The following is a 57,671-nucleotide window of genomic DNA, read 5'->3' on the forward strand; positions in this document are numbered from 1 at the left end:
AGGCGCCGAGTTGGGTGCGGGTGAGGAGGCGGCCCCCGTAGAAGACTCCCGCGGCCGCGGCGAGCGCCAGCAGCAGACCGCCGGGGAACCAGGCCCCCTGGACCAGGGAACCGGCCAGCGAGACCAGCGCGCCGAGGACCGCGAGGCCGACGTAGGAGCCGATCCGGCGGGGGTTCAACGGGGCGGCGATCCCGGTGGGTTCGGGCGCCCGGGGCGGGGCGTTGGTGCGCGGGGCGCGGGCCTCGGCGCGGGAGCGGTCCCGGCCGGCGCTCACGACCGTGCCCCCGTCCCGGCGGCGGCCTCGGGCAGCCCGGCGAAGAGATCGCGTTCGCGCACGTGGCCGCCGTCCGGTCCACCCCGCACCAGTTGGTAGTACTCGGTGGTGAAGAGGGGCTGACCCTTGTCGTTGGAGAGGGCGAACCAGGGCCCGTCCACCACGACCTGGGTGGCGTGCGCCCGCATGGCCGCCGCCTTCGCCTCCGCGAACGCGGAGCCGTCGATCTCCGTGGTGATCACGGAGTCGTCGGTCACCCCCGGCACGTCCTCGATCGCGGCGATCTCCGCGAACACCCCGGGCGCCTCGGCCCGGAGCCGGGCGAACGCCTCTTCGGCGACCTGGCGGGGCGTCCGGTTCCAGTAGGTCTTCGCGATGGTGTGCGGGGCGTCCGGCGCGCCGGAGCCGGTGGTGTACGCGGCGTCGGCGGCGAGTTCGGCCGCGCGGGTCGCCACCCGGTGCGCCTGGATGTGGTCGGGGTGGCCGTATCCGCCGTCGGCGTCGTACGTCACCAGGACCTGCGGGCGGATCTCGCGGATGACGTCCACCAGCGGGGCGGCCGCGTCGTCCACGGCGGCGTCCCAGAAGGCTCCGGGGCGGTGGTTCTGCTCGGTGCCCATCATCCCGGAGTCGCGGTACCGGCCGGGGGCGCCGAGGAAGCGGTGGTCGGTGACCCCCAGCTCCTTCATGGCGGCGGCGAGTTCGCCCACGCGGTGCGGGCCGAGGGCGTCGTCCCGGTCGGACGCCAGGTGCGCCAGCGACGGGGGGATGACCTCGCCCTCCTCGCCCCGGGTGCAGGTCACCAGCGTGACGTGGGCGCCCTCGGCCGCGTACTTGGCCATGGTGGCGCCGTTGTTGATCGACTCGTCGTCGGGGTGCGCGTGCACCAGGAGCAGACGGCGGGCGGGAAGGTCCTTCATGAGGACCACCCTACGAGCCCCGCTCCCCCTCCGGGCGTCGGCGTCCCCGGTTCACACGTCCGGGGCCCCGTGCGGCCGCCCCGCGACGCCCCTCACGGGCGGGCGGGAGACCTCGCGGGGCCCGCGGACGGCCGCGCGGACCCGCTGCGGTCCGCGCGGCCCTCAGAACTTGATGCTGCCGATCACGCCCGCGACGTTCGAGGTGAGGTCGGCGATCGTCGGGGCGATGGACGAACTCGCCAGGTAGAACCCGAGCAGCATGCAGATCGCCGCGTGTCCGCCCTTGAGTCCGGATTTCCGGATCAGCAGGAAGACGACGATCGCCAGCAGCACTACCGCCGAAATCGAGAGTGCCACGGCGGTTCACCTCCATCAGTACGGTCGCGACGGGAACATCGGACGGATCACACACATCGGCACATCGGGTCTGAACGGACAGCGGTGGGGCAGCAGTAGGGAAGCCAGCAGGTTCTTACCCACCGAGCGCTACGGATCATAACTATCCGTGCCAGGGCATTGTCCGGGTCACTGCAGCACGAGGGGGCGCACGGGCGGCGGCGGCCGGGCTAGGTTTCGGCCCATGACCTCGCAGAAGCCGTCTTTTCCGCGCCAGCACGCCCGGACCCAGCGATTCACCCGGGGCGCCCCCCGGGCCTTCACCGTCTCACCTGACGGGACGCGGGTGATCTTCCTGCGCTCGTCCTCCGGCACCGACCCGGTCAGCCGGCTCATGGTGCTGGACCCCTCGACCGGCCTGGAGCGCGTCGCCGCCGACCCCGGGGCCCTGCTGGGCGGCTCGGCGGAGCGGCTGTCGCCGCAGGAGCGCGCGCGCCGCGAACGCACCCGTGAGGGCGGTACGGGCATCGTCGAGTACGCGGTCGACGCCGAGGCGGAGTTGGCCGCCTTCGCGCTCTCCGGCAAGGTGTACGTGGCCGAATTGCGTGCCGGTACGGCGGGCGCGCTGCCGGTCCCGGGGCCGGTGATCGACCCCCGGCCCTCCCCCGACGGCCGGCACGTCGCGTACGTCGCACGCGGCGCGCTGCGGGTGGTCGGCGCCGACGGTACCGACGACCGGGCGGTGGCCGAACCGGAGGCGGAGCACCTCACCTACGGGCTCGCGGAGTTCGTCGCGGCCGAGGAGATGGGCCGGCGCCGGGGCTTCTGGTGGTCCCCGGAATCGGACCGGCTGCTGGTGGCCCGGGTGGACGACAGCCCGGTCACGCGTTGGTGGATCGCCGATCCGGCGCGCCCGGAGCGCAAGCCGGCCGAGGTCGCCTACCCGGTCGCGGGCACCCCCAACGCCGAGGTCGGGCTCTTCGTCGTGGACCTCGCCGGCGGACGCACCGAGGTGGTGTGGGACCGGGCGCGCTACCCGTACCTGGCCCGGGTGCACTGGTCGTCGGCGGGCGCCCCGCTGCTGCTGGTGCAGGCCAGGGACCAGCGCACCCAGCGGTGTCTGACGGTGGACCCGGAGACCGGGGCGACCCGCACCGTGCACGCGGACGAGGACCCGAGGTGGCTGGATCTTTTCGGTGGGGTGCCCGTATGGACGCCGGACGGACGGCTCGTACGGATCGCCGACGAGGGCGGGGCGCGGGTCCTGCACGTCGGGGACCGGGTGCTGACCGGGGCCCGGCTGCACCTCCAGGCGGTGCTGGACGTCGGGGAGTCGGACGTCCTGGTGCAGGCGGTGGCGGGCGAGGAGGCCGCCGCCCCGGAGATCGGGGAGAGCCATGTGTACCGGGTGAGCGAGCTGGGCGTCGAACGGATGTCGGAAGGGGTGGGCGTCCACTCGGCGGTCCGCTCCGGCGCCCTCACGGTGATGTCCTCCACCTCGCCGGAGCGCCCGGGTGCGACCGTACGGGTGCTGCGGGACGGCAAGCAGGTCGCGGTGGTGGCCAACCACGCCCAGGAACCGGTGCTGCGCCCCCGCCTCACCCTCACCGAAGGGGGCGCGCGGCGCATTCCGTGCGCCGTCCTGCTCCCCACGGACCATCAGGAGTCGGACGGTCCGCTTCCGGTACTGATGGACCCGTACGGCGGACCGCTCGGCCGCCGGGTGCTCGCCGCCCACAACGCGCACCTCACCTCCCAGTGGTTCGCCGACCAGGGCTTCGCGGTGGTCGTGGCGGACGGCAGGGGCGCCCCCGGCCGCTCCCCCGCCTGGGAGAAGGCCGTACGGGACGACTTCACGCTCACCCTGGACGACCAGATCGAGGCGCTCCACGCCCTCGCCGAGCGCTTCCCGCTGGACCTGTCGAAAGTGGCGATGCGGGGCTGGTCGTACGGCGGCTACCTCGCGGGCCTCGCGGTGCTGCGGCGCCCCGACGTGTTCCACGCGGCGGTGGTGGGCGCACCGGTCACCGATTTCCGGCTCTACGACACCCACTACACCGAGCGGTACCTCGGCGACCCCACCGAGCAGCCCGAGGTCTACGCGCGCAACGCGCTGGTGACCGACGACGGGCTGTCCCGGCCGGCGGAGACCGCACGGCCGATGATGATCGTGCACGGCCTCGCCGACGACAACGTGGTGGTCGCGCACACCCTGCGGCTCTCCTCCGCGCTGCTGGCGGCGGGACGCCCGCACGAGGTGCTGCCGCTCAGCGGGGTGACCCACATGACCCCGCAGGAGCAGGTCGCGGAGAACCTCCTCCTGCTCCAGGTGGACTTCCTCAGGCGGTCGCTCGGCCTGTCGGCGCCGGAGCGCCCCGGGGCGGACCGGCCGGCGGCGGGCTGAGCCGCCGAGCCGCCGGGCTCACCGGCCGGGCGGCGGGGACGAGGGCGGCGGCGGCCCGGAGCCGCCGCCCCGCGGGTAGCCGTCACCGGGTCCGGAGCCCTCCGCCGGTTCCGGCCCGGAGCCCGGCCCGACGGGCGGATACCCGTACCCCGGGGCGGACGGGGCGGACGGGTACGAGCCCGACGGATAAGCGGGGCCCGACGGGTAGGAGGGGGCCGAGGTGTAAGGGGAGCCGGCGGCCGGCGGGTACGGGTAGCCGTACCCGGGGGCGCGGCCGGGCGCTCCGGCGGGCGGGTAGCCGTACCCCGGAGCGCCGGGCCCCCAGCCCGCTCCCGCCCCGTCCTCGGCCGCGGGCCGCCCCCGGCGGACGGTGGCGGACAGTGCGGCGATCCCGGCGAGGGTGAGGAACACCCAGGAGAGCATGGCGAGTTGTTCCTCGACGCCCTGGTCGGAGAAGCCCTCGAAGAGGTCCAGCCGGACGGCGCGGGCGACCCCGAGGCCGCCGGAGAGCAGCAGGAAGACCGCGGCGGCCATGCCGAACGGCCGGGAGTGGACGGCGTGCGCGAGCGCCGAGACGCCGGCGAACAGGGCGAGCAGCGCGATGGTCACGGTGGTCCAGCCGCCCGGCGCGTCCACGAGCGCGGGGCCGGCCATCCGGCCGCCGAGGTACCAGTCGGGGTAGAGCGCGTCCGGGAAGACGAAGATCTGGCGGATCTCCCACGCGATCAGCACCGCCGCGGAGACGCCCAGCGCGAGGAAGGCGACGACCGAGGCGCCCGTGGTGGGCCGGGTCGGCGCGGGGAGCCCCACGTCCCGCGCGGGCCGCCGGCCGGCCGCCGCCGTGACGACGAGGGCGAGCGCGGCCGCGAGGGTGACGACGGTGGAGATCAGCGCGCGGGAGCGGAGTTCGTCGGGGTAGCGGCCGTCCGTCCACGAGGCCTCGGTGGTCCACAGACCGGGGAGCCGGAGCAGCAGCGTGGTCACACCGGTGGTGACCAGCGCCGCGGCGGCGACCGGTGAGCGGCGGACGGCGAAGGCGGTGACCGCCTGCACGAGGAGGAGGACCAGCGTGGTGCCGGTCGTGGCGGGCAGCGCGCCGGGAAAACGTCCGGGCACCCCGGACCAGATGTCCCAGAGCGGGCCCGGCCCCTCCAGGGCCCGCAGGTCCCGGACGATCCAGCCGGCGGTGATCAGTGCGAGCACGGCGCTGAGGACCGTGCCGGTGATGCGTGCGCCCCGTGTGAGTGTCACGCGAGCGATACTCCACCGCCCCGGACGACCCGACAAGAGGGCCTGCGGGGGGCGTGGAACGGGAAACCGGCCGGGACGACGCTGGTCGTCCCGGCCGGTCCACGGCACCCGCACGGCCGTACGCCGTCCATGGTGCAACGTTCGTATATCGGTGCGGCGACGGGCAAGTTGCCTCACTGTTAACGAGCCGGGGCGGCTGGAGCGGGCACCGTGCGGGACGGCTCCGGCCGCCCTCTACGCAGGGCCCGGCGCGGGAGGCTCCGTGCCCGGTTCCCCGGCGTCCGGCCCCGCGATGCCCCCGCCCGCGTCGCCGACGTCGCCGACATCCCCGTCGTCCCCATCGTCCCCGACGTCCCTGCCGACCGGTGGCGGCACCCGCTCGGTCTCCGGCACGACCACCCGCTTCTCCTCGGCGAAGTGGCACGCCGAGTCGTGGTGGGCCGGCCCGGGCACCCCCTCGAACGCCTCCGGGACCGCGAGCAGGGGCACTTCCACCGCGCACCGCTCCCGCGCCTTCCAGCACCGGGTGCGGAACCGGCAGCCGGAGGGCGGGTTGGCGGGCGAGGGCACGTCGCCGTGCAGGATGATCCGCTCCCGGCGCTCGCGCGCCTCCGGGTCGGGCACCGGGACGGCGGAGAGCAGCGCTTGCGTGTACGGGTGGGTCGGGTGGTCGTAGATCTCCTCCTCGGTGCCGGTCTCGACGATCCGGCCGAGGTACATCACCCCGACCCGGTCCGAGATGTGCCGGACGATCGAGAGGTCGTGGGCGATGAAGACGAAGCTGAGCCCGAACTCCGCCTGGAGCCGGTCCAGCAGGTTGACGACCTGGGCCTGGACGGAGACGTCGAGCGCGGAGACGGGTTCGTCGGCCACGATGATCTCGGGGTTGAGCGCCAGGCCGCGGGCGATGCCGATGCGCTGGCGCTGACCGCCCGAGAACTGGTGCGGATAACGGTTGATGTACTCGGGGTTGAGCCCCACCACGTCCAGCAGGTCCTGCACCCGCTGCCGCCGGCTGCCCTTCGGAGCGGCCTCGGGGTGGATCTCGTACGGCTCCCCGATGATGTCGCCGACCGTCATGCGCGGGTTGAGCGAGGTGTACGGGTCCTGGAACACCATCTGGATGTTCCGGCGGACGGCCTTCAGGGCGCGGCCGGAGAGCTTGGTGACGTCCTCGCCCTTGTAGCGGATGGTGCCGGCGGTGGGGCGCTCCAGGTGGACCAGCATCCTGGCGACGGTGGACTTGCCGCAGCCGGACTCCCCCACGATGCCCAGGGTCTCTCCGGCCGAGAGGTCGAAGGTGACGCCGTCGACGGCCTTGACCGCGCCGATCTGCTTCTTGATCAGGATGCCCTGGGTGAGCGGGTAGTGCTTGACGAGGTCGCGGACCTCCAGGATCGGCTCTCCCTCGGTCCAGGCGGACCTGTGCCGCGACTCGGAGAGCGGGGTGGCGGCGGTCTCGCCCTCCTCGCGGCTCCGGGCGTGGTCAGCGGGCATCGAGCGTCTCCTTCCAGAAGTGGCAGGCGCTCGCGCGGTGCTCGGCCACGTCGTACAGCGGCGGCTCGTCCGTACGGCACACGTCCCGGGCCATCGGGCAGCGGGGGTTGAAGGCGCAGCCGGGCGGGATGCGCAGCAGGTTCGGCGGCAGCCCCTTGATCGCGTACAGCTCCTGGCCCTTCTGGTCCAGGCGCGGGATCGACTGGAGGAGGCCCTTGGTGTACGGGTGCGCCGGGCGCTTGTAGATCTCGTGGACGGGGGCGGTCTCGACGATCCGGCCCGCGTACATCACGGCGATCTTGTCGGCGACGTCGGCGACCACGCCGAGGTCGTGGGTGATGAGGATGAGGCCCATCCGGTACTCCTGCTGGAGCTCCGCGAGCAACTCCATGACCTGGGCCTGGACGGTCACGTCGAGGGCGGTGGTGGGTTCGTCGGCGATGATCAGCGCGGGCTCCAGCGCCATCGCCATGGCGATCATGATGCGCTGGCGCATGCCGCCGGAGAACTGGTGCGGATAGTTCCCGACCCGCTCCTGGGCCGCCGGGATGCGGACCCGGTCCATCAGCTCGATCGCCTTCTTGCGGGAGTCCTTGCGGGACATCCCCCGGTGCACCCGGAACATCTCGCCCAGCTGGTCGCCGACGGTCAGCACGGGGTTCAGGGAGGAGAGGGCGTCCTGGAAGATCATGGCCATCTCCTGGCCCCGGATCCTGCGCCGCTCGTCCTTCTTCATCTTCAGCAGGTCCTGGCCCTTGAAGAGGACCTCGCCGCCGGTGATCTTCCCGGGCGGCATGTCGAGGATGCCCATGACCGCCTGGGCGGTGACCGACTTCCCGGAGCCGGACTCGCCGAGGACGGCGAGCGTCTCCCCCTCGGCCACCGAGTAGTCGACGCCGTTGACGGCCCGGGCCACGCCGTCCCGGGTGTGGAACTCCACGTGCAGATCGCGCACTTCCAGCAGCATGGCAGCGGACTCCTCAGCGCAGCTTGGGGTCGAGGGCGTCGCGCACCGCGTCGCCGAGCATGATGAACGCCAGCACGGTGACCGCCAGCGCTCCCGCGGGCCAGAGCAGCATGTGCGGGGCGTTGCGGATGTAGTTGGACGCGGCGGAGATGTCGATGCCCCAGGAGACGGCCGGTTCCTTCAGGCCGACGCCGAGGTAGGAGAGGGTCGCCTCCAGGGAGATGTACGTGCCGAGCGCGATGGTCGCCACGACGATGACGGGGGCGACGGCGTTCGGGGCGACGTGGCGCAGCAGCATGCGCGAGTTGGAGGCGCCCAGCGCGCGGGCGGCCTGGACGTAGTCGTTCTGCTTGGCGGTGATCACCGAGCCGCGCGCGATGCGGGCGATCTGCGGCCAGCCCAGCAGGACGATGAAGCCGACGACGGGCCAGACGGTGGAACTGGTGACGACGGAGAGGAACACCAGCCCGCCGAGGACCACCGGGATGCCGAAGAAGACGTCGGTGATCCGGGAGAGCACCGCGTCCCAGCCGCCCCCGAAGAACCCGGCGAGTCCGCCGAGGACACTGCCCAGGATGCCGACGCCGAGGGTGGCGCAGACGCCGATGGTGACCGAGGTGCGGGCGCCGTAGACGACGCGGGTGTAGACGTCGCGGCCCTGTGGGTCGAAGCCGAAGGGGTGGCCGGGCTCGCGGCCCTTCTGGGCGTCGGCCAGGTCGGCCTGGAGCGGGTCGCCGGACGCGATGAGCGAGGGCCAGATCGAGATGATCACCAGGAAGAGGATGACCAGGCCGGAGATGATGAAGACCGGGTTGCGCCGCAGGTCGCGCCAGGCGTCGGACCAGAGGCTGCGGGGCTTCTCGGAAGGGCCGGTGCCGTCGTGGCCGGGCGGCTTCTCCAGCGTCTCGCCCTCCTCCATGGCGAGGTCCATGGGCCCGCCGGCTCCCGCCGGGGAGATCGCCCCGTCCTGCGAATACGGCTCAGGCATAGCGGATCCTCGGGTCGAGTACGGCGTACAGGAGGTCGACGATCAGGTTGGCCGCCAGGAAGACGAGGACCAGGATGGTGACGAACCCGACGACGGTCTGGGTGTTCTGGCGCAGGATGCCCTGGTAGAGCTGGTAGCCGACGCCGTGGATGTTGAAGATCCGCTCGGTGACGATCGCGCCGCCCATCAGGGCGCCCACGTCGGTGCCGATGAAGGTGATGACGGGGATCAGCGAGTTCCGCAGCAGGTGGCGCGTGATGACCCGGCGGCGCGGAAGTCCCTTGGCGGTCGCGGTGCGCACGTAGTCGGCGCGGGCGTTCTCCGCGATGGAGGAGCGGGTGAGCCGGGCGACGTAGGCGAGCGACACCGAGGCGAGCACCAGGCCGGGGACGATCAGTTCGTCGAGCGGGGCCGCCGAGGAGACGGAGGGGCTGATGATCCCCCACTTCACGCCGAGCAACAGCTGCAGCAGGAGGCCGGTGACGAAGGTCGGGATCGAGATGACGACCAGGGTCAGGACGAGCACGGTGGTGTCGACGGGCCGGCCGCGCTTCAGGCCGGTGAGGACGCCGAGGCTGATGCCGATGACGATCTCGAAGACGATGGCGACGAGGGTGAGCCGGATGGTGATGGGGAACGCGGTGGCCATCAGCTCGGTGACCTTCTGCCCGTTGAAGGCGGTGCCGAAGTCGCCGGTGAAGACGTTGCCCATGTACGTCAGGTACTGCTGCCAGACCGGCTTGTCGAGGCCGAACTCGGCGCGCAGCTGGGCGGCGGTGGCGGGGTCGCACTGGCGGTCGCCGCAGAGGCCCGCGATGGGGTCGCCCATCACGTTCACCATGAGGAAGATCAGCAGCGTGGTGCCGAAGAAGACCGGGATCATCTGCAGCAGCCGCCGGATCACATAACGTCCCATGCGGGGCTCCGGGGGTCGGGGCGGAAACGGGGGCCGGGAGACGGGTCGGGCGGTGTCCGGCGGGTCGGGGTGGGCACCCGTGCGATCCGCCGCGCGGGTGCCGGAAGGACGTCCGGCGCCGGGAGCGGTGGTCCGCGGGAGACCGCCGGAGCCGGGTGGCCGGTGCGGTGCTCCGCACCGGCCACCGGCTTCAGCGGGTCACTTGACCTTGATCTCGTTGTAGACGGGGACGCTGAAGACGTTCAGCGCGACGTTGCTGACGCGGTCGGAGTAGCCGGCGCTGCCGTTCTGGTACCAGAGCGGGATGACCGGCATCTGCTCGACGAGCACCTGCTCGGAGTCCTGGAAGGTCTTCACCGCCGTGGCCTTGTCGGTCTCGGCGTTGGCCTTGTCGACGAGGTCGTCGAACTTCTGGTTGCTCCACTTGCCGTCGTTGGACGAGGCGTTGGTGTAGTAGAGCGGCTGGAGGAAGTTCTGGATGAGCGGGTAGTCCATCTGCCAGCCCGCGCGCCAGGCGCTCTTCAGCTTCTGCTGGGAGACCTGGTTGCGGAAGTCGGCGAAGGTGCCGACCGGTCCGCCGACGCAGGCCCGGTTGTTCCCCAGGGCCCCGTTGATGCTGTTGCAGACGGCGTCGACCCACTCCTTGTGGGAGCCGGTGTCCGCGTTGTACGAGATCTTGAGCTGGCCGCCCGGGATGCCGCCGGCGTCGTCGATCATCTTCTTGGCGGCGGCGGCGTCGTACTCGCACTCCTTGCCGCACAGGCCCTTCTTGAAGCCGCCTTCCGTGCCGAGGACCGGGGAGGTCCAGTCGGAGGCGGGCTCCCGCGTCTTGTGGAAGATCTGCTCGGTGATCTGGTCCCGGTTGATCGCCATCGACAGGCCCTGGCGGACCTTGCGGCCGTTCTCGGTGTCCCACTCCTTGTCGTAGAAGGGGAAGGCGAGGGTCTGGATGATGCCGGCCGGGGTGTTGATGTAGCGGTCGCCGAGGTCCGACTGGACGTTGGTGAGCTGGGAGGCGGGGATGTCGTCGACGAGGTCGAGGTTGCCCGCGGTCAGGTCGGTGTAGGCGGTGTTGTTGTCGGTGTAGACCTTGAGGTCGATGCCGCCGTTCTCCGCCTTGTCGTCCCCGGGGTAGCCGTCCCAGCGCCGCAGGTTCATCGACGAGCCCTTGGCGTACTGGTCGATGGTGTACGGGCCGTTCCCGACGGGCTTGGAGAGCCACGCGTCGTGGTCGTCGAAGAAGCTCTTGGGCAGTGGTGAGAAGGCCGCGTAGCCGAGGGTGTCGGGCCAGAGCGAGAACTTCTGCGACAGCTTCACGGTGAAGGTCAGGTCACCGGTGGTCCTGAGGCCGGAGAGCGTGGTGGCGGAGGCGGAGCCGCTCTCGGGGTGGGCCTTCTCGTAGCCGTCGATGTACTGGAAGAAGTAGGCGTTCTTCTGGTTGTTCTTCAGCGCGGCGCCGTAGTTCCAGGCGTCGACGAAGGACTTCGCGGTGACCTTCTCGCCGTTGGAGAAGGTCCAGCCGTCCTTGACGGTGATGGTGTAGTTCGTCGCGTCGCTGGACTCGATCTTCTCGGCGAGCATGTTCTTCGCCTCGCCGGTCTTCGGGTCGTACCGCTTGAGACCGCGGAAGACCATGTCGAGGACCTTGCCGCCCTGCACCTCGTTGGTGTTCGCGGGCTCCAGCGGGTTCTGCGGGTCGCCCCAGGAGGAACTCACGATCCCGTCGGCGCCACTGCCGCCCCCACCGCCGCCGCTGTCGCCGCCGCCGCAGGCGGTCGCGGTGAGCGCTACGGCCACCGCGCATGCGGCCCACCTGGCCTGTGTGGCTCCGCGCATGAAGTGCCTCCTCCTGAGATGCCATGAGTAGCTCTGCCCTATACCACCCCATTCGTCTGCATACTGCATGTCTGCTTGGCCCGTCCGGGCCGCTGGGACCCGGTGCCCCGTCACCCCGGTGTACGGGCCCCGGCACGCCGACGGGCCCGTACTCGGGAGTGGTCTCCTGAGTACGGGCCCGTCGGCGCGGACCGTGAACCGGCGTCCGCCTCCCGCGTGCGGGAGTACCTCGTGTGCGGGAGGACTACTCCTCCAGCGCCGCCAGGGCCGGGTCCAGCACGATGTCCGTCGTCCGGCGGACCGTCGGGTCCTCCGGGAAGTGGCAGGCCGTGAGGTGGCCGGGCTTGTCGCCGGAGAGCTGCACCAGCGGCGGCTCCTCGGTGGCGCACTTGTCCTGGGCCTTCCAGCACCGGGTGCGGAAACGGCAGCCCGAGGGCGGGTTGACGGGCGACGGGACGTCACCCTCCAGCCGGATGCGCTCGCGCTTGTCGGCGTCGATGTCCGCGTCGGGGACGGCGGACAGCAGCGCGTGCGTGTACGGGTGCCGGGGCGCCTCGTACAGCGAGTCGCGGTCGGCGACCTCGATGATCTTGCCCAGGTACATCACCGCGACGCGCTGCGAGAAGTGCCGGACGATCGCGAGGTCGTGCGCGATGAAGACGAACGCGATGCCCATCTCGCGCTGGACCTCCTGGAGCAGGTTGATGACCTGCGCCTGGATGGAGACGTCCAGGGCCGAGACCGGCTCGTCCGCGATGATCAGCTTCGGCTCCAGGGCGACGGCGCGCGCCACCCCGATGCGCTGCCGCTGGCCGCCCGAGAACTCGTGCGGGAAGCGGTTGTAGTGCTCCGGGTTGAGGCCGACGATCTCCAGCAGCTCCCGCACCCGGGCCTCGCGGCCGCCGGGCGGGTTGATGCCGTTGATCTCCATCGGGCCGCCGATGATGTTGCCGACCGTCTGCCTCGGGTTCAGGGAGGCGTACGGGTCCTGGAAGATCATCTGGATCTCGGACCGGATGGGCATCATCTCGCGCCGCGAGGCGTGGCTGATGTCCTGGCCCTTGTACGTGACGGTGCCCGAGGTCGGCTCCAGCAGGCGGGTCAGCAGCCGGCCGGTGGTCGACTTGCCGCAGCCGGACTCACCGACCAGCCCGAGTGCCTCGCCGGCCATGACGTCGAAGGACAGGCCGTCGACGGCCTTGACCGCGCCGATGGTCCGCTTGATCGGGAAGCCGCCCTTGATCGGGAAGTGCTTCTTGAGGTCGCGGACCCGCAGCAGCGGGGAGGACGTGTCCTCGTCGCGCTGCTTCGGCACGGTGTCGGTCGCTGCCGTGCCGGTGGTGTTGTTCTCGCTCATGGTGATGCCCCAGTCGCTGGTAGGTCAGCCCAGCCGGGGCTGAATCTTCTCGATGAACACCTGCTGCTTCTGTTCCGCCGTCAGGTGGCAGGCGGAACCCCGTCCGGCCGGCAGGCCGGGGCGGTCGGTGACGCAGGCGTCACCGGGCACGTCCCCGGTGAACGCGCACCGGGGGTGGAACGGGCAGCCGGTCGGCGGGTTGAGCAGGGAGGGCGGCGAACCCGGGATCGGCATGAGCGGCTCGTCCACGCTGGAGGTGAGGCGCGGCATCGAGCCGAGCAGACCCCAGGTGTACGGGTGCTGGGGCGACTTGAGCACCTCGCGCACCGAACCCCGCTCCACGGCCCGGCCGGCGTACATCACCAGCAGGTCGTCGGCCATGTTGGCGACGACGCCGAGGTCGTGCGTGATCATGATGATCGCGGAGCCGAACTCCTGCTGGAGGTCCTTGAGCAGGTCGAGGATCTGCGCCTGGACGGTGACGTCCAGGGCGGTCGTCGGCTCGTCGGCGATCAGCAGGTCGGGGTTGCAGACCAGCGACATGGCGATCATGGCGCGCTGGCGCATGCCGCCGGAGAACTGGTGCGGGTAGTCGTCCACCCGCAGCGTGGGCTGCGGGATGCCCACCTTGGTCAGCATCTCGATGGCCCGGTCCCGGGCCTCCTTCTTGCTGGCGCCGGTGTGCTTGCGGAACGGCTCGGAGATCTGCCGCCCCACCGTGTAGTACGGCGAGAGGGCGGTGAGCGCGTCCTGGAAGATCATCGACATCTTGTTGCCGCGCAGCGACTCGAGCGTGGACTCGGACGCGTGCGTCAGGTTCTCGCCGTCGAGGAGGATGTCGCCCTCGACGGTGGTCGTCTTCGGGCTGTGCAGGCCCAGCACGGTCAGGTTGGTGACCGACTTGCCGGAGCCGGACTCGCCGACGATGCCGAGCGTCTTGCCGCGCTCCAGGTCGAAGGAGAGCCCGTTCACCGCATTGACGACGCCGTCCTCGGTGGAGAACTTGACGTGCAGATCGCGTACCGAGAGGAAGGCGTCGGACCCGGTGGGGGCCGAGGCCTCGTCGGTCTTGGTGAGTGTGGTCACGTTGCTACTCCTAGGACAGCCGCACGCGCGGGTCGATCACGGCGTACAGGGCGTCCACGACGAGGTTCAGGACAATGATGAAGGCCGCGCTGACGAGCATGACGCCCATGGTCATCGGCAGGTCCTTCTGCGTCACGGAGTCGATGGCCAGACGGCCGATCCCGGGAAGGCCGAAGGTGATCTCGGTGACCATGCCGCCGCCGAGCAGCGCCGCGATGTCCATGCCGAGGATGGTGATGATCGGGATGAGCGATCCGCGCCAGGCGTAGCGCAGGAAGACGTAACGCCCGCTCATGCCCTTCGCCTTGGCGGCCCGGACATGCTCCTCCTGGAGCTGCTCGATCATCGTGGAGCGCGCCATACGGGTGTAGTTGGCCGTGAAGATCACGGACATCACCACCCAGGGGATGAGCAGCCCCATGAACCAGGGTCCCACGCCCTCGGTGAAGTCGTGGTACTTCGGCTTGTCCAGCCAACCGGTGCTGTAGACGAAGATGCCGAGCACGATCGGACCGAGGAAGTAGATCTGGAAGGAGCTCAGCACCAGCGAGAAGGAGCTGACGACCTTGTCCAGCCAGGTGCCCCGGAAGCGGGCGGCGACAAGGCCGGTTCCCAGGCCCACGACGAGGAAGACGATGAGCCCGCCGATGGTGAGCGAGAGGGTCAGCGGGAAACGGTCGACGATCGTGTCCCACACCATCTGGCCGTTGTTGAACGAGACGCCGAAGCAGGGCGCGTCGCAGTGGCCGACCGAGAAGTCCCGGCCCATGAAGATGCCGACGAGGAAGGTCCAGTACTGGACCGCCACCGGCTTATCGAGGCCGAGGTTGGTGTGGATGATGTCCAGCGCGTCCTTGGTGCAGTTCTTGCCGCAGGCCAGCATCGCCGGGTCCTGTGGGATCGCGAAGAACATGAAGAAGGTGAAGGCGCTGATCAGGACCAGAATCAGGAACGCGCCGAGCGACCGGCGCAAGAGGAAACGAAGCATGGCAAGAGGCTGCTCTCAGGACGGCGGGACGAGAGGGGGGAGGTGGGGCGGATCCGGCAGAGGGGGCGCGCGCTCCGCCGCGCGCGCACCCCCGTGGAACTGCTGTTGCCGATTACTTCTTGAGGAAGATCTGCGTCACGTCGGTGTAGCTGGTCACCGTCGAGTAGCGCAGACCGCCGACGTTGGAACCCGCGATCTGGAACACCTTGGTGTAGTAGATCGGGGCAGCCGGGTTGATCTTCGTGGAGATGTACTTGGCGAGCTCGGCCCAGGCCTTGGTGGCCTCCGCGTTGTCCGTGATCTTCTGGATGCGGACGATCTCGGCGTTCACGTGCGGGTCGTTGAGGTGCGTGTAGTTCGAGGAACCGTCCTGGATGGCGGTGCCGTCGAACGACGGCGGGATGACCGTGGCGGCCGACGGCCAGTCCTGGCCCCAGCCGGTCATGTAGATGTCGTAGCCGTTCTTGACCTTACCGACCTGCTCGTACCAGGTGGCGGAGTCGATTTCCTTCTTCTCGACGTCCAGGCCGATCTTCTCCAGCGCGTTGGCGATCAGGACCGCCTGCTTCTGGCGGATCGGGGTGTTGGCGTAGGCGTAGACGATCTTCTTGCCCTCGGCGCCGGCTTCCTTGACCAGAGCCTTGGCCTTGACCAGGTCACCGTTGGGCTTGGCCTTGCGGTTGAACGGGTCGTACGTCTCGTCGAAGCCCGGGGTGGTGGGCGACATCAGGCTGCCGGCGACCTCGCCGCCGTACGCACCGCCGTCCGCCTTGGAGATGGCCGAGGAGGGCATCGCCAGGGTGATCGCGTCACGGACCTTCTTGTCCGTGACGCGGTCCATGTTGAAGTTCATCTGCCACACGTACGGGGCGTAGCCCTGGATCGTGCGGGCCATGGCGGTCTTGTCGCCGACGACCTTCTGGAGCTGCGTGGTGGCGACCTGGCCGGTGAACATCACCGCGTTCTTCGCAGCACCGCGGTCGGCGAGGAGCGTCTTGGTCTGGTCCTCGTCGTCGTGGTTGTACTCGATGTTGAAGCCGTCGACGTACTGGTGGCGGACCGCGTCGGTCTTCGCGTCCCAGTTGGTGTTGCGGACGAGCTTCATGCCCTTGCCGGGCTTGAACTCGGCGATCTTGTACGGGCCGACCGCGACCGGGGCGGTGTCGTACTTCGCCTGGGTGTCGGTCTTCTCCGGGACGACGGAGTAACCGGCCATGGCGAGCGCCTGCGGCAGGTCGGGCTGCGCGCTCGGGAAGTGGAAGACGACCGTGTTCTTGTCCGGGGTCGCCAGCACCGAGTCGGGCAGGTGCTTGCCCTTGTAGGGGCCCTCGTACGCCTTGCGGTACGTGCTGCCGGAACCGGACAGCCACTGCTGGACGAAGGTGGGGCCGTCGGTGAGGTTGGTCGAGTACAGGCGCTCGATCGTGTGACGGATGTCGGCCGAGTCGATGACGTGGCCGTTCTGGTCCTTCACGCCGGACTTCAGCGTGTAGGTCCAGGTCTTGCCGCCGTCGGAGACCTTGCCCGAGTCGGTGGCGAGGTCGCCGACGACCGTCAGGCTGCCGTCGGCGCCTTCCTTGTACGTCGTCAGACCGCGGTAGATCAGCTTGGAGAGCAGGCCGCCGTCGCTGACGTAGATCTGGCCCGGGTCCAGGTGGGAGAAGTCGTCCTCCTGGTAGACCTCGGCCGTGCCGCCGGAGCGGGCGCCCGCGACCTCGGCCGCCGGGCCGGTGGAGTCGGCGGCGGTGCCGAGGACGACCGCGTTGGACTGCGAGGACGCGTCCTTCTTGGTCTTGCTGTTGTCCTTGCTGGCGCTGTCGTCGTTGCCGCCGCACGCGGTGAGGGTCAGTGCGCCCGCCGCGACCGCGACCATCGCGGCTCTCGCCGAACGGTTCTTGAGCATAGACATGGAGTCGAGTCCACCTGCCTGTGAGTAGTGATCAGCTGTGCTGCCCTGCACGTCCGGTCGGTACCGGCGCCCGGGAGGCAGCGCCCCCGCGGTTCGGATCAGCGACCCGTCTTCGGGTCGAAGGCGTCCCGTACGGAGTCCCCGAGGAGGTTGAACGCCACGACGAACACGACCATGGCGATACCCGGGAAGAACATGTAGACCGGGTCCTGCTCGTAGACGTCCGCGCCCACGGAGAACATCCGGCCCCAGTCCGGCGTCGGTTCGACGTAGCCGACACCGACGAAGGAGAGAAAGGCGACCGAGAGGATGGTGCTGGGCAGCATGTACGTGGACTGCACCAGGATCGGGGTGACGAGGTTCGGCAGCAGCTCCTTGCGGATGATGCGCCAGGGGGAGGCTCCGGCGACCTTGGCTGCCTCGACGAACTCACGTCCGCTGAGCGAGAGGGTGACGGCGCGCACCAGACGGGCCAGGCCCATCCAGCCGAGCAGCCACATCACACCGATGATGGCGCAGGTGCGCACGTACGTCGGCGTCTCCTCGTCCGGGGCCACGAACACGGTCGTGATGACCGGCATCGCCGCCACGAAGAAGAGCTGGCTCGGGAGCGCGAGGAAGAAGTCGGTGACCCGGCCGATCCAGTAGTCGGTCTTGCCGCCGAAGTAACCGCCGACGAGGCCGATCAGGACACCCATGACCACCATGGCGATGGTGGCGGCGACCGCCGTGAACAGCGAGGTGCGCATGCCGTAGAGCAGCTGGGCGAAGACGTCGCGGCCGAGCGTCGGCTCGATGCCGAACCAGTGCTCCGGGGACATGCCGCCCATGCCGCCGGAGGGCATGTTGAACATGTCCAGGAGGTCGGGGTTGTCCTGCCCGTACAGCGTGTACGGGTCCTTGCCGTAGAGCTTGGTGATCACCGGCGCGAGGAGGGCGACCGCGAAGAAGAGGATCACTACGACCGCGGACACGAGTCCGGTCTTGTCGCGCTTGAACCGGCGCCACATCAGCTGGCCCGGCGAGCGCCCCTCGACCTTGGCGGGGCCGGTCGGCTTCTCGGGCTCTTTCTCGAGGACCGAGACCGAAGCCTCGGCCTGAATCCCAGTTGGACTCGTCATGATTCGTCCGTTTCACATGTAATTGACGGCCGCCGGCCCGCGCACGTGCCGCTTCTCAGCAGTATGCGAGGAGTCAACCGCACTGCGCCTGCACCGAGTTGCCGAACGAGAGGGCGGGTGCGGGAGCGTACGGAGCGGCGAGCAGGGCCAAGGGCTGATCTGCGCGGGTAGACCGCGGCCAGGGTGGACTCACCCCGGAGGACCGATACGAAGGATCGGGCGCCGGGCGGATCAGTACGGCGAGCGAGCGGATCCCCGGCGTACCGCCAGGGTTCGCGGGCGTCTGACGCGCCGGTCGGACGACGTGACCCACTGGGCGCTTGTGGCACCGTTCATGGGTTCCTCCTCATGAGTCCACTTGTTCTTCACTACGAAGCGGGCACGACGATCCCGGTCGACACCCCTGACGACGAGAGATCTGCGTACCCCGTGTGCTCGTGAGTCGGCACTCCCCACAGTGCGTGACTCATTGACCCGAGCTCAATGGAGCCAACTATTAAGTACGAGCGGGCCTTAAACCACACTTAAAGGGTCTCGGTTTGACAACATCGATACGGGGCGTGTGCCCGAAATCCGGACAAAGTGAGTGCAGACAGACACCCCCGAAACGGACTGTTAACACATGTTTCGGAGAGCGACGCCCGATAACCGGACGCGAAAGTGACGAAAATCAATTGACGAAGGCCCGGCCTCCCACAGTGTCTGCGGGAGGCCGGGCCTCATGTCAATGCTCTGGATCGGGTGGGGACCCGGCAGGGACGTGCCCCGGCCGGTGGCCGCATGTGATCAGCGCTTGGCGCGCGACGCGGTGCGACCGCGCTCCTTGGCGTCCAGGACGACCTTGCGGATGCGCACGGTCTCCGGGGTCACCTCGATGCACTCGTCCTCGCGGCAGAACTCCAGGGACTGCTCCAGGGAGAGCTTGCGGGCCGGGACCACGTTCTCCGTGGTGTCCGCGGACGCCGCACGCATGTTGGTGAGCTTCTTCTCCTTGGTGATGTTGACGTCCATGTCGTCGGCGCGGGAGTTCTCGCCGATGATCATGCCCTCGTACACCTCGGTGCCGGCCTCCGTGAAGATGATGCCGCGCTCCTGGAGGTTGACCATGGCGAACGGCGTGACCGTGCCGGAGCGGTCGGCGACGAGCGAACCGTTGTGGCGGGTGCGCAGCTCGCCGAACCACGGCTCGTGGCCCTCGAAGATGGAGTGCGCGATGCCGGTGCCGCGGGTCTGGGTCAGGAACTCCGTACGGAAGCCGATGAGGCCGCGCGAAGGAACGATCCACTCCATGCGGACCCAGCCGGAGCCGTGGTTCGTCATGGTCTCCATGCGGCCCTTGCGGGTCGCCATGAGCTGGGTGATGGCGCCCAGGTGCTCGTCGGGCGAGTCGATGGTCATGCGCTCGATGGGCTCGTGCGTCTTGCCGTCGATCTGCTTGGTGACCACCTCGGGCTTGCCGACGGTCAGCTCGAAGCCCTCACGGCGCATCTGCTCGACCAGGATCGCCAGCGCGAGCTCACCGCGGCCCTGGACCTCCCAGGCGTCGGGACGCTCGGTGTCGAGGACGCGGAGGGAGACGTTACCGATCAGCTCGCGGTCCAGACGGTCCTTCACCTGGCGGGCGGTGACCTTGTGGCCCTTGCCGCCCTTGCCGACGAGCGGCGAGGTGTTGGTGCCGATGGTCATCGAGATGGCCGGCTCGTCGACGGTGATGAGCGGCAGCGCGATCGGGTTCTCGGGGTCGGCCAGGGTCTCGCCGATCATGATGTCGGCGATACCGGCGATGGCGCAGATGTCACCGGGGCCCGCGACCTCGGCCGGCTTGCGGGTGAGCGCCTCGGTCATCATCAGCTCGGTGATGCGGACGTTCTGCTGGCTGCCGTCGCGCTTGATCCAGGTGACGGTCTGGCCCTTGCGCAGCTCGCCCTGCTCGACGCGGCAGAGCGCGATGCGGCCGAGGAAGTTGTCGGCGTCCAGGTTGGTGACGTGGGCCTGGAGCGGCGCCTCCTCGTCGTACTCCGGGGCCGGGACGTGCGCCAGGATGGTGTTGAAGAAGGGCTCCAGGTCCTCGCTGTCCGGGGGGACGGTGCCGTCCTCCGGCTTGGTCAGCGAGGCGACGCCGTCACGGGCGCAGGCGTAGACGATCGGGAACTCGATCTGGTCCTCGTCCGCGTCGAGGTCCAGGAAGAGGTCGTACGTCTCGTCGACGACCTCGGAGATGCGGGAGTCCGGACGGTCCGTCTTGTTGATGCAGAGGATGACCGGCATCTTCGCCTGCAGCGCCTTGCGGAGCACGAAGCGGGTCTGCGGCAGCGGGCCCTCGGAGGCGTCGACGAGCAGTACGACCGCGTCCACCATCGACAGGCCGCGCTCGACCTCACCGCCGAAGTCGGCGTGGCCGGGGGTGTCGATGATGTTGATCGTGATCGGTTCGCCACCGGCCTTGGGGTGGTACTTCACCGCCGTGTTCTTGGCGAGGATCGTGATGCCCTTCTCACGCTCCAGGTCGTTCGAGTCCATCATGCGGTCGTCGAGGCTCTCGGCGGCGTGCGCGGCGAAGGCGCCGGCCTGCTTGAGCATGGCGTCGACCAGCGTGGTCTTGCCGTGGTCGACGTGGGCGACGATGGCTACGTTACGGATGTCGTGGCGCGTGGGCATGGGTGGAATGCGCTTCTCTCGGATCGTGGGATCAGGCGTCGCAGTCGGTCTCAGGTCCTCGTACGCCCCGCCGGGCTGACACGCCACGGCTCGTCCCATGGTACGGGCCCGCCGCGCGGGGGGCTTCCGGGCCCGATCCGCGAGACCCCTCTCCCCCCGGTATTCAACGGATAATCAACGGTCGGTGCGGGTCCGGAGCGGTGCTCGGACGGATGCGGAGGCGGCGCGCGGCCCCCTGCGCGTCCCCTTTTCGCCGGTTTCCCGTCACCTTCCGCCGGGCCCCCGAAACCCGGCTCGCGCGCCCGGACGTGAACGTGCCCGCCGGGTGGTCCGGCGGGCACGTTCGAACAACGGGGCCCCGTCGAAGGCGCTCGGGGGTGCGCCGAGGGGGGTCCCGCGCTACTCGGTCAGACGGGCCGGGGCGCCCGCCGCCTTCTTGTCCTTGAACCCGATGTCCTGGTAGCGCGCCGTGCCGAAGCCGAAGGCGCCGACGTTCACCAGTTTCTTGTCGACCGCCACCAGCTGCGGGCGCTGGTAGAGCGGGATCGAGCCCGCGGCGGCCCAGATCCGGGCGTCCGCCTGCTTCATCAGGTCGCGGGCGGCGTCCTCGTCCAGCTCCGCGACGGCCCGGTCGAAGAGCTGGTCGATGTAGTCCGTGCCGACCCGGGTGTAGTTCTGCTCGACCAGCAGCGATCCGTCCGAGGCGGGGACCGGCTTGGCGAAGATGGGCCGCCCGTCCGTGGCGGGGTAGGCGCTGGCAGGCCAGGAGTACAGGGCCAGGTCGTAGTCGCCGGACGCGATGTGGTCCTTGAAGTAGCTCGCGTCGGAGACCTTGGTGATCACCGTGGAGATGCCGACGGAGTCGAGCATCGCCGCGATCTTCTGCCCGACGGTGCGCAGGGCGGCCGACTCGGCGCCCGAGGGGAGCACGAAACGAAGGCTCAGGGTCTTCCCGTCCTTGCCGATCCGGCTCCGTACGGCCGCGTGCGGGGCTGGGGCGGGCCGGGCGGGGGCCGCGGTGCCCACCGGGGCGTACGCGCCCGGGGCGCCCCCGGCCTTGCGGTCCTGGAGCGATGCCTGGGCGGCGGAGCCGTCGTCGCCCGGCTTGTCGTCGCCCCCGACGATGTAGCGCCCGGCGTCCCCGGCGTCGGCCTTCTCGTCGGCGGAGGCCTTCTCGGCGGAGCCGGGGGACGCCGCCGCGGAGGGCTCGGCGGAGGCCTTCTCGGCGGAGCCGGGGGACGCCGCCGCGGAGGGCTCGGCGGAGACGTCGGGGGCGGCTCCCGCGGCCGTGCCGGAGGCCTCGGAGGCCTCGGCGGACGCGTCGTCGGAGTCGTCTTCCGCGGCGTCCTCGTCGGCGTCCGCGGAGGCGGAGGGGGAGGCGGAGGCGGATGCCTTGCGCTTCTGGGCCTCGCTGCCCGCCTCGGTGCCCTTGGGCCTGCCTGCGCCGCCCGGTGTCCAGCCGGCGTCGGCGAGCAGCGCCAGGGCCTCCGCGGTGTCCTGGTCGCCGATGGCGCCGCTGCTGTCCGTGTAGCCGGGCTGGCCGGCCATCGCGAGGTGGCTGCCGAGCGGCTCGGCCGGGAGCCCCAGCGGCTTCAGGACGGTGTCGGCGATCTCCTGGCGGTCGAGAGCGCGGGCCACCGCCCGGCGCACCCGCTCGTCGGCCAGCGGCCCGGACTCCCCGTTGAGCGCCAGCTGCGTGTAGGCGGGCTCCAGGGATTTGCGTACGACGTAGGAGCGCAGGCCCGCCTGCTCGGTCTCGTAGGCCTCGATCGCCTCCTTGGCCTTCTCCCGGGACGCCTGCGCGATCTCGGCCGCCTCCTCGTCCGAGCCGTGCGCGAGCGCCCAGGAGCGCAGGGCGGCGGCGGGGGTGAGGTCGGCTTCGGGGCCGTGGGTGAGCGGGCGGCCGTTGCGGCCGTCGTCGCGGGCTGCGAGACGGATGCGCTGTGCGCCGGCGCCGTCGATGTCGGCCACGTCCACCGTGCCCTTCGCGAGCGCCGCGGTGCGCTCCCGGGGGGCGACCGCGCGGAAGACGATCTTCTCCAGCTTCGCCTCGTCGCCCCACCAGCGGGGGTCGCGGACGACGGTGACGGTCTTGGTGTCCTTGTCCACGGCGCCGAACTTGAAGGGGCCGCCGGTGGTTCTGAGGGTGGTGCGGGCCCCGTCGTTGAAGGCGTCCGGGGTGCCCATGACCTCCTTGGGGTACAGCGGCGAGAAGAGCGAGCGCCAGTCGGCGTACGGCTTGGAGAAGGTGACCCGGACCTGGAGGTCGTCGTGGCCGCGCTCGATCTTCTCGATCCGCTCGTATCCGGCGTTGCGGGCGGTCCAGTAGGCGGAATCCTTGCCGCTGAGCGCCCTCCACTGGGCGAGGAAGTCGGGGGCGCCGATCTCCCGGCCGTCGCTCCACACCGCCTGCTGGTTGAGCTTGTAGAGGACGACCTGCTGGGGTTCCCGGTCGATGATCTTCGCGGATTCCAGGTAGTCGGGATTGAGCCGCGGCCGTCCCTGTGCGTCGAGGGGGAAGAGCGTCGGCAGGAGCGCGCCGGTGATCCGGGTGGTGGAGGCGTCCGCGTCCGCCTGGAAGGTGTTGAGGGTGGCGGGCAGCGTGTCGACGGCCCAGTTCAGGGTGGCTCCCTGGGCGATCGCGCCGCGGGCGGCCGGGGCGATGTCCTGGGGGACGCGGACGACCGCCTCGTCCCCGCCGGATCCGCAGGCGGCCAGCGCCGGGAGGGTGAGCACCCCCGCGGTGAACAGCGCGAGGGCGCGGCGCTTGCGGACGGTCCCGCGCGGGACGCCGACGTGGGACATGGCTGGTACCTCCGGGGCCGGACGGACCACCCCGTACCGGAATGGACCGGATGACAGTTGCCTGCTGATCTGGTGGCATTAACGGTTGATCACACCGAATGCGTCTTTCCACTGAAAGCGGTGGCGCGGGCGCGCGGGCGCCGACACGTCGGCGGTGCCGCGCGACTCACCCGCGCGGGGGTACGGCCGGCCCGGACGGCCGCCGCCGGGCCCCGGACGCGACGGTGCCCCGGAACCGGCGGAAGGCCGGTTCCGGGGCACCCGGGGAGAGGCGCCGGCCCGTGCGGGGCCGGTGACGGGGATCAGCCGAGGAGCGTGATGACCTCGTCGGTGGTGGCGGTCTCGCCGAGCCTCGGGAAGATCTTCTCGACGGAGTTGGCGTGGGCGCCGGCGTCCATGTCGCTGATCGCGTCGGTCACGATCGTGACGTGGTAGCCGTATTCGTGGGCGAAGCGGGCGGTGGACTCGACACCGATGCTGGTGGCGACGCCGAGCAGCACGATCTGGGTGACGCCGCGGCGACGCAGCTGGAGGTCCAGGTCGGTGCCGTAGAAGGCGCCCCACTGCCGCTTGGTGACGACGAGGTCGCTCTCCTGGCGGCCGAGGCCGGGGACCAGGTCGGCCCAGTCGGCGGGCAGCTCGCCGCGGGGGCCCGCGGTCTCGTTGCGGCCGGGGGCTGAACCGGTGACGTGGACCAGCACGACCGGCAGATCCTTGGCGCGGAACGCCTCGGCGAGCCGGGCGGCCCGGGCGACGATCTCCTCGCCGGAGTGGATGATCGGCAGATCGAGGATGCCCTTCTGCAGGTCGATGACGACGAGCGCGGTCTTCGCGTCGAGCGTGGTGGCGGTCATGGGAGTGCTCCTCGGGGATGGGGTGCGGCCCGTGCGTACCGGGGCCGGGGCGGTGCGGGGGGGAAGGGTCTTCAGGGGGCGGCCGGGGTGCGCAGCGCCCGGTCGGTGACGGTCAGCACGATCAGCGCGACCCCGAGCCCGGCGGCGATCCACGCCATCAGGTGCAGCCCCGCGTCGGTGGCCGCCCGGCCGTAGGCGAGGGCGATCATGCTGGACGCGGTGATCGCTCCTGTGTACTGCGCGGTGCGCTGGAGCCCCGCGGCCGACCCGATGGACGCGGCCGGGGCGAACTGGGCGACGGCCGCCTGGTTGCTCGTACCGATCAGCCCCTGCGGGACACCGAAGCAGGCGCCCGCCAGCAGCAGCAGGACGAGCGGGGAATCGCCGGAGAGGAAGCCCAGCAGGACGGCCCCGCCGGTGAGCAGCAGACAGGCCAGGGTGAGCGGTCCCCGGATGCCCTTCGTACGGGCGCCGAGGAGCGAGCAGGCGAGGGCGGCGAGGGACATCGGGAGCATCAGCAGCCCGGTCTCCCCGGAGGAGAAGCCGCGGACCTCCTCCAGCCACTGGGTGAAGCCGTACATCACGCAGTAGACGAGGAGGTAGCCGAGGCCGTGCCGCAGGTAGGTGCGGGTGAGGGCGCCGTTGGAGGCGAGCATCCGCAGGTCGAGGAAGGGCGCGGGGGTCCGCAGCTGCCAGCGGACCAGGACGGCGCCCACCACCGCGAGGGGCAGCAGCAGCCACCACTGCGGGTGGGCCAGGTCGAGCAGGAAGAAGGCGAGCAGCGTCAGGGCGGTGGAGAAGAGCCCTATGCCGAGCGGATCGATTCCGGTCCTCGGACGGCTGCCGTCCTCGGCGGGCGGGCGCCCCCGGTCGGCCGGGATCCACCGCACGGCCGTGACGAGCGCGATCAGCGCGACGGGCACGTTGACCGCGAAGATTCCCCGCCAGCCGACCAGCATCACCAGCACTCCGCCGAGCGTCGGCCCGACGGCGGTGCTGCCGACCGCCGCGAAGGAGAGCCGCGCGAGGACCGGGCGGGGCGGCGTGCGGCCGACCCGGAGGCCCTCGTGGCGGAGGATCGACATGGCGGCGGGATAGGCGGCGGCGCTGCCGATGCCCAGGAGCAGCCGGGAGACGAGGAGCCAGGTGAAGGAGAGGGCGAAGGCGCCGACCAGTCCGGAGACCAGCACCACGACGAGCCCGGCGAGGAAGACCCGGCGCGGGCCGACGGAGTCGGCGAGCTTGCCGAGCACCGGCTGCGCGACGGCGCTGGTGAGGTAGAGGACGGAGATCAGCCAGGCGGTGCCGGCCGCGCCCACGGAGTAGGTGTGCCCGATCGCGACCAGGGCGGTCGAGATCATGGTGGTGTTGAGCGGGTTGACCAGCGAGCCGATCAGCAGGGGCGCCGTGAGCCGGGCGCCGAAGCCGAGGGTCCCCGAGGGGTCCTGGGGCGGGGCGGCGCTACCCGTTCCCCCGGCCGCCGCCGCGGGTATGAGCGGCGGGGTCGCGGCCGGTGTTCCGCCGGGAGCGCTCACCGCTCCACCAGCCGGTCGAGCAGGGTGACCGCCGCGGCGACGGTCCGCCGCTCGCCCTCGTCCATCTCCGCCGCGAGCGCCTCGGTGAGCCAGTCGTGCTTGGCCGCCCGGACTCCGGCGAGGGTGGCCCGGCCGGCCTCGGTGACCGAGACGAGGGACTTGCGCCCGTCCGCGGGGTCGGGGGCCCGCTCGACCAGGTGCTGGCCCTCCAGGGCGGCGAGCGTCAGCCGCATGGACTGCGGGCGCACGTACTCCGCCCGTGCGAGCGCCGCCGTGGTGGCCGGCCCGTCCCCGTCCAGCCGGGCCAGCACGGACCGCTGCGACGGCGTGAGCAGGCTCGCGGAGGACTCGGTGCGCAGCTTGCGCAGGAGCCTGCTCACCACCGCCGCGAGGCGCGCGGCCACCACGTCGGGAGCGGTGTCGTCCAGGCGCGGGGCGGCCGGCCGCGGGGCCGGGGCATCGGTCGATTCGGGCATATCGCCAGGCTAGAAGATGTACAGAGCATCTTGCAAGTTTGCCTGTCGAATGCGGCCGCCCCGGCTACCCCGCCACATCGGGCTCCTCCGCTCGCAGCAGGGTTCCGTCGATCAGGGGCGGCGGTGCGTTCGGAAGCATTCCGCCGGTGGGCCCGGCACCGACCGCGTTGCTCCTGGTCGGTCTGCTCACGGTGGGCGCGGGCCAGGCCTCGCGCGGCGGCCGTCGGACCGGGTGACGCGCGCCGCGCGGGTACGGCACGTACCCGGCCCGCCGACCCCCCGCCCGACGGCCCGCCGAACGCCCGGGTCGCGGGGTGCGAAACCTGGTCATAACCTCCCAGGTGTGGCGCCTCCCCCGAGTCGTATCCGCAGCTCCCGCCCCTGCCGGGCGCTGCTCGGCGTGGTGTTCGCGGCCCTCTGGCTGGCCGCCGGGGCCACCGCTCCGGCGCGGGCCGACGACCCGGTGACGCTCTCCCGGGACGGGCAGATCACCGACCGCACCGGGGCGCTCGGCGACCGCACCGGCGAGGTCGAGGCAGCCCTCGACTCCCTCTTCGACGAGCGGCGGGTGCAGCTCTTCGTCGTGTACGTACGCGACTTCTCCGGCCGGTCCTCGCAGAGCTGGGCCGACGAGACCGCGACCCGCAACGGCCTGGGCCAGGACGACGTGCTGCTCGCCGTCGCCACCCACGACCGGCAGTACGCGTACTCCGTCGACGAGGCGTCCCGGCTGACCGACGCGCAGTTGCGGGACGTGGCGAGCACCGCCGTCGTGCCGGCGCTGCGGGTGAACGACTGGGCAGGTGCCGCGATCGGCGCCGCCGACGGCTTCGAGGCGGTGCTCGCGGGAGAGCCGGTGCCCTCGCCCTCGCTCTCCCCCGGCCCGGCCGATCCGGGGTCGGGCGGTTCGGGCGGGACGGGCGCCGGCGACCTCCTGCTCCCCGCGGTCCTGCTCGTCGCGGTCCTCGCGGTCGCCCTGTACGCCCTCTCCCGGCGCAAGCGGCGCGCGCGGAGCCGGACGACTCCGGCCGCCGCCGGCTGGGGCGCCGGTGCCCCCGGCGCCGAGCCCGCCGCACCCCTGGTCCCGCTGGCCGAGTTGGACGCGCGGGCCAAGGAGATCCTGGTGGACACGGACGACGCCGTCCGCACCAGCGAGGAGGAGCTGGGCTTCGCCGCGGCCCAGTTCGGCGACGAGGCGGCGGCTCCCTTCGCGGCAGCGGTGACACGTGCGAAAGCGGAACTGACCGCGTCGTTCCGGCTGCGCCAGCAGCTCGACGACGCGATCCCGGAGGACGAGCCGACGCGGCACCGGATGCTGACGGAGATCATCTGCCGCTGCACCGCGGCGGACGAACGGCTCGACGCCGTGGCGGCCGACTTCGACCGGCTGCGTTCCCTGGAACAGCACGCGCCCCAGGCGCTGGCGGAGGTGGAGACCACCTTCCGCGGCCTCGCCGGCCGTACCGCGACGGCGGGTTCGACGCTCGACACCATGCGGACCCGGTACGCGCCGTCGGCGGCCGCCCCCGTCGTGGACGACGTCGAGCAGGCCAAGGAGCGACTGCTCTTCGCGACCTCCACGCTCAACCAGGCACGCCAGGCGGTGGACGGCGGCGACCGCTCCGGGGCCGCCGTCTTCGTCCGCGCCGCGGAGAGCGCGGTGCGCCAGGCCGCCACTCTGGTGGACGCCGTCGAGCGCCGGGCCGCCGAACTCGACGAGGCGGCGTCCCGCGTCCCGGCGGCGCTCACCGAGATGGAGACGGACCTCGCGGACGCGCACGGGCTGCTGCGGGGCACCGCGCGGGGTGTGTCCACCGCCGATCTCCAGGGGCGCATCGGCAGGGCGGAAGCGGTGCTGCGGGACGTACGGGGAGAGGTGGCGGGCGGACCGTACGACCCGATCGACGCGCTGCGCCGGCTGGAGGAGGCGGACGCGGTGCTGGACCAGTCCCTGGCCGCGGCCCGTGCGCGGGACCACGGCGACAGCCGGGCCCTTTCGTTGCTCGACCAGGCGATGCTCACCGCCCGCTCGGCCGTCTCGGCCGCCGCCGGCTACCTCACCACCCACCGGGGCGCGGTCGGCGCCCAGGCGCGCACCCGGCTCGCGGAGGCGCAGCGCCACATGGAGGGGGCGGGGCAGCTCGCCGCGGGCGGCGATCCGCAGCGGGCGCTGACCGAGGCGCAGCGGGCCGACGCCCTGGCCGGTCAGGCGCAGGCCCTCGCGGAACAGGACGTACGCGCTTTCGAAGACCGGTCCGGGCCGGGCGGCCCCCGGGGCGGCGGCATGGGCGGAGCGGTGCTGGGCGGCATCCTGCTCGGCGGCATCCTCGGCGGCGGAAGGGACGGTGGTCGCGGGTTCGGCGGGGGCGGGTTCGGCGGGGGCTTCGGGGGCGGGTTCGGCGGCGGAGGGCCCGGCAGCTTCGGCGGAGGAGGGACGCGGGGTCGCCGGGGCGGCGGCGGCCGCTTCTGACCGGGCCCGGGCACCCGCACCCCCTGCCTTGCCGAACCCCGCGCCCCTCGTCCCGTGTTCCCCGCCGCACCGCCGGGCGGCCGCACCGCCGGGCCGTTTCCCCCGACCGTCTCCAGAAGAGGAGTTCCCATGTCGAAGCAGACGATTCTCGGCCGTGTCGGCCGGCTCGCGAGGGCGAACATCAACGCCCTCATCGACCAGGCCGAGGACCCGCAGAAGATGCTGGACCAGCTGATCCGCGACTACACCCAGAACATCGCGGAGGCCGAGCAGGCGGTCGCCGCCACCATCGGCAACCTGCGGCTGACGGAGCAGGACCACGCGGAGGACGTGGCGGCGGCGAAGGAGTGGGGCGGCAAGGCGCTCGCGGCCAGCCGCAAGGCGGACGAGCTGCGGGGAGCGGGCTCCGCGGTGGAGGCGGACAGGTTCGACAACCTCGCGAAGGTCGCTCTGGGCAGCCAGCTCCAGGCGGAGAAGGAGGCGCGGACGGCCGAGCCGGTCATCGCCTCGCAGACCGAGGTGGTGGACGAACTGAAGGCGGGGCTCGACCGGATGAAGGCGAAGCTCGGCGAGTTGAAGGCCAAGCGGGACGAGCTGGTGGCCCGGGCCGCGTCGGCGCGGGCGCAGAACCGGATGATGGACGCGGTGAACTCCGTCGACGTGCTCGACCCGACGAGCGAGCTCAACCGCTTCGAGGAGAAGGTGCGCCGCGAGGAGGCGAAGGCGATGGGCAAGCAGGAACTGGCCGCGTCCTCGCTCGACGCGCAGTTCGAGCAGTTGGAGGGCATGGGCGACAGCGCGGAGGTCGAGGCACGGCTCGCCGCCCTGAAGTCACCGTCCTGACCGCCGGAGCGGGCGGGCGGAACGGGCGGCGGAATGCGCGGGCGGAACAGGGGAAATGCGCGGGCGGACCGGGGCGGAGGAGCGTGCGGGCGGAGCCGCAGCGGACCTGCGCCCGTCCCCTCGTCCGTCCCTCCGGCGGTCCTCTCCCCCGTCCGCCCCCGCCCTTTTTCTCCCCACGTGCCTCGTGTCAGTGCGTGCCTAGTACATGCTGAGCAGTTGTTCGACCGAGAGTTCGGCGGCGGGCCGCCCGTCCGGCAGTGCCAGTTCGAACCAGACGGTCTTGCCGCGCGGGGTCCGCCGTGAGCCCCAGGCCGCGCTGAGCAGTCCGACGAGCTGGAGTCCCCGCCCGCCCTCGTCGGTGTCACGGGCGCGGCGGCGCCGCGGCTGGACCAGCCCGGCGTCCCACACCTCGCACACCAGGGTGCGGTCGCGCAGCAGCCGGAGCCGGATCTCGCCCTCGCCGTAGCGCAGCGCGTTGGTGACGAGTTCGCTGACGAGGAGTTCGGTGGTGTCCACCAGGTCCTCGACGTTCCACTCGGTCAGCTTCCGTCGGGCGAGTTCGCGCGCCCTGCCGACCGAGCGGGGTTCCCGGGGCAGCGTCCAGTCGCCGACGGCCTCCTCGGGCAGCCCCTGGACACGGGCCATCAGGAGCGCGATGTCGTCCTCGCCGTGCCGGGTGTCCAGGGAGGTCAGCACGTGGTCGCAGGCGGCCTCCAGCCGCATGCGGGGGCCGGTGAGGGCCGCGCGCAGCGCCTCCAGCCCTTCGTCGAGCGGGTGGTCCCGCGACTCCACCAGGCCGTCCGTGTAGAGGGTGAGGAGGGCGCCTTCGGCGAGCTCGACCACCACTTCCTCGAACGGTTCGCCCCCGACGCCGAGCGGCATCCCCGGCGGTACGTCGAGGAGCCGGGCCGGAGCGCCGGGCTCGACGACGGCCGGCGGCAGGTGTCCGGCGTTGGCGAAGGTGCAGCGCCGGGTGACCGGGTCGTAGACCGCGTACACGCAGGTCGCGAGGTAGACCTCGGAGAGGTCCGCCTCGCGGGACTTCTGGAGGGCGCGCGAGGGCCACTGGGTGCCGCCGCCCTCCGGCCGGTCGCCGCCGCCGGGAGTGCCGAGGCCGCGGGCGACCTCGTCGAGGGCGTACAGCACTTCGGCGGGCTCCAGGTCGAGCAGGGCGAGGGTCCGTACGGCCGTGCGGAGCTCCCCCATGGCGACCGCCGCCCGCAGTCCCCGCCCCATGACGTCGCCGACGACGAGCGCGGTGCGGTGTCCGGGCAGTTCGATGACGTCGAACCAGTCGCCGCCGACCTCGGTGGTCGCGTTGCCGGGGAGGTAGCGGCAGGCGATGTCCAGACCCGCCGCCTCGGGAGCGCCGGGCGGGAGCAGGCTGCGCTGGAGGATGAGGGCGCGTTCGTGCTCGCGGCGGTAGAGGCGGGCGTTGTCGATGCAGACGGCGGCTCGGGCGGCCAGCTCGCCGGCCAGGTCCCGGTCCCGCTCGCCGAAGGGTTCGCTGCCCTTCGTACGGGAGAAGCGGACGAGCCCCACCACGGTGTCGTGGGCGATCATCGGCACCGCCAGCGTGGAGCGGACGAAGCCGGGTCCGTCGCCGGGTTCCTCCTGCACCCGGCCGGTGCGCAGGGCGGTCGCGCAGGCGGAGGCGTACGGGTAGCGGTGTACGGCTCCGAGGGCGGGCCCGGCCGTCCCGGCCGCGGCCTCCCGGTCGTCGGCGATCCACTCGCCGGTGCGTGCCCCGGGTACCCGGGCGCCCGGTGTGCCGGGGGCCGGGGGCCGGGCGTCGGAGACCGCGCTGGCCTCGGCGACCCGGCGCAACTCCGCCGACGCCGCCCCGGGCTCGGGTGCGGGGCCGCCGGCGGGCGGGGCCTCGGCGCCGGTGAGGACGGCGGGGAAGAGGTCGACGGTGGCGAGGTCGCAGAAGCCGGGTACGGCCACGTCGAGGAGTTCGCGGGCGGTGGTCTCCAGGTCGAGGGAGTTGCCGATCCGGGCGCTGGCCTCGTTGAGCAGCCGGAGGTTGCGCCGGGCGCTGGCCGCCTCGCGGGCGGCGATGTGCCGGCCGGTGACGTCGGTGGCGAGTCCGGCGACCCCGGTGGGCCGCCCCGACCGGGTGTGCACCCGGTAGAGGTTCATGGACCAGTGGCGGCGGTCGGTGTCGCCGGGGACCGTGCCGATGAGCCGGAGGTCGGTGACCGATTCGCCGGTGGCGAGGACCCTCTTCAGGGTGTCGGTCAGCCGGTCCGCCTCGGGGCGGGTGAGGTAGTCCTCGGCCCTGCGCCCCCGGTGGTCGGCGGCCATGCCACCGAAGACGGTGGCGAAGCGCTCGTTGGCCCGGACCACGGAGAGGTCCTTGCCGAAGAGCACGAAGCCGAAGGGTGATTGGCCGAAAATTGCCTGTGAGGCGGCGAGGTCCGTCTCGATGCCGCGCAGCGCCCGCACGTCCACCACGATGCAGAGGGCGGCGCGTTCGCCGGAGGCCGTCGCGCTCGGCATGACGTAGACCTCGGCGAGCCCGCGGACGTCCCGCTCCCCGGGTATCCGGAACGGGACGAGGCCCGTCCACTCCTTGCCGTCGAGGATCTCGCGGACCTGTCGGTGTCCGCCGCGCCGCAGTTCGGGAGGCATGAACGCCTCCACGGGATCGCGGCCGACCGCCTCGTGCGGGCCCATGCCGAAGAGATCGGCGGCCCTCGTGCTCCACTGCTCGATCAGGCCGTCCGGGCCCATCGAGAAGGAGGCAACCCTGATGTACTCGTAAATCGAGCCAGGCGGGCTGCTCTGCCACACGATGTCGCCCGCTGTCCCAGGTATCTCGCTCACGCGACCGTCCCCTCCAGCTCACACACCGGACCGGTCCTGTGCGCAGTATTCAGCACGAATGCCTCTCCCGACACGGCGTTCACGATCACAGCAAGGTCTCAGTCCTTCTCGTCGGCGGCCCCGACCTCAGGTGATCGCTGTGCGTCCCCCCTCCACTCCTAACCAGACAGAGGCAGCTCGAACCACACCGTCTTGCCGCTCTTTCCTTTGCGGGTCCCCCAGCGACGTGCGGAACAGGCCACCAGCTGGAGCCCCCGGCCGCCCTCGTCGTCGGGGCCGGCCTTCCGCCGGGTGGGGAGTTCCGGAAGCGGATCGGAGACTTCCACCAGCAGCCCGTGGCCGTCCGCCGACGGGTCGGGCGCCTGCGCCGGGGGGTCGGGCGCTTGCGCCGGGGGGTCGCCGGGCCGTACCAGGCGCACTCCGATGGGGCCGGTGGCGTGCCGGAGCGAGTTGGTCACCAGTTCACTGACCAGCAGCACCGTGAGGTCGATGACGGTCGGGCCGAGTTCCCAGGCGCGCAGCGTCTCGCGGACGGCGTTCCGGGCGCCCCGCACGGAGCCGGGCTCCGCCGGGAAGGACCACTCGGCACAGCCGCCTTCGGTATCGATCACGCCGATCACTTCCCGGGGCCGACAGCGGATTCACCCTCGACGGGTCAACCGGCACATACCCGTAAAGCGTGATGAACTATCACGGATCGTCACCTATGGGTCGTACGGGTGCACGGACCGTCGCCGACACCACTGGGCCGTGTCGGTCCACGCGCGTCGGATCAGCGGGCAGTGTCCGGTGCGGTGCGTCGCATGGCGGAGGGGCACCCGTGTACCGGACGTGCTCGGGCCGTCGACCACGCCGCGAGGTGCCGGGCCGGGCGCCGACCGGCCGCCCGGCGGGAACGGCCGGACACGGCCTGCGGACCCCGCCTCCGCAAGACGGCGGAGCGGTAGCGGCCGGCAGCGGCCCGCCGACGGCAGCGCCCGGGCCCCCGTGCGTCAGTCCAGTACGCCGGCCGCGTGGAGGTCGTCGAAGAGCACCTGGTCGACCGGGGCGACGAGCGGACGGTCCGCGAAGGTGAACCAGGCGATCTCCTCGATCTCGTTGCTCGCCGCCGGGGTGCCCGCGCAGTCGCCGTAGTAGCAGCTCATCCGCACCACGACGCCGTCCGCGTGGCCGTGCGCCTGTGCCTCGTAGACGCCGGCGTGCACCACGGTCGCCGGGTCGAGGACGACCGCGAGTTCCTCCTCCACCTCCCGCAGCAGGGTCTGGAGGTCGCTCTCCCCCGCTTCCCGCTTGCCGCCGGGGATGTAGAAGACGTCCTTCCCCTTCGACCGCGCGCAGAGGATCCTGCCGCTCTCCACCCGTACCCACGCCACCGTGTCGATCAGCGCTGCCATCACTCCGCCTCAGTCGTCCGGCCCGGCGGCCGGGCCGGGTCAGGCCGGACCTTACCTCCGCGCGGCGGCGCGCTCCGAGGCGAGGGGAGCGAACCGGCGCGGGCGGGACGGGGGCGCGCGCCGGCCGCCGGACGGGCCACGCACGACGGCGGCCGGGCGCTCCCTGGTCAGGGGGGCACCCGGCCGCCGGAAACGCCGGTCGCTCAGGGGCGGGTGGTCTCACCCGCGCGCTCGACCCAGTAGAGCTGCTTGTGCTCCCGGGTGTCGAACCCGTCCGCGACCCTCCGTGCCTCTTCTTCTGTGGCGTAACGGCCGACACGGTACCTGTTGCCGTTGTCGTCCTGCCGTATCACCAGCCACGGGAGGACAGTCGTGCTGTCGCTCATCGTGCTCCTCCCGAGCATGCTGCCCCTCTCCCCACCGGTCTGCACATCTCATAGGACGATCCCCAGGAAACCGCTGTGCGCATATGCCGGAGCGTACGCCTGACCTTCACTCAGCGAATGCGGAATCGCACAAAGGGATACGGAACCGGCCATACACGGGGCGCATCCGCCCGGATGCGCCCCCGGCGAGGAGAAGTGGACCTCCCGCGACGCGCGGGGCCGTTCACACCGCGTGCGGGCCCCCTCCTCCCGCTCCGGCGGGACGGCCGGACGAAACCGTGGGCAGGGGCAGCGGTACGGGGCCGGGCAGGGGCGCCTTCCGGCAGGCGTCGCCGCAGGTGGCGTCGAGGGAGCAGCAGAGCGAGCAGACCGGGCCCGCGTGCGCGGGGCAGTCGGCGATGTCCGGCAGTTCGTAGGCGGTCGCGCAGACGGCGCAGGTGTGGGTGGCCGTGATCTCCTCGATCGCGACCCCCGGTCCGTTCACCGGATTGGGGCGGGCCAGGTAGTACTTCCCCTTCGTCGCCCAGGCGATCAGCGGGCAGAGCGTCACCGCGAGTCCTGCGGCGATGAAGGTGGAGAACGCTTCCGCGTACGGACCGAAGAGGCCGAAAAAGGCCAGGATCGAGACGGTCGAGGCGATCACCATGGCCCCGAAGCCGGCCGGGTTCACCGCGTACAGATAGGCCCGCTTGAACTCGATGTACGGCGGGCTGAGCCCGATCCGCTTGTTGATGACCAGGTCGGCGGCGACGGCGGCGATCCAGGCGATGCCGACGTTGGAGTAGAAGCCCAGCAGCTTGTTGAGGGCCGCGAACATGTTCATCTCCATCAGCGTCAGGGCGATGGCGAGGTTGAGGAAGATGTACCAGACGCGTCCGGGGTGCCGGTGGGTGATCCGGGAGAAGAAGTTCGACCACGAGAGCGAGCCGCTGTAGGCGTTGGTCACGTTGATCTTCACCTGGGAGACGACGACGAAGATCGCCGCCGCCGGCAGGGCGAACCCGCCGAGCCAGGGCCTCAGCGCTTCGATCTGCGGGGCGATCGGCTCCAGCGCGTGCGTCGTGCCGACCGCTTCCAGCGCGACGAAGGCGAGGAACGCGCCACCGAGCTGCTTGGCGGCACCGATGATCACCCAGCCGGGTCCGGCCGCGAGCACCGCGAGGTTCCAGCGGCGCCGGTTCGCCTCGGTCTTCGCGGGCATGAAGCGCAGGTAGTCCGCCTGCTCGCCGATCTGGGCGATGAGCGAGAGGGCCACACCCGTGCCCATGCCGAACCCCAGCCAGGAGAAGCCGGAACCCGCCCCCTCCGTCCCTCCGAAGGAGCTGAACGCACCCCAGGAGTCCGGTGCCTCGAAGGCGAGCACCAGGAACGGCAGGATCATGCCGATGATCCAGACGGGCTGGGTCCACGCCTGCACCTTCGCGAGCGCGCCCATGCCGCGGAAGACGATCGGGATCACGATCAGCGTGGTGAGCAGGTAGCCGGCCTGCACCGGAAGCCCGACGGCCTGGTGCATGGCCTGGGCCATGATCGAGCCTTCGAGTGCGAAGAAGATGAAGGTGAACGAGGCGTAGATGAGCGAGGTCAGAGTCGAGCCGAAGTACCCGAACCCGGCGCCCCGGGTGACCAGGTCCATGTCCAGACCGTAGGTCGCACAGGCCCGGGCGATGGGGATGCCGGTGACGAAGATGATCACCGCGGCGGTGAGGATCGACGCGGAACCGCTGGTGAAGCCGTAGGTGAAGACGATCGAGGCGCCGATCGCGAAGTCCGCGAGGTAGGCGATGCCGCCCAGTGCGGTGCCCGCGACGGTGCCGGGCGACCAGCGGCGGAAGGAGTGCGGCGCGTAGCGCAGCGAGTAATCCTCGCGGCTCTCGTCGGCGGCGAGCGCCGCGTAGCTGCGGGCCGGTGCGTCCGGACCGCCCGTCCCCGACCCAACGGTCCCGGGGCCGGTCGGAGCGGAGGGTGCGCGTACCCGTCCCTCCGCCGGGGGCTCCGGGGGCCGGGGATCGGCGGTGGTCGGTGGTGCGGTGTCCGTCATGGGGCTTCCCGTCCGTCGGTCCGTTGATGCGGCGACGGACGGGAAGATAGGCAATGCACATGACAGGTCACGGGCCCGGGGCGTTGCCCGGGGGTTACGTGCGGTGAGGGGAGGTTACGTCCGCGTCACGGCTCCCGCGACCCGGCACCGCGGACCGGAGCGCCGGTCGGCCGTCATGTGACCGGCAGGTGGACCGGAGCGCCGGTCGGCCGTCATTTGACCGGCAGGTGGTAGGCGACCCGGTAGCGGTCGGCGGGGACCACCACGTCCGCCGTCTCCACCGCACGCCCGCCGGCGTAGTAGGTGCGCACGATGACCAGGACCACGTGACCCGGCACGCCCCCGAGGTCTCCCAGTTCGTCCGCCAGCCCTGGCCGGGCACCGACCTCCTCGGTCACGTTGTCCACCACGACATCGATCGCCGCCATCCGGTCGACCACCCCGCAGCCGCCCAGCGGCCCCTCCTCGGGGAGCATCACCGGGGTCCGGCCGGTCACCGAGAGCGGCTCCCAGGAGGTGGAGAGCATCATCGGCTCCCCGGCGTCCCGGAAGACGTACCGCGTGCGCATCACCCGCTCCCCGGGCTCGATGCCGAGGCGCGCGGCGGTCTCCGCGCTCGCCTCCTCCTGCTCGCTCCTCGACTCCCAGGTGCCCCGCACGCCCTCGGCGGTCTGCTCCTGGCGGAACGGACTGGCGCCGATCCCCGGGCGGTAGCCGGACCGGGCGATCCGGCGGGGCACCGGACGGGCCCGGACGTACGTGCCGGAGCCGGAGCGCCCCTCCACCAGTCCCTCGGCCATGAGGACCTTCCGCGCCTCCAGCGCGACGGTGTCCGACACGCCGTACTCCTCCCGGATCCGCGCCTGGGACGGCAGACGGGTATGGGGCGGCAGCGCTCCCTTGACGATCTTCTCCCGCAGATCGCTCGCCACGCGCAGATAGGCGGGCTGCTCACCGAACGTCACTGGCCACTCCCAACACGTTGACGGACCGCAACAGAGTCGCAACCGTGAGTGGCCCAGGACAAGCAATGGCCAGCGTTTCACTCGAAGTAGTGATTCGGAGGGGCGCGGCGCATGCCCCGGGGGCATCACCACAGGTCTCCCGGCCGTTCTCTGCCCACTTCGCGACACCGGCAAGCGCCACCGGCCGCGCGGAGTGACACGTGCCGCCCCCGCGGGGTCCGCGAGCGGCGGCGCTTCCGTTCCCCGCCCGCCGTCGGTCCGCCGCGAACGGGGAGTGCCCGGCCGGCCGGCTCCGCACCGGCTGCTCCGTCCGGAGGACGGCTCCGTCGGCGTCCGCGTGCCCCGTGCGCCCCCGCGCGTGCCGTGAACCGGTACCCGCCCCCGCCTCCCTAGGTTCATCACGGTGAGACACGCGCGTACCACCCTCGTCCACGGCCTGGCCGGCGCTCTCGCCCTCCTGGCCCTTCCCGGCCCGGTGGCGCCGGTGGCCGCGCGGGGGGCTACCGGCGCCGCACCGCCCTCCTGCACGGCGCCGGACACCCCCGTCCCCCTCCCCCGCACGCCCTCCGACAGCGCCTGGGAGCTGACCTCGACCCGCTTCGGCGAGGCCGGGGGGTACGACCCGTACGTCGGCAACGGTTACCTGGGCCACCGGATCCCGCCGACCGGCGCCGGTTACGCGGCCCGCCCGGAGAAGACCGGGTGGCCGCTGTACACCCCGCGCTACGACGGGGCGTTCGTCACCGGTCTGTACGGGGCCGAGCCCGGCACCACCGAGGGGCGCGAGGTGCTCGCGGCGCTGCCGAGCTGGACGCCGCTCGACCTCCGCGTCGGGCGGGAGACCTTCGGCGCCGGCACCCCGCCCGGCCGGATCTCGCGCTACCGGCAGACCCTTTTCTTCGCCTGCGGCCTGGTCCGCACCTCACTGCGGTGGACCGCGGCCGACGGCCGGGCCACCGACCTGGTGTACGAGGTGCTGACGGACCGCTCGGACGTCCACGCCGGTGCCGTACGTCTGACGCTGACGCCCCGGTGGAACGGCGTGGCGACGGTCACCGGGCGGCTCGACGCACGGGGCGCCCGCCGGACGGTGGTGGCGAAGGACGGGACCTTCCGCACCCGCGGCACCGGGGTGGCCGGGGCCGTCGTCCAGACCATGGCGCCGGGCCCGGCGCTCACCCGGGAGCTGCGGATGGTCGCGGGGCGCTCGTACACCGTCGAGAAGTACGTGGGCGTGGACACCGCGCTCACCTCGCGCGCCCCGCTCGCCTCGGCGCGCGCCGCCTCACGGCGGGCCGCCCGGCGCGGCTGGGACCGGGTGCTGGCCGACAGCACGGCGCTCTGGCGGCGCGCCTGGTCCTCGGACGTGCTGGTGCCGGGCGCCCCGGACCTCCAGCGGTGGCTGCGGGCCGCGCAGTATGGGCTGCTGGCCGCCACCCGCCCCGGCGCGGCGGACAGTGTCGCGCCGGCCGGTGCGACCAGCGACACCTACGCGGGCCTGGTGTTCTGGGACGCCGAGACGTGGATGTACCCGGGGCTCCTGGCCACCCGCCCCGAGCTGGCCCGCACGGTGGTGGAGTACCGCTACCGCACCCGTGACGCGGCCCGCGCGAACGCCGCGGAGCTGGGACTGGACGGACTGTTCTACCCGTGGACCAGTGCGAGCCGGGGCCGGCTGGACTCCGAGTGCCAGAGCTGGGACCCACCGCACTGCCTCACCCAGATCCACCTGCAGGGCGATGTGGCGCTGGCGGTGTGGCAGTACTGGCTGGCCACCGGCGACCGCACCTGGCTCGGCGAGCGCGGCTGGCCGCTGCTGAAGGGGATCGCCGACTTCTGGGCGTCCCGCGCCACCGCGAACACGGACGGCAGCTGGTCGATCACGAACGTCGCCGGGCCCGACGAGTACAGCAACGGCGTCACGGACGGGGTCTTCACCAACGCGGTCGCCGCCACCGCCCTGCGCGACGCCGCACGCGCCGCCGCACTCCTCGGCCGGCCGGCGCCCGCGGCCTGGCGGCGGATCGCCGACGGGCTGCGCGTCCCGTACGACGCCGGGCGCCGGATCTTCCTCCAGTACGCCGGGTACGACGGCTCGACGATCAAGCAGGCCGACACGGTCCTGCTGATGTACCCGCTGGAGTGGCCGATGGAGCCGGGAGCCGCCGCCGCGACGCTCGACTTCTACGCCGCCCGCACCGATCCGGACGGCCCGGCCATGACCGACTCGGTACACGCGATCGACGCCGCCGCGATCGGGGAGCCGGGGTGCGCCGCGTACACGTACCTCCAACGGTCCGTACGCCCCTTCATGCGCGGCCCGTTCGGTCTCTTCTCCGAGGCGCGCGGTGCGAAGTCGGGCACCTCGGACCCGCTGTCGGGCTTCCCCGCCGAGGACTTCCTCACCGGCAAGGGCGGATTCCTTCAGGTCTTCACCCACGGCCTGACCGGGCTGCGGCTGCGCGAGGACGGCATCCGGCTCGATCCCACCCTCCCGCCGCCCCTGCGGGCGGGCGTCACGCTGAAGGGGCTGCGCTACCGGGGCCGTACCTACGACATCGCGCTCGGGCCCTCCCGGACCGCGGTGCGGCTGGTGTCGGGCGCGCCGTTCACGGTGCACACCCCGGCGGGTCCCCGGCGGCTGGAGGGCACCCTGGTCCTGCCGACCCGCCGCCCCGACCTGGCCCCCACCGACGACGTGGCCCGCTGCCGCACGGTGACGGCGTCCTCCGAGGCCCCCGGGCTCTACGCGGAGGCCGCGGTGGACGGTTCGCCCGCCACCGCCTGGTCGCCGGACGGGACCACCGGCACCCTGACCGTGCGGCTGGACCGCGCGCTGCGGATCGGCTCGGTGACCCCGCTCTGGAGCGCGGTGCCGCCCGCCGGCCACACGGTCGAGATTTCCGTGGACGGCCGTTCCTGGCGCCCCTACCACCCGGGCGCCACGGCCCGGGAGGTGCGGGTGACGGTGGTCGGGCCGGACACGGCGAAGGGCACGGGGATCGCGGAGCTGAAGGTGGTGGCGGCGCTGCCGGGGTCCTGAGCCGCCGCGGATCCGGCCGTCAGGCGGGCAGTCGGCGGGCCTGCTCGGTCCGGCCGGCCCAGGTGGCCCGGTGCGCCTCGGCGGCGGCCGCGGCCCGGCGCTGCGCGGAGGGCGGGACGGGCAGCGCACAGAGCCCTTCCAGGGTGTCCAGCATGTGCCCGCCGAAGCGTCGGCCGAGGGGGGTGAGCCGCCCGGAGCCCAGGGCCAGCAGGGCGGCGTCGCGGGCGGCGGTCCGCCAGCGGGCGAACCGGGCGTGCGCGTCGGCCCGCAGGACCGGATCGGGCTCGGTGACGCGGCGCCGGTCCCAGAACCGCGCCACGCCGAGGTGGGCGTACGCCCCGTGGACCAGGCCGAGCAAGGGACGTGGGTCGGGTCGCCAGGGCGCGTAGTAGAGCGGTCCGTCGCCCGGTTCGAGGAAGTCGAAGAGGTGGAGCAGGGCGGCGAGTTTGGTGTGCTGCATCTCGTGCGCCAGCGTGACGGCGAATCCGGCCGCGGACTCGGGCGGCGAGAGCGCCACGCACCCGAAGGTCTCGGCGCTGCTGCCGCTGACGCTGCCCCGGCCGGATCCGGCGAGCGGCACCAGCAGCCGGGGTCCGGCGGCGAGTTCGGCCCAGACCTCGGGGTGATCGGCGCGGAGCAGTGCGCGGGCGTCGTGCGCGAGCGAGGTCCAGCGGCGCCGCTGCGCCTCGGTGACGGCTCGGGGCCGGTCCGGCGCGTTCGGGAAGCAGGGCGCGTCCAGGGTGTCGAGCAGCAGCGGGGCTCCGGGGCCGAGGCGGGCGAGGAGCACGGGCCCGCGCCACCGGTCGTGGGTCCGGTACGGGTCGCCGGCGGGCACCACGAGCGGGCCCGGGCCGGGAGCCCCCGGTACGCGGAGCGTGGCGCGGCCTCCCGCCCCGACGCGCAGTTCGGCGGTGTCCCCGGCGCGGGCGCCGGGGAACCGGGCCCGGCCGAGCGCGGGCAGGGTCACCCAGGGGCCGGACACCGGCCAGCGCGTGCGGCCCGGCACTCCGGCGCGGGCCGCGCAGGCGGCGGCGAGCGCGGTGAGCCGGTGCACCGGCGGCTCCTCGCCGGCCGGTCCGCGCAGCAGGCGGGTGAGCAGGTCGAGCAGGGTGGGGCCGGCGGACGGGTGGGTGAGCACCGCGGCCACCGCCGCCGGCGCGGCCCGGTCCGCGGCGGCGATCAGCTCCCAGGCCTCGCCGGTCTGCCGGGCCACGGCGCCGCCGGCGTCCAGGCCGGCCTCCCGCACCGCGTACAGGCAGGCGAGACGCCGGCTGTGTTCGGCGCGGGCCAGCAGGCGCAGCGCCTCCGCCCCGCCGCCACCCGCGGCGACGGCGTCGAACAGGGCGCCGGCCATGCGGTGCGGCGCCGGGCCCGTGCGGTTCCCGGGGGCGGGAGGGACGTGGGGCAGCGGGCTCACGCGGCTTCCCGGGGTGGGAGGGACGCGCCCTCCAGGTCCGCGGTGAGCCGGCCGCGGACCCGTCGGATGAGTGCGGTGAGGTCGGCGCAGTAGACGCTGGGCGAGGCGAAGCCGGTCGCCCGGTGGTAGCGGTTGGCGTAGTGGCCGCCGCCGCAGACCTGGTGGAGCGGGCAGGCGCGGCAGCGGTCGCAGAGTCCGTCGACGCCCCACTGCCGGGCCGCGATGCCGGGGTGGCGGAGCAGCGCGTCGAAGGAGTCGCGGTCCACGTGCAGCCCGGTGCCGGCGGCGCCGTGGTAGGCGGTGCGCAGGGTGTCGTCCTGGGCGAGCGATCCGTCGGTCTCGACCACCGCGTAGCGGACCGGGGCGAGCCCCATGGTCTCCGTGCGGGGCGTGGCACCGAGCAGCAGGGCCAGCAGGTCGTCGAGGACGCGTACGCCGGTCTCCCGCACGGGGGCTCCGTACCAGCGTTCGAAGACCGCCCAGAGCCAGTCCGCGTAGGGGGTGCGCCGGCCGTCGGGCCGCAGTCCGGGCGGCGGGGCGTGCCAGTTGGCGAGCGGGAGGAGGAAGTCGATCGAGGGCGGCCGGTGTTCGAGGAGCTCCTCGTAGGTGCGCACGGGGTCGTTGCGGAGGTCGATCACGCACAACAGGCCGGAGAACAGGGGGCGGTAGGGCTCCGAGGCGAGCAGGCGCAGCGCGGCGGCGACCCGGGCGTGGCTGCCGCGTCCGTCGGCGGAGCGGCGGTGGCGGTCCTGGGCGGCACGGCCGCCGTCGGTGCTTACGCCGACCCGGATGCCCAGCTCCCCGCAGAGGTCGAGCCGCCGTTCGTCGAGGCGCGCTCCGTTGGTCTGGAGCGAGAGCCGGAGGTCCACGCCCCCGCCCACCGCGGCCCGCAGCACACGGGCGGTGCGGGCGAGTGCCTCGTCACCGGCGAGGAGGGGCTCCCCGCCGTGCAGGACGACGCCCGCCTCCCGCGTCCCGTGCGCGGCCAGGTGGGCGGCGATCCGTTCCGCGGTGCGGGCGAGGACGGCGGGGGCCATGGTGCGCGGCTGGGTCCGCCAGCTCTGGTCGCGCGAGCGGTACATGTAGCAGTAGTCGCAGGCCAGGTCGCAGCGGCTGTGCACCTTGAGGACGAAGGAGTGGAGCGGGTGGGGGGTCCAGCCGGCCGCCTCCCGGGCCGCCACGTCGCGTGCCCGGGGCCAGGGCGGCTCACCCGGGTGCCGTGCGGGTGCTCTGCTCATCCGCTCCCCCGGGGGTTCCTGCCGGCCCGTCCGGCGGCCCCGCCGGGCGGGGCGCGGGCACGGGCGCGCTCCGTTCGGCAAGTATTCGTTTCCGCGACGGCGCCGGTCAACATCACGAACCGGCCAACAGGCCTGTGCGACAGGGCGGTTATCGGCAATCAGGCCGTGCGTCCGCTGCCGCGCGGAGCCCGGGCGGCGTTACGCTGACGGGGACGCGTTTCACCGGAACGCGTGCGCGCGACACGGGTCGTGGCCGCTCGGGGCGGCCCGACGGGACCTCCTGGAGTGACACCGTGGCAGCTACCGAGGGCTCCGGCTCCGTCGAGGGGTCCGCCGGTGCGGACGGTGATCCGGCTCCGGACGCCGAGTCCGTGGTCCTGGACGTCTCGCTGCTCGCGCCGGCGGATCTGGCCGCCCTGCCCCCTTCCGTGTTCGGGGAGACGCTGCGGCGGTTGCGCGACAGCTGCTTGGAGGGCGACCCGTTCGTCACCGGCCACATGGAGAGTGCGTGAGCGGGTGACGCGGCCGGCGGGGAACGACCGGGGGAACACGCGCACGTACCCGCCCCGCACCGACGCATCCCTCGTACCGTCGTGTCCGTCCTGTCGCCGTACCGCACCGAACGGAGTGGCCATGCCAGGCATCTCTCACCCCGCTCCGCCGGGCCCGTTCGCCGTCTTCTTCACCACCTCGGAGAGCCTGGGCCTGAGTACCACCCTGCGCAACGTGGCGGACGTGCTCGCCGAGGGCAATCGCAGCGTGCTCCTGGTGAACGGGCGGGGGCCCGGCCGGGGCGACAGCGGGCAGGTGCCGGACCCGGTGCCGGGGCAGGTGGCCACCACGGCGCGGACCACCCCCGACACGCTCACCGGTCTCGCCCGGGACCCGTCGGCGCTCCGCTACGACCACGTGCTCGTGGAGGCGCCGCTGCCGGACGCCCCGGGTGCGGTCCACCCCGGCGCGCTCGCGGAGTTCGCCGACTCCCTCGTCATCTGCTTCGCGCTCACCGCCTGGTCCATCGACGGGGCCGCCGCCCTCGCCGACGACCTGGACTCCCACCGGGGTGGCCGGACCGTCACGATGCTCACCCTCGGCCTCCGCAGCGACATCGGGGTGCGCGACCGGTTGCGGGACGCCCGCGAGCGGGTGCGCCGGAGGTTCGCCCCGATCGCCCAGGCACGCGGGGAGACCGGGCTGCCGTTCCTGGAGATCCCGTACAACCCGCTCTACATGGACAGCCGCAGCCTCGTCGTGGAGAGCGAGGTCATCGGCAACGTCACCGGAATGCGTCCCTACTACGAGCGGGTCGCCGACCGGCTCCGCGCCCTCCAGCCCGCCCGGCTCACCGACGTCGTCCTGGTCCACGCGGCCCGCCACGCGTCCTGGGCCGCCTGGATCGAGGACCGGCTCGCCGACCGGGGCGTACGGACCGAACTGCGCCGGGGCGACACCTACGCGGGGGAGCGCCCCGCGCCCGGTACGGCGCTGCTCTTCCTCTCCCCGCGCGACGCGGACGACGCCCTGCTGCGGCAGATCGGCGCGCTCTCCCACACCGACGTGCGGATCGTCCTGGTGGACGAGCCGGTCCCGCACACCGAGGCCGCGCACCACGAGCGGATCGACCTGCGCGACGCCACCGAGGGCGACGCGCTGCGCATCCTCTGCACCGCCCTCGGCCTGCCCCCGGGGCCGGACCGCGCGGGACCGGGCGGCGCGCCCTACCCCAGGCTGCCCGAGGTCATCAACATCCCCCCGCGCAACCGTGAGTTCACCGGTCGGGACGCCGTACTGACCTCGCTGGACGAGGAGTTGTGGGCGGCGGGCCGCGAGGGTGCCTGCCTGGTGCTCCACGGCGCCGGCGGCTCGGGCACGAGCGAGACCGCCCGCGAGCTGTGCCACCGGATCGGCGCCCGTTACGACCTGGTCTGGTGGGTCCGCGCCTGGGAGGGCGAACGGATCCGCCGGGAGCTGCATCAGCTCGCCGGCCGCCTCTCCACGACCGAGGAGCTGACCGGACGCGCCGCCCCCGGGGACGACGACGCCGCCGTCGCCCGGCTGCTCGCCCGCCTGACCCGCCCCGAAGCGGGTGCGGGACGGTGGCTGATCGTCTACGACGGGGTCACCGACCCGGCCGGACTGCGCGGGCTGCTGCCCGTACCGCACGAGCGCGGCCACGTCCTGATCGCCACCCGCCGAGAGCCGGTACCGGAGCCGTCGGCCGGCGCGGGGGGAAGGGGCGCGGACCGGTCCGCGCCGCGTTTCGTCCCCTTCGCCCTGGCGCCCATGACGCCCGAGGAAGCCCGCGTCCTGCTGGGCGACCACCTCCCCGACATCACCGCCGACCAGGCCCTGCGGGTCGGCAGCGTCACGGAGTTCGTACCGCAGGCCCTGCGGCTGGCGGCGCACTGCCTGGCGCAGCGGGCCGCCCTGCACCGCGGCGTCGACCACATGGGCCAGGACACCGCGAACCGGGCGGCCGTGGACGACCTGCTGACGCTCTACCGCACCCACAAGTCGGAGATGCTCGCCGGGGCGGCGGCGGTCTCCTCCGTCGCCGTCATGGTGCGGGTGGCGCTGGAGGTCGCGCGGTCCACGCCGGGCGCGGACGCCTGGAAGGCGGAGAACCCGGCCCACGAGCCCCTCGGGTGGCTGCTCGACGCCGCGTCGCTCCTCACCGGCCGGGGCATGGGGCTGGAGCTGCTGCGCTCGCCGCGCATCCTGTCCGAACTGGCCCGTGACGACACGGCCGGCCCGTTGCCCGTCGACCGCTCGGCGCGCGACCGCACCGACGACGCGCACCTGCCCGACGAGCACATGGTCAGCGTCGCCCTCTGGTCGCTGGCCCAGGTCGGCCTGCTCGAAGTGGACTTCGACCGCAGGCAGCAGCCGCTGGCGCAGCACCACGGGCTGCGCGACCTGATCCGCGCGGGCATGGAGCCCGCCGCACAGCAGCACGTCGAGTCGGTGCTGCGCACCACCCTCGCCGAGTACGGCCCCGAGAAGAACCAGGACCTGCCCGCCGACTGGGCCCGCGAGGTGTACTCCCTGCGGCTGTGGGAGGACACCCGCCCCCGGGTGCGCCGCTCGCTGCTGCGCCACCTCCACGCGCTCAGCGGGCGCGGCGAGAACGCCGACCTGGAACGGGTCCTCGACATCGCTGGCCGGGCCCGGGAGGCCTGGTGGACCGAGGGTGACGAGCAGTCGCCGGAGTACCTGCGGCTGCTCAACCACACCGCCCGCGCCCACCGGATGCGCGGCGACTACGCCGACGCCCGCCGCCGCTCGCAGGAGGCGCTGCGCGGACACCGGCGGCTGCTGGGCCCCACCCACCCGCGCACGCTGCTCTCCGCCGACTCGCACGCGGCGATCCTGCGCGCGCTGGGACGGTTCGACGACGCGCTGATGGAGCTCAGGCCCGCCATGGACGGGATCACCCTGCTGCTCGGCGACAACCACCCGGCCACCCTGCAGATCGAGCACAACCTCGCCCTCACGGAGGCGCTCACCGGCCGGGTCGCGGCCGCCACGGGCCGGATGCAGAAGCGCTTCCGCTACCGGCAGGCGGTCGGCGGCGAGGACGACCCGGTGGCCTGGAACTCGGCCGAGCTGCTCGCCCATCTGTACCGGGCGACCGGGCGGGCCGGCGAGTCGCGGGACCTGCTGCGCCGCCGTCTGCGGCGGCACGGTGACACCTGGGACATGACCCGCCTCTCGACGGAGGTCGGGCTCGCCGTCAGCGAGCGCCGGCTCGCCGACGCCCGCCCGGCCAACCTGGACCCCGTGTACGGCTTCGAGATGGCGTACGAGCGCGACCAGCGGGCCCTGCAGCTGTACGTCTCGCGGTTCGGCGCGGAGCGGCCCGAGACGCTCCGCTGCCGGTTCAGCTTCGCCGCCGACCTGCACGCCCTGAACAAGGTGGACGAGGCCGTGCGGCAGGCCGCGCAGTGCGGTGAGTCGCTCGCCGCGCGGTACGGCCCGGGGCATCCGTACACCGCGCTGAACCAGGTGCGGCAGGGGGTGTACCTGCGGGCGGCGGGCGAGCCCCGGGAGGCGGCGGAGCTGGGCCGCGCCGCCCTGGGGCTGCTGGTCGCCAAGGTCGGCGAGGGCCACTTCTGGGTCGCCACCGCCGAGAACTCGCTCGCCGCCACCCTCGCGGCGGACGGCAGGACCGGGGAGGCCGCGGCCCTCACCCTCCGCGCCCTGCGCCGGCTGCGCGACCTGGGGGTCTCGCACCGCCCGGACGGCCGCCGGGTGCAGGCCCACCACGCCCGGCTGACGACCGGCGACACGTCCGTGCCGGAGCCCCGGTCGGGATACGACATCGATCTGGAACTGCCCTGACCGCACGGGCCGCCCCAGAGCCCCTCCGGCCGCTTCCGGTCACCTCCGGCCGCCGCCGGCCACCGAGCGAAAGGCGAACGCACGTGGCAGCCCCCTCGCATCCCCCGTCGCACCCCCTCCCGGGCCGACGGACCGACACGCTCCGCGAGTTCCACTGGACCCGGGACCGCCACGGCCGGATCACGGCGCTGTGCGAGGAAGCCGTCGCCGGGCAGCCGGCCGTCCGCTCGCTGGCCCACTACAGCAGCGGCATCCTCGACTTCGCGGTGTGCGCGGCCGGCCGGTCCCCGTTGAGCGGCCTGATCGCCGAACCCGACGAGGAGTTGCAGGACGAGGCACTGCCGGGCAGCCGGCTGCTGCTGTGCACCCAGGACCTCGGTGCGGCGCTCCGCCCGCTGGGGACCGGCGAGTTGATGCGTACGGTCGTCGCCAACGCGCGCGGCGGCCTGTGGGGCGGCCGGATCAAGCCGGGGGAGTTCCTGGCGGCCCTCACCGACGACCCGCACGGGGTGCGCCCGATGGACGCGGCCATGAACCGGCTGACCACCCGCATCCGGGTCGATGTCCACTCGCTGCCCGACGAGTTGCCGGGCGGCGCTCCGGAGGCCGGGCCCGTGCTCCGGGCGGGCGGTTCCCCGGAGTCCTCGCTGCGGGTCGACTTCGGCACGGGGGCCGGCCCGGACACGGGGACCGAGGCACGCCTGCGCGACCTGTGGCACCGGCACGTGGACGACGTCGACCTCCAGTACGCGGCGTACTACCGCGACTGGACCCTGGTGTGCGCCGGCGACACCTTCGACTCGCCCGCCCTCGGGCCGCGCTTCATCGACGTCAGCGTACGCACCCGGCGCACCGCCTACCGGGACCTCTCCCGGGTCCTGCGCGGCCATCTGGCCCGGCTCACCGACGCCCTGCACCTGGTCGCCCCGGCGACCGACGGCCACCCGCCGCTGGACCGGCTCGTCCTCGACGTGCAGGAGGGGGCGGTGTACGTCCTCTGGGTCTCACCCCGCGAGTTCGTCATCGGCGTCACGCTGGACCAGCTCCGGGTCGCCCCGGCCGAGCACCGGCTGCGGCGGCTCGTCCGCGAGGTGCGCGGACTGTCCGGAGGGCGCGGGATGGACGGGACGGACGGGGTGGGCGAGCCGCGCGACCTCACGGCGCGGCCGGCACGCTGAGCGCCCCCCACACCTCCTCCGCGAGCAGCTCGACGGTGCGGGCGGCGGTCAGCGGGTGCGGGGGCCCGGCGTTGTCCAGCCGGTGCACCGGCAGCACCTCGACCGCGTACGCGTACTCCCGGCAGATCCGGCGCAGTTCGCCCAGCTGCGCCTCGGTCGGGGCGGCCGGGGACCGGGCGTGGTACCAGTCCGCCACGGCCCGCCGGAAGTCCACCGTGAGGGACCTCACCAGGGTCACGCAGCCCAGCAGGCCGAGCTCGGCGGGGGTGGTGGCGCCGCGCCGGCCCACCGCCCGGCCGGCCATCCGCCGGCCGGCGGCGTCGAGGACCGCGAGCACGTCCAGGAAGCTGCTCCTCACGGCCCCCGGAAGCGCCTGGGTACCGGCCTCGTCCTCGGCGGGGCCGCCCGGCCCCGGGAAGTCCGCCGAGGTGCCCGGCGCGGACCGCTGCGCCGTCGCCCCGGTCCGCGCCTCGGTCGCCAGCTCGGCCATCGCGCGGCTCAACCCGTCCAGCCGGTCGCTCTGCTGGGCGAGGTCACGGCGCATCCGCTCGCCCAGCCGGTCGAGGTCCTCCTCGCGCCGGCCGTCCACGATCCGGCGTTCGAGCTGCCGCAGCGCCTCGTGCACGCGCCGGGGGAAGTCGCCCTGCCGGTACACCAGCGGCCGCGACCCGATCACCCGGGCGAGCCGGTCCTGCATGGCGTTGGCCGCCCGCCCGTTGACGACGACCAGCGGCTCGAACCGGGCCGGGCTCACCGCGCCGCGCAGCCCCTGCACGTGGGCGGCGACACGTTCGACGTCGTCGGCGACGAGGACGGAACGGGTCAGGATCACCGCGAGGTGGGCGTTGGTGGCCGGGGCGATCCAGTGCAGCACCTCCTCCGGGACGCCCGCGGGCGACGAGAGCCGGGACGCGACCGGATCGCGGGAGGCGATGCGCCACTGGCCGAGCCCCAGTGCCTCGTGCACCTCCGCCTCCACCTGCCGCCGGGAGACCTTCTCGTGCAGCTCGCGCACGGCGCGGAGCGCGTTCTGGGCCGGCACCTCCCGGACCGCGCCGTCCTCGTCCTCGCTGATCTGCCAGGCCTGCCGGCAGGTCTTGAGCACCTCGCGCGGCACCCCGTCCGTCAGCTCGTGCAGCAGCCGGAGCGCGTCCGGGCCGAACGGGCCTGAGGCCCGCAGCCCGCGCAGCGGCGGCTCGGCGCTCTCCGCCGTACCGACGTAGGTGTCGACCAGGCGGACGGTGAGCTCCTCGCTGAGCCCCGCCGGCCACAGCTGCACCAGCCGCTCGTGCACGCTCGGGCGCAGCGCCTGGAGGCCGCGCGGGGAGACGCAGAAGACCAGCAGGCCGCCCCGGCTGGCGAAGATGTTGACCAGGCGTTCGAAGGCGTCCACGAAGACCCGCCCGGTGTCGGCGGGCCAGTCGAGCACCTTCTCCAGCGAGTCCAGCAGCAGGACGTACGGCTTGCCGACCCTGCCGTGCAGGAACCCCTGGACCGCCAGCGCGTCGAAGACCAGGTCGATGCCGGCCGCCGCACCGGCCGGGCCGACGGCCCCGGGCTGCGGGCCGATGGACTCCGTGATGCCGCGCTCGCGCAGGGGCTCGGCGGGCTCCATGCCGTTGAGCCACTTCCAGACCATGCGGGTGTGCCGGGGGTCCAGCAGCAGGGCCAGCGCGGTGGCGAACCTGCGGTGCTCGGTGACCTCTCCGAGCGTGCCGCGCAGGTCCGCGTGGATCACCTCGGGGTCGTACCGCAGCGCCGAGACCACCTTGGCCGGGTCGAGCGTGTGGTCGCGCAGCCCCGCCGCGATGTCGTCCAGGTCGCCGAGGCGCGGGTCGGGGCCCTGCTCGCCGACCCGCCGGGCCGTGACGTAGGCGTAGTAGTCCCGGACCAGGTCCTCGAAGGCGCGGCGGCCCGCGTCGGTGTCCCCGGGGCCGCGCAGCCGGTCCCGGTACATCCGTCCCATGTCCTGCATCGGCTCGTCCACGATCCAGGTGGCGGGGCGTTCCGGCCGGGCGCCGAGGAGGGCGTAGACCTCGCGCAGGGCGTGGCTCTTGCCCAGGCCGAAGTGGCCGACCAGGGCGATCGCCCGCCCGCGCCGGCCGCCCGGGGGCCGCTCGGTGAGGTAGTCCTCGACCAGCTGGGTGAGTTCGTCGATGGTCGGTGTGCGGACGGTGGCGCTCCCCGAGTCCGACGCTTCGACGGGGACGTCCCCGAGGTCCGCCGAGGGACCGAGGCGGACGACCGGGATCACCGGGAAGGGGTTGCCGCGCCGGCTCTCTCCACTGTCTGGGGCCACGATGGCACTCCTCGTGCTTCCGATCGGGGTCTGTCCGGCTGGTGCGGCGGGCCGGGGCGCGGATGCGCGTGCGGCGGTGCGGGCAGGGGTGCGGGGCGTGGATCCGGTGTCAGGGGGCGCGGCCCAGGTCGCTGCGGGTCCGCCGGCTGTGGGCGCGCACCTGCTCGGCCAGGTCCTCGCCGGTGATCCGTACCGGCCGGCCTGCCCGGGTGTGGGCCTCCGCCGCCGCGTGGAAGATCTGCCGCAGCTCCCGTACGTCGCCCGGCTGCCAGCGGGCCGCCCGGGCCCGGAGGACCGCTTCCCGGAGGGTCAGGTCGTCCGCCGGGTCGTCGGGGTCGGGGTGGTCCGAGCGGGCGCTCCGCCCGAACGTCACGGCGTCGTCGGGCTGGAGCGGGCCGAGCGCGAGGTGGGTGAAGGCCCGGTCGGCCGCCAGCTCCCGGACCACCTCTCCGGCGGTCTCGCTCGCGCCGTGGCTGACCTCGACGAAGAGCAGGATGCGGCTCTGCGCGTGGCTGAGACAGGTCATGAGGAACTTGCTCCGCACGCCCGGGTCCTTCCACTCGATGTGCGGGACCACCGCGAGCAGCAGGGCGTTCTCCTCGGCCAGCAGGGCGCTGATCGCGGCGAACGCCTTCGAGGTGCTCGCGCCGTGCAGCACCGGGTCGACGCCGTCGGCCGTCGGCAGGCCGGTGCGGAGCGCGGCCACGATCTTGTCGCGGATGGTCTCGTTGATCGCCGCCGTCGACGCGAAGTCGCCGTTGTCGTCGACGCAGATCCCGCGGCCGTCGTTCACGTAGCCGGCGGTCATCGCCACCACGTGCCGCAGCGCCCGGGCCGGCGGCTCCGCGCGGGCCGCCGCGTTCTCGATGACCTGCTGGGCCCGGTGGATGCAGCGGTGGATCAGCGTGGTCTTGCCCATCCCGACCGGGCCGGTCACCACGACCAGGTGCCCCCGGTCCACCTGGGGGCTGACCATGTGAGCGAGCCGTCGCAGGCACTCCTCGAAGAGGTCCAGCTGGTCCCGCGCGTGGTCGACGTCCACCCACTGGCCGACGTGGCTCGCGTCGTCCCACGGAACCAGCGGATGGTCGTCCAGGGGAGGGCTGACGAAGCCCGGCATGGTCCGGTCGCTTCCCGGGACCCGCACCCCGTAGGGGTTCTCCCGCTCGGATGCCGTCATGCGCCCCCTCCCGGCGTACGGCGGGCGAACCGCTCGCGCACGGTACGCCAACGCCAGTGCACGGCACGCCGGTCCAGCCCGGCGAGCGCGCCCAGCTCCCTGTCCAGGCGGAGCCGCACGCCGTGCGCCTCCCGGAGGCGCGCCTGCCTGCCGAGAAACCCGCCGCCGTCCTCGGCGGCGAGCGGCCGGGCCAGCGGCAGCCCTTCGGTCAGCCGCCGCGCCTCCGCCCGCCGCGCGGCGGGGCCGGATATCCGGGCGAGGGGCGCGGTGAGGGTCTCGCGCGCGGCCAGCACCGCGGCGTGGTCTCCGTACCCCTCGGATTCGTACGCGGCCAGATAAGTCCCCACAGCCGTACGGTACGTCAGCTCGCCCAGCGCCAACTGCTGCCTGTTCGCCCGTCTTTCGGCGTTCACCCGCTCCGAGGCCTGGCCGGCGAGGGTGAGCAGGGCGCCGGCCACCAGCAGGGGCAGCGAGGTGAGGAGCTCCGCCGGCCAGCCCTTCTCCTTCTTCTCCCCGGCGCCTCCCGGCGTCCCGGCGGCCGCCGCCATCAGCGCGGAACAGGCTCTCGCGAAGTCGTCGCTCCGCGGCCCGCCGGCCCACTCCTCCACCGTGACCGGCCGGTCCGCACCCGCCGGCAGCACCCGGCCGGGCCCGGGGGAACGGCGGTCGAGCACACCCAACCGCGTCCCCGCGGCGACGAGTTCGGCCCGGTGCGCCGGGTCCAGACAGTAGACCAGCAGGACGTCGCGCCCGGGGTCCGTGGACACGGCCCGCAGGACGGAGGCCGCGAAGGCGGAGGATGCGGAGTATTCCGGGGTAGCGGCCGGTGCGGCGTCCGCCGCCGGGGCGAGGAGGAGCGGCAGGGCCACCGCGACCACCGTCAGCAGTCCGGCTGCGCGGGGTGGTCCCGCCCGCCGCCGCTCGCGCGTCTGCCCCATGTGCGTCCTTCCGTCCGCCGGTCCTCGCGTGCCGGCCGTCGCCGCCCCGGCGGCCGCCGGTCCCGTTCACGCGGCGGCCCGTCCGCTGGATTCCTGTCCCGGAGCCTCGCCGAGCGGGTCCGGGGCCGCTGCGCGGGGGTCGGTGTCCGACGGTCCGTCGCAGGAGGAGTGACGTTCTTGGTCCGCCCGGGGTTCCCCGCGCGTCCCCGGCGGCCCCGCACCGCGCGCGAGCAGCGACTGACCGGTCGCGTGGAGCAGGTTGACGGTCACGACGGCGGGTCCGACGATGGCGACCGTGCCGGGGAAGTCGTGTTCCAGGGCGAGGGCGATCAGCACGGCGGTGATGCCGTTCTGCTGACCGAGCCCCAGCACGATCCGGTCCCGCCGCTCCAACCCGCGTACGAAGAGCGGCATGACGCACAGGGCGACCAGCGCCTGGGCGCCGAAGGCCGTGGCGCCGAGCAGCAGCCCGGGCCACAGCGCGACCCCTTGGGCGAGGAAGAGCCCGAGTACCAGGGAGGCGGCGAGGAAGGCGGTGGCGACCGCACGGCCCAGCGTCTTCGCGAAGACCCGTCGGCGCACCACCAGCCCGGCCACCGCCACCGCGAGCATCAGCGTGCCCACCGCCGCGAGCACCAGCATCAGCACGACCAGGAGCCCCGCCGCCACCTCCCCCGCGCGCCGGAACGGCGGTACGGACACGAGCGCGGGCGCCGCCCGGCGCCAGGCCCACCACAGCAGCACCACGCCGGCCAGCAGTGCCGCGTTCATCGCGAGTCCGGTCAGCCACCCCCCGGCGCCGCCCCCGGCGATCGCCGGCGCGCCCCGGTGCCCCGCGGCCGCATAGGCGTACCCCGCCGCGTACAGCGTCAGGAGGACGGTCATCGGGTCGTCGAAGGCCGCCCACGCCATCAGCAGCGAGCGGGCCCGCTCGGACATCCTCCCGCGCCGGTCGAGCGCGGCGACGGAGAGCGGGTCGATCTGCGCCACCGCGATGCCCAGCACCAGATGGGCGGGCCGCCCGAACGCCAGCACCATCACCCCGGCGATGAGCGCCGCCTTCAGCACCACGCCGAGGGTCACCGCCGCGACCACTCCGCCCAGGTCGGCCCGTAACGCCGCGAGGTCGATCCCGTAGGTGCTTCCGTACAGCCCCACGGCCAGCAGGAGACTCGTCCCGAAGGTGTACCCCCAGGTACCGGCCAACGCCGACGGGTCGACGGCGAGACCGCACAGCACCCCGGCCACCAGCGCGCCCACGGCGCCGAGCACGATGCCGGGAACGGCCGGCGGCACTTTCCGCCGCACCGCGCCCCACCACTTCCGCACCGCGCACCCCCTTCCCCGCGCGACCGCCCCCTCGCGACGCCCGGTGGCAGCCGCATCGTAGGGGCACCAACGCCACGGCGACAGGTGCATCTCGCCCTGGCGCAGGCACGCCGACCCGAATCAGCCACGCCGCCGAACCCGGCCGGGCCGGCGCACCGGCCGCCCCCCGGACCCTGCCCGGGCCCCGTCGGGAACCGGCCGCTCCGCCCGGCGCCACCCCGCGTCCGGTCCGCCCCGGCGCCACCCGCGTCGGGTCCGGCCCGCTCCGGCCGCCCTCCTCGGCGTCCGTCCGGCTCCGCCGCCGGGCCGGTGTGGTCCTTCCTGGACGATGCCCGCCCGGAGCGGCCGCCGAACCCGGGGGCGCCGGGGAGTCGGGGGCGCCCGGGGGCGGGGGCACGAGGGGGTCGGGGGCGCCCGCGGAACCGCGCTCCGCCCCGGCCGACGCGTGCGCCGGGTCGAAGCCGCGGGCGGGTGCTGGGAGGATGGCTGGCATGGACATCCGGCGCAGGAACAACATCACCGTCACCGGCAACCCGCGGGGTCCGGTGGTGGTGCTGGCGCACGGATTCGGGTGCGACCAGAACCTGTGGCGCCTGACCGTGCCGGCGCTGACCGAGGACTACCGCGTGGTGCTCTTCGACTACGTCGGGTCCGGCGGCTCCGACCTGTCCGCCTGGACCGAGGAGCGCTACTCCTCGCTCGAGGGGTACGCGCAGGACGTGGTGGAGGTCTGCGAGGAGCTGGATCTCGAAGGGGCGGTGTTCGTGGGCCACTCGGTCAGCGCCATGGTCGGGGTGATGGCCGCGAAGAAGGCGCCCGAGCGGATCGGGGCGCTGGTGATGGTCGCCCCGAACCCCCGGTACGTCGACGAGGGCGGCTACCGGGGTGGCTTCAGCGCCGAGGACATCGACGAGCTGCTGGCGTCGCTGGAACTGAACTATCTGGGCTGGTCCTCCGCGATGGCCCCGATGATCATGGGAAATCCGGAGCGGCCCGAGCTGGGCGAGGAACTGACCAGCAGTTTCTGCGCCACCGACCCCACCATGGCCCGTGCTTTCGCCCGCACCACGTTCCTCTCCGACAGCCGCCGGGACCTGGCGGGCGTCACCGTGCCGACGCTGGTGCTGGACTGCACCGAGGACATGATCGCGCCCCCGGAGGTCGGTGCGTACGTCCACCGCGCCATCCCCGGCTCCACCCTCGTCACCCTCGACGCGACCGGCCACTGCCCCCAGTTGTCGGCTCCCGACGCCACGAACGCCGCCCTCACCGCGTTCCTGGCCGGTTTGGAATGACCGGCCGACCGGGGCGGGAACCCGGCCCACCCGGCGCGTGCGCCGCGGCCGCCTCGGACCCGGCACTCGCGGCGCTGCTGGAGTCGGGCGCCGAGGAGTTGTACGAGAGCGCCCCCTGCGGCTACCTGTCGACGCTGATGGACGGCACCGTCGCGAAGATCAACGACACCCTGCTCGGCTGGCTGGGGCTCGACCGGGACGCGGTGGTCGGCCGGATGCGCTTCGTCGACCTGCTGACCGTCGGCGGCAGGCTCTACCACGAGACCCACTTCGCGCCCCTGCTGCGGATGCGCGGCCGGATCAGCGGGATCGCCCTCGACATCAAGCAGACGGAACGCGTCGGCGGGGGCCGGATGCCGGTGATGGTCTCCGGCGTGATCATGCACGGCAGCACCGGAGACCCGCTGCTGATCCGCATCACCGTCTTCGACGCCCGCGACCGCCGTGCCTACGAGGAGGAACTCCTGCGGGCCCGCCACGCGGCCGAGGAGGCGACCCGGCGGGCTCAGGCCGACCGCGCGAGGTTGCAGGACGCCCTCGCCGTACTCCAGCAGGCGCTGCTGCCCGACACGCTCCCGGCGGTCCCGGGCATGGAGGCGGCGGCGCACTACCACACCGCCTCCCCGGACCGCCTCGGCGGCGACTTCTACGACGTCTTCCCGGTCGACGGCACCCGTTTCGCCTTCTTCCTCGGCGACGTCTGCGGCAAGGGCCCCCAGGCCGCCGCCGTCACCGCGCTGACCCGCCACACACTGCGCGCCGCGGCCCTGCACGACCCCGACCCCGTCTCGGCCCTCGCCACCCTGAACACGGTGCTGTACGAGCGCTACTCGGGCGGCCCGGACCCCCGCTACTGCACCGCCGTCTTCGGCGTACTCGAAACCGACCCGGCCACCGGCCAGGTCGACGTCCACCTCGCGTCCGGCGGCCACCCGCCGGCTCTCGTGCTGCGCGCCGACGGCCGCGCCGACTACCTGCCCACCCCCGGCGGCCTCCTGGTCGGCATCCTCGCCGACGCGGACTTCGTCACCGCCGACACCCGCCTGGGCCCCGGCGACACCCTCCTGCTCTACACCGACGGCCTCACGGAAGCCCGTACGGGCAAGGACTGCGCGGGCCTGTACGGGGACGAGGCGCTGCGCGACTTCGCCCGGGCCCGGGCGGGCACCCCCGCCCCCGCCCTCGTCCGCGCCCTGACCGTCCTGCTGGACAGCTTCGGCCAGGGCCTCAACGACGACACCGCCCTGTTGGCGCTGGGCGTACCCGCCGAGAACGGCAGCGGCCCGGGCGCGGCGGCAGCGACCTGAAGCGCGACCGGTGCCGCCCGGGCAGAAATCCGATGCGCCGGACGGCTTTCGCCCTCGGGCCCTCGACACCGAGGCACCCACCCGCCTGGACGGCGCCCGGCCGACGGGACGACGAGGGGCCGGACTCACCGAGCCCGGCCCCTCGAAAACCGGCTTGCGGGTGCTCCCGCCGAGCGCCGAAGCTCGCCACGGAGCCGGGCGGCGTCGTCCGAGTGGCCGTCCGCAGAGCCCGCCCGACACCGCCGGAGCGGGCGCGCCTGATGCCCTCGGCTTTCGGCCCGCTCTGCGACCGGGGCCCGTCGTGCCCAGGGTCCGCCACGACGGCACTGTCGTCAGCTGTCGTCCCGCACGTCGTCCGGGCTGAGCCCCGCTTCTTCCAGCGCCTCGCCCATCGTGCGCCCGGTGGCGCCCTTGTCCTGCTCGGTGGCCGCCCCTTCTTCGCCGGGCGACGCGACGACGGCGTCGGTCGACGTCGTCTTGGGGCGGTTCTCCTCGGGAGTGGTCATGGCCTCCTCCTCTCGTGTCGGGCTGAGGGCGGGCTCAGGCGGGGTGGTCGGGCTGCTGCTCCGGAGGTGTGCCGCCACCCTTTCCTCCGCCCTTGCCTCCGCGGTCGGTGCCGTGGGTGTGCCCGCCGGTCCCGCCCGGCTGTGCCGCCTTGCGGGCCTGACTGTCCTGCGGTGTGCTCGCGCCCTTGTCACTGCGCCGCAACTCGGGTTGTTGGGGGTTGGACATGTTCGCGACTCCTTCTGCGACTCTGCCGGCCGAGGCCCGCGCCCGGGGACGGCGCATCACGCCGCTCCGGGGCGGACCGTGCGGGGCCGGTGCACTCCGACGCCGGCCGTCCTTGCGTCGGGCCCGCGTCGTCCGTCCTTCTACTTGTCGAAGACGGCCTTCTGTACCTCGTTCGGTCCGTCGAACCGGTCCGCCGGGGCGTCACCGAGTTTGGTGACGAGTGTCTCCTCCGCGCCGTTGTCCCGGGCCCGCGAGACCAAGTCGTCCC

General features: G+C 73.1%; 43 protein-coding genes (2 of these 43 only partly in view). 9 read left to right on the forward strand and 34 right to left on the reverse strand.

Annotation, left to right across the window (positions count from 1 at the left end; genetic code table 11):
- From PZB77_RS10160 to PZB77_RS10170, 3 genes are all read right to left on the reverse strand, one after another.
- Positions 1-274: the 5' portion of a DUF6113 family protein gene (locus PZB77_RS10160; protein WP_275492247.1), read on the reverse strand. 197 nt of this gene lie to the left of the window's left edge; only the first 274 of its 471 coding nucleotides appear in the window; the start codon lies at positions 272-274; the stop codon falls past the left edge of the window.
- The gene (gene mshB / locus PZB77_RS10165; protein ID WP_275492248.1) at positions 271-1,194 is read right to left on the reverse strand and encodes an N-acetyl-1-D-myo-inositol-2-amino-2-deoxy-alpha-D-glucopyranoside deacetylase; all 924 of its coding nucleotides are present in this window, start codon (positions 1,192-1,194) and stop codon (positions 271-273) included. Before mshB ends, PZB77_RS10160 begins: the two co-directional genes overlap by 4 nt.
- Before the next feature lie 162 nt (positions 1,195-1,356).
- Positions 1,357-1,551: a hypothetical protein gene (locus PZB77_RS10170; RefSeq protein ID WP_275492249.1), complete on the reverse strand. Its 195-nt coding sequence runs from the start codon at positions 1,549-1,551 to the stop codon at positions 1,357-1,359.
- A 223-nt stretch (positions 1,552-1,774) separates the two neighbouring features.
- Between PZB77_RS10170 and PZB77_RS10175 the strand changes: the two genes are divergently transcribed.
- The gene (locus tag PZB77_RS10175; protein WP_275492250.1) at positions 1,775-3,934 is read left to right on the forward strand and encodes a prolyl oligopeptidase family serine peptidase; all 2,160 of its coding nucleotides are present in this window, start codon (positions 1,775-1,777) and stop codon (positions 3,932-3,934) included.
- Positions 3,935-3,952: 18 nt separating this feature from the next.
- Here PZB77_RS10175 and PZB77_RS10180 read toward each other — a convergent pair whose 3' ends face one another.
- The 16 genes from PZB77_RS10180 to PZB77_RS10255 form a co-directional block, all read right to left on the reverse strand.
- A complete protein-coding gene (locus PZB77_RS10180; RefSeq protein WP_275492251.1) occupies positions 3,953-5,185 on the reverse strand; it encodes a hypothetical protein in 1,233 nt (410 codons plus the stop codon).
- 234 nt (positions 5,186-5,419) lie between these two features.
- Positions 5,420-6,682 (reverse strand): dipeptide ABC transporter ATP-binding protein, encoded by a 1,263-nt coding sequence (locus tag PZB77_RS10185; protein WP_275492252.1) that lies wholly within the window; start codon positions 6,680-6,682, stop codon positions 5,420-5,422.
- Positions 6,672-7,649 carry an ABC transporter ATP-binding protein gene (locus PZB77_RS10190; protein WP_275492253.1) on the reverse strand — a complete coding sequence of 326 codons (978 nt, stop codon included), beginning with the start codon at positions 7,647-7,649 and terminating at the stop codon, positions 6,672-6,674. The genes PZB77_RS10185 and PZB77_RS10190 overlap by 11 nt, the downstream gene beginning before the upstream one ends.
- Before the next feature lie 13 nt (positions 7,650-7,662).
- Positions 7,663-8,637: an ABC transporter permease gene (locus tag PZB77_RS10195; protein WP_275492254.1), complete on the reverse strand. Its 975-nt coding sequence runs from the start codon at positions 8,635-8,637 to the stop codon at positions 7,663-7,665.
- Positions 8,630-9,553 carry an ABC transporter permease gene (locus PZB77_RS10200; RefSeq protein WP_275492255.1) on the reverse strand — a complete coding sequence of 308 codons (924 nt, stop codon included), beginning with the start codon at positions 9,551-9,553 and terminating at the stop codon, positions 8,630-8,632. Before PZB77_RS10200 ends, PZB77_RS10195 begins: the two co-directional genes overlap by 8 nt.
- A 198-nt stretch (positions 9,554-9,751) precedes the next feature.
- Complete coding sequence (locus PZB77_RS10205; protein ID WP_275492256.1) at positions 9,752-11,389, reverse strand: ABC transporter substrate-binding protein; 1,638 nt, start codon at positions 11,387-11,389, stop codon at positions 9,752-9,754.
- A gap of 244 nt (positions 11,390-11,633) precedes the next feature.
- Positions 11,634-12,746, reverse strand: a complete 1,113-nt coding sequence (locus tag PZB77_RS10210; protein WP_275492257.1) for a dipeptide ABC transporter ATP-binding protein — start codon at positions 12,744-12,746, stop codon at positions 11,634-11,636.
- A gap of 24 nt (positions 12,747-12,770) precedes the next feature.
- On the reverse strand, positions 12,771-13,832 hold the full coding sequence (locus tag PZB77_RS10215) for an ABC transporter ATP-binding protein (RefSeq protein WP_275492258.1): 1,062 nt from the start codon (positions 13,830-13,832) through the stop codon (positions 12,771-12,773).
- Between the two features lie 10 nt (positions 13,833-13,842).
- The gene (locus PZB77_RS10220) at positions 13,843-14,820 is read right to left on the reverse strand and encodes an ABC transporter permease (protein WP_275492259.1); all 978 of its coding nucleotides are present in this window, start codon (positions 14,818-14,820) and stop codon (positions 13,843-13,845) included.
- Positions 14,821-14,932: 112 nt separating this feature from the next.
- Positions 14,933-16,729, reverse strand: a complete 1,797-nt coding sequence (locus tag PZB77_RS10225; protein WP_275492260.1) for an ABC transporter substrate-binding protein — start codon at positions 16,727-16,729, stop codon at positions 14,933-14,935.
- A gap of 98 nt (positions 16,730-16,827) precedes the next feature.
- A complete protein-coding gene (locus PZB77_RS10230) occupies positions 16,828-17,850 on the reverse strand; it encodes an ABC transporter permease (RefSeq protein ID WP_275492261.1) in 1,023 nt (340 codons plus the stop codon).
- Positions 17,851-18,636: 786 nt separating this feature from the next.
- On the reverse strand, positions 18,637-20,508 hold the full coding sequence (gene typA, locus PZB77_RS10235) for a translational GTPase TypA (RefSeq protein WP_275492262.1): 1,872 nt from the start codon (positions 20,506-20,508) through the stop codon (positions 18,637-18,639).
- 399 nt (positions 20,509-20,907) lie between these two features.
- Positions 20,908-23,313, reverse strand: a complete 2,406-nt coding sequence (locus tag PZB77_RS10240) for an ABC transporter family substrate-binding protein (protein ID WP_275492263.1) — start codon at positions 23,311-23,313, stop codon at positions 20,908-20,910.
- A gap of 302 nt (positions 23,314-23,615) precedes the next feature.
- The gene (locus PZB77_RS10245; RefSeq protein WP_275492264.1) at positions 23,616-24,167 is read right to left on the reverse strand and encodes an isochorismatase family protein; all 552 of its coding nucleotides are present in this window, start codon (positions 24,165-24,167) and stop codon (positions 23,616-23,618) included.
- 71 nt (positions 24,168-24,238) lie between these two features.
- Complete coding sequence (locus PZB77_RS10250; protein WP_275495991.1) at positions 24,239-25,528, reverse strand: MFS transporter; 1,290 nt, start codon at positions 25,526-25,528, stop codon at positions 24,239-24,241.
- 170 nt (positions 25,529-25,698) lie between these two features.
- Positions 25,699-26,178 carry a MarR family transcriptional regulator gene (locus PZB77_RS10255; RefSeq protein WP_275492265.1) on the reverse strand — a complete coding sequence of 160 codons (480 nt, stop codon included), beginning with the start codon at positions 26,176-26,178 and terminating at the stop codon, positions 25,699-25,701.
- A 400-nt stretch (positions 26,179-26,578) separates the two neighbouring features.
- Between PZB77_RS10255 and PZB77_RS10260 the strand changes: the two genes are divergently transcribed.
- Entirely contained in the window at positions 26,579-28,648 is a 2,070-nt protein-coding gene (locus tag PZB77_RS10260) for a TPM domain-containing protein (RefSeq protein WP_275495992.1), read from the forward strand.
- A gap of 129 nt (positions 28,649-28,777) precedes the next feature.
- Positions 28,778-29,491, forward strand: coding sequence for a PspA/IM30 family protein (locus tag PZB77_RS10265; protein ID WP_275492266.1), 714 nt, complete (start codon positions 28,778-28,780; stop codon positions 29,489-29,491).
- A gap of 198 nt (positions 29,492-29,689) precedes the next feature.
- On the opposite strand, the gene PZB77_RS10270 is transcribed toward PZB77_RS10265, so the two are convergent.
- From PZB77_RS10270 to PZB77_RS10295, 6 genes are all read right to left on the reverse strand, one after another.
- Positions 29,690-32,287: a SpoIIE family protein phosphatase gene (locus PZB77_RS10270; protein ID WP_275495993.1), complete on the reverse strand. Its 2,598-nt coding sequence runs from the start codon at positions 32,285-32,287 to the stop codon at positions 29,690-29,692.
- 191 nt (positions 32,288-32,478) lie between these two features.
- Positions 32,479-32,940 (reverse strand): ATP-binding protein, encoded by a 462-nt coding sequence (locus tag PZB77_RS10275; RefSeq protein ID WP_275492267.1) that lies wholly within the window; start codon positions 32,938-32,940, stop codon positions 32,479-32,481.
- 372 nt (positions 32,941-33,312) lie between these two features.
- Positions 33,313-33,714: an NUDIX domain-containing protein gene (locus tag PZB77_RS10280; RefSeq protein ID WP_275492268.1), complete on the reverse strand. Its 402-nt coding sequence runs from the start codon at positions 33,712-33,714 to the stop codon at positions 33,313-33,315.
- Between the two features lie 203 nt (positions 33,715-33,917).
- On the reverse strand, positions 33,918-34,118 hold the full coding sequence (locus tag PZB77_RS10285) for an SPOR domain-containing protein (protein WP_275492269.1): 201 nt from the start codon (positions 34,116-34,118) through the stop codon (positions 33,918-33,920).
- A 205-nt stretch (positions 34,119-34,323) separates the two neighbouring features.
- The gene (locus PZB77_RS10290) at positions 34,324-36,141 is read right to left on the reverse strand and encodes a hypothetical protein (protein ID WP_275492270.1); all 1,818 of its coding nucleotides are present in this window, start codon (positions 36,139-36,141) and stop codon (positions 34,324-34,326) included.
- A 212-nt stretch (positions 36,142-36,353) separates the two neighbouring features.
- The gene (locus PZB77_RS10295; RefSeq protein ID WP_275492271.1) at positions 36,354-37,106 is read right to left on the reverse strand and encodes a GntR family transcriptional regulator; all 753 of its coding nucleotides are present in this window, start codon (positions 37,104-37,106) and stop codon (positions 36,354-36,356) included.
- A gap of 403 nt (positions 37,107-37,509) precedes the next feature.
- On the opposite strand from PZB77_RS10295, the gene PZB77_RS10300 reads away from it, so the two are divergent.
- Positions 37,510-40,149, forward strand: coding sequence for a discoidin domain-containing protein (locus tag PZB77_RS10300; RefSeq protein WP_275492272.1), 2,640 nt, complete (start codon positions 37,510-37,512; stop codon positions 40,147-40,149).
- 19 nt (positions 40,150-40,168) lie between these two features.
- On the opposite strand, the gene PZB77_RS10305 is transcribed toward PZB77_RS10300, so the two are convergent.
- Positions 40,169-41,566, reverse strand: coding sequence for an HEXXH motif-containing putative peptide modification protein (locus PZB77_RS10305; RefSeq protein ID WP_275492273.1), 1,398 nt, complete (start codon positions 41,564-41,566; stop codon positions 40,169-40,171).
- Entirely contained in the window at positions 41,563-42,804 is a 1,242-nt protein-coding gene (locus PZB77_RS10310) for an FxsB family cyclophane-forming radical SAM/SPASM peptide maturase (protein ID WP_275492274.1), read from the reverse strand. Before PZB77_RS10310 ends, PZB77_RS10305 begins: the two co-directional genes overlap by 4 nt.
- Positions 42,805-43,097: 293 nt before the next feature.
- Here PZB77_RS10310 and PZB77_RS10315 point away from each other — a divergent pair, with 293 nt between their 5' ends.
- The 3 genes from PZB77_RS10315 to PZB77_RS10325 all read left to right on the forward strand — a co-directional run bounded on the left by PZB77_RS10315 (position 43,098) and on the right by PZB77_RS10325 (position 48,323).
- Positions 43,098-43,316 carry a hypothetical protein gene (locus PZB77_RS10315; RefSeq protein ID WP_275492275.1) on the forward strand — a complete coding sequence of 73 codons (219 nt, stop codon included), beginning with the start codon at positions 43,098-43,100 and terminating at the stop codon, positions 43,314-43,316.
- Between the two features lie 121 nt (positions 43,317-43,437).
- On the forward strand, positions 43,438-47,145 hold the full coding sequence (gene fxsT / locus PZB77_RS10320; protein WP_275492276.1) for an FxSxx-COOH system tetratricopeptide repeat protein: 3,708 nt from the start codon (positions 43,438-43,440) through the stop codon (positions 47,143-47,145).
- Positions 47,146-47,228: 83 nt separating this feature from the next.
- Positions 47,229-48,323: a hypothetical protein gene (locus PZB77_RS10325; RefSeq protein ID WP_275492277.1), complete on the forward strand. Its 1,095-nt coding sequence runs from the start codon at positions 47,229-47,231 to the stop codon at positions 48,321-48,323.
- Here PZB77_RS10325 and PZB77_RS10330 read toward each other — a convergent pair.
- The 4 genes from PZB77_RS10330 to PZB77_RS10345 form a co-directional block, all read right to left on the reverse strand.
- Positions 48,301-50,622, reverse strand: a complete 2,322-nt coding sequence (locus tag PZB77_RS10330; protein WP_275492278.1) for a hypothetical protein — start codon at positions 50,620-50,622, stop codon at positions 48,301-48,303. The two genes, PZB77_RS10325 and PZB77_RS10330, sit on opposite strands and share 23 nt — an antisense overlap.
- Positions 50,623-50,731: 109 nt before the next feature.
- A complete protein-coding gene (locus PZB77_RS10335) occupies positions 50,732-51,802 on the reverse strand; it encodes a hypothetical protein (protein WP_275492279.1) in 1,071 nt (356 codons plus the stop codon).
- Complete coding sequence (locus tag PZB77_RS10340; protein ID WP_275492280.1) at positions 51,799-52,740, reverse strand: hypothetical protein; 942 nt, start codon at positions 52,738-52,740, stop codon at positions 51,799-51,801. The genes PZB77_RS10335 and PZB77_RS10340 overlap by 4 nt, the downstream gene beginning before the upstream one ends.
- A 66-nt stretch (positions 52,741-52,806) precedes the next feature.
- Entirely contained in the window at positions 52,807-54,069 is a 1,263-nt protein-coding gene (locus tag PZB77_RS10345) for a cation:proton antiporter (RefSeq protein ID WP_275492281.1), read from the reverse strand.
- Positions 54,070-54,560: 491 nt separating this feature from the next.
- On the opposite strand from PZB77_RS10345, the gene PZB77_RS10350 reads away from it, so the two are divergent.
- Together PZB77_RS10350 and PZB77_RS10355 are read left to right on the forward strand one after the other, a co-directional pair.
- Positions 54,561-55,364 carry an alpha/beta hydrolase gene (locus PZB77_RS10350; RefSeq protein WP_275492282.1) on the forward strand — a complete coding sequence of 268 codons (804 nt, stop codon included), beginning with the start codon at positions 54,561-54,563 and terminating at the stop codon, positions 55,362-55,364.
- Complete coding sequence (locus tag PZB77_RS10355) at positions 55,361-56,671, forward strand: SpoIIE family protein phosphatase (RefSeq protein ID WP_275492283.1); 1,311 nt, start codon at positions 55,361-55,363, stop codon at positions 56,669-56,671. The genes PZB77_RS10350 and PZB77_RS10355 overlap by 4 nt, the downstream gene beginning before the upstream one ends.
- A 332-nt stretch (positions 56,672-57,003) precedes the next feature.
- Here the strand turns inward: PZB77_RS10355 and PZB77_RS10360 are convergent, their stop codons facing one another.
- From PZB77_RS10360 to PZB77_RS10370, 3 genes are all read right to left on the reverse strand, one after another.
- On the reverse strand, positions 57,004-57,177 hold the full coding sequence (locus tag PZB77_RS10360) for a hypothetical protein (RefSeq protein ID WP_275492284.1): 174 nt from the start codon (positions 57,175-57,177) through the stop codon (positions 57,004-57,006).
- A 34-nt stretch (positions 57,178-57,211) separates the two neighbouring features.
- Entirely contained in the window at positions 57,212-57,403 is a 192-nt protein-coding gene (locus PZB77_RS10365) for a hypothetical protein (protein ID WP_275492285.1), read from the reverse strand.
- Between the two features lie 140 nt (positions 57,404-57,543).
- A protein-coding gene (locus PZB77_RS10370; RefSeq protein ID WP_275492286.1) for a DUF2795 domain-containing protein crosses the window boundary here: on the reverse strand, positions 57,544-57,671 show its 3' portion. The gene runs 64 nt beyond the window's last position; 128 of the gene's 192 nt are visible here — the last part of the coding sequence; the start codon falls outside the window, past its right edge — the gene reads right to left on this strand; it ends in the stop codon at positions 57,544-57,546.

Origin of the sequence: Streptomyces sp. AM 2-1-1, assembly GCF_029167645.1 — a bacterium.
Classification (GTDB): Bacteria; Actinomycetota; Actinomycetes; order Streptomycetales; family Streptomycetaceae; genus Streptomyces.

Coding starts and splice junctions, on each gene's coding strand:
- mshB (WP_275492248.1), bottom strand. CDS start 1,194: ATGAAGGACCTTCCCGCCCGCCGTCTGCTCCTGGTGCACGCGCACCCC.
- PZB77_RS10175 (WP_275492250.1), top strand. CDS start 1,775: ATGACCTCGCAGAAGCCGTCTTTTCCGCGCCAGCACGCCCGGACCCAG.
- PZB77_RS10185 (WP_275492252.1), bottom strand. CDS start 6,682: ATGCCCGCTGACCACGCCCGGAGCCGCGAGGAGGGCGAGACCGCCGCC.
- PZB77_RS10190 (WP_275492253.1), bottom strand. CDS start 7,649: ATGCTGCTGGAAGTGCGCGATCTGCACGTGGAGTTCCACACCCGGGAC.
- PZB77_RS10195 (WP_275492254.1), bottom strand. CDS start 8,637: ATGCCTGAGCCGTATTCGCAGGACGGGGCGATCTCCCCGGCGGGAGCC.
- PZB77_RS10200 (WP_275492255.1), bottom strand. CDS start 9,553: ATGGGACGTTATGTGATCCGGCGGCTGCTGCAGATGATCCCGGTCTTC.
- PZB77_RS10205 (WP_275492256.1), bottom strand. CDS start 11,389: ATGCGCGGAGCCACACAGGCCAGGTGGGCCGCATGCGCGGTGGCCGTA.
- PZB77_RS10210 (WP_275492257.1), bottom strand. CDS start 12,746: ATGAGCGAGAACAACACCACCGGCACGGCAGCGACCGACACCGTGCCG.
- PZB77_RS10220 (WP_275492259.1), bottom strand. CDS start 14,820: ATGCTTCGTTTCCTCTTGCGCCGGTCGCTCGGCGCGTTCCTGATTCTG.
- PZB77_RS10225 (WP_275492260.1), bottom strand. CDS start 16,729: ATGTCTATGCTCAAGAACCGTTCGGCGAGAGCCGCGATGGTCGCGGTC.
- PZB77_RS10230 (WP_275492261.1), bottom strand. CDS start 17,850: ATGACGAGTCCAACTGGGATTCAGGCCGAGGCTTCGGTCTCGGTCCTC.
- typA (WP_275492262.1), bottom strand. CDS start 20,508: ATGCCCACGCGCCACGACATCCGTAACGTAGCCATCGTCGCCCACGTC.
- PZB77_RS10240 (WP_275492263.1), bottom strand. CDS start 23,313: ATGTCCCACGTCGGCGTCCCGCGCGGGACCGTCCGCAAGCGCCGCGCC.
- PZB77_RS10245 (WP_275492264.1), bottom strand. CDS start 24,167: ATGACCGCCACCACGCTCGACGCGAAGACCGCGCTCGTCGTCATCGAC.
- PZB77_RS10250 (WP_275495991.1), bottom strand. CDS start 25,528: ATGATCTCGACCGCCCTGGTCGCGATCGGGCACACCTACTCCGTGGGC.
- PZB77_RS10255 (WP_275492265.1), bottom strand. CDS start 26,178: ATGCCCGAATCGACCGATGCCCCGGCCCCGCGGCCGGCCGCCCCGCGC.
- PZB77_RS10265 (WP_275492266.1), top strand. CDS start 28,778: ATGTCGAAGCAGACGATTCTCGGCCGTGTCGGCCGGCTCGCGAGGGCG.
- PZB77_RS10280 (WP_275492268.1), bottom strand. CDS start 33,714: ATGGCAGCGCTGATCGACACGGTGGCGTGGGTACGGGTGGAGAGCGGC.
- PZB77_RS10285 (WP_275492269.1), bottom strand. CDS start 34,118: ATGCTCGGGAGGAGCACGATGAGCGACAGCACGACTGTCCTCCCGTGG.
- PZB77_RS10290 (WP_275492270.1), bottom strand. CDS start 36,141: ATGACGGACACCGCACCACCGACCACCGCCGATCCCCGGCCCCCGGAG.
- PZB77_RS10310 (WP_275492274.1), bottom strand. CDS start 42,804: ATGAGCAGAGCACCCGCACGGCACCCGGGTGAGCCGCCCTGGCCCCGG.
- fxsT (WP_275492276.1), top strand. CDS start 43,438: ATGCCAGGCATCTCTCACCCCGCTCCGCCGGGCCCGTTCGCCGTCTTC.
- PZB77_RS10335 (WP_275492279.1), bottom strand. CDS start 51,802: ATGACGGCATCCGAGCGGGAGAACCCCTACGGGGTGCGGGTCCCGGGA.
- PZB77_RS10340 (WP_275492280.1), bottom strand. CDS start 52,740: ATGGGGCAGACGCGCGAGCGGCGGCGGGCGGGACCACCCCGCGCAGCC.
- PZB77_RS10350 (WP_275492282.1), top strand. CDS start 54,561: ATGGACATCCGGCGCAGGAACAACATCACCGTCACCGGCAACCCGCGG.
- PZB77_RS10355 (WP_275492283.1), top strand. CDS start 55,361: ATGACCGGCCGACCGGGGCGGGAACCCGGCCCACCCGGCGCGTGCGCC.
- PZB77_RS10360 (WP_275492284.1), bottom strand. CDS start 57,177: ATGACCACTCCCGAGGAGAACCGCCCCAAGACGACGTCGACCGACGCC.
- PZB77_RS10365 (WP_275492285.1), bottom strand. CDS start 57,403: ATGTCCAACCCCCAACAACCCGAGTTGCGGCGCAGTGACAAGGGCGCG.